General features: G+C 66.5%; 54 protein-coding genes and 2 pseudogenes (2 of these 56 cut by a window edge). 33 read left to right on the forward strand and 23 right to left on the reverse strand.

The annotated features are described in order from the left end of the window. The 5 genes and pseudogenes from cobO to AAHS21_RS24055 form a co-directional block, all read left to right on the forward strand. On the forward strand, positions 1 to 588 hold the 3' portion of the coding sequence (cobO, locus tag AAHS21_RS24035) for a cob(I)yrinic acid a,c-diamide adenosyltransferase (protein ID WP_342930050.1). It extends 27 nt beyond the left edge of the window; the window shows 588 of its 615 coding nt (coding positions 28–615); its start codon lies beyond the left edge, outside the window; it ends in the stop codon at positions 586 to 588. Then, positions 585 to 1961, forward strand: a complete 1377-nt coding sequence (locus AAHS21_RS24040) for a cobyrinate a,c-diamide synthase (RefSeq protein ID WP_342930106.1) — start codon at positions 585 to 587, stop codon at positions 1959 to 1961. The genes cobO and AAHS21_RS24040 overlap by 4 nt, the downstream gene beginning before the upstream one ends. 34 nt (positions 1962 to 1995) lie before the next feature. Continuing rightward, positions 1996 to 3212 (forward strand): annotated as a pseudogene (gene cobA / locus AAHS21_RS24045) (uroporphyrinogen-III C-methyltransferase). A gap of 22 nt (positions 3213 to 3234) precedes the next feature. Beyond that, on the forward strand, positions 3235 to 4839 hold the full coding sequence (locus AAHS21_RS24050; protein WP_342930051.1) for an MFS transporter: 1605 nt from the start codon (positions 3235 to 3237) through the stop codon (positions 4837 to 4839). Between the two features lie 58 nt (positions 4840 to 4897). After that, positions 4898 to 6646: a proline--tRNA ligase gene (locus AAHS21_RS24055; RefSeq protein ID WP_342930052.1), complete on the forward strand. Its 1749-nt coding sequence runs from the start codon at positions 4898 to 4900 to the stop codon at positions 6644 to 6646. Between the two features lie 5 nt (positions 6647 to 6651). On the opposite strand, the gene AAHS21_RS24060 is transcribed toward AAHS21_RS24055, so the two are convergent. After that, the gene (locus AAHS21_RS24060; protein WP_096286214.1) at positions 6652 to 7098 is read right to left on the reverse strand and encodes a ferritin-like domain-containing protein; all 447 of its coding nucleotides are present in this window, start codon (positions 7096 to 7098) and stop codon (positions 6652 to 6654) included. Further along, on the reverse strand, positions 7095 to 7637 hold the full coding sequence (locus AAHS21_RS24065) for a hypothetical protein (RefSeq protein ID WP_342930053.1): 543 nt from the start codon (positions 7635 to 7637) through the stop codon (positions 7095 to 7097). The genes AAHS21_RS24060 and AAHS21_RS24065 overlap by 4 nt, the downstream gene beginning before the upstream one ends. A 203-nt stretch (positions 7638 to 7840) precedes the next feature. Here AAHS21_RS24065 and rimP point away from each other — a divergent pair, with 203 nt between their 5' ends. From rimP to AAHS21_RS24100, 7 genes are all read left to right on the forward strand, one after another. After that, positions 7841 to 8374: a ribosome maturation factor RimP gene (gene rimP / locus AAHS21_RS24070; protein WP_342930054.1), complete on the forward strand. Its 534-nt coding sequence runs from the start codon at positions 7841 to 7843 to the stop codon at positions 8372 to 8374. Next, a complete protein-coding gene (gene nusA, locus AAHS21_RS24075) occupies positions 8371 to 9426 on the forward strand; it encodes a transcription termination factor NusA (RefSeq protein ID WP_342930055.1) in 1056 nt (351 codons plus the stop codon). The genes rimP and nusA overlap by 4 nt, the downstream gene beginning before the upstream one ends. Positions 9427 to 9478: 52 nt before the next feature. After that, positions 9479 to 10972, forward strand: coding sequence for an HNH endonuclease signature motif containing protein (locus AAHS21_RS24080; RefSeq protein ID WP_342930056.1), 1494 nt, complete (start codon positions 9479 to 9481; stop codon positions 10970 to 10972). Between the two features lie 105 nt (positions 10973 to 11077). Continuing rightward, the gene (locus AAHS21_RS24085) at positions 11078 to 11440 is read left to right on the forward strand and encodes a YlxR family protein (protein ID WP_342930057.1); all 363 of its coding nucleotides are present in this window, start codon (positions 11078 to 11080) and stop codon (positions 11438 to 11440) included. A 63-nt stretch (positions 11441 to 11503) separates the two neighbouring features. Further along, positions 11504 to 14335, forward strand: coding sequence for a translation initiation factor IF-2 (gene infB, locus AAHS21_RS24090; RefSeq protein WP_342930058.1), 2832 nt, complete (start codon positions 11504 to 11506; stop codon positions 14333 to 14335). Then, positions 14335 to 14823, forward strand: a complete 489-nt coding sequence (gene rbfA / locus AAHS21_RS24095) for a 30S ribosome-binding factor RbfA (RefSeq protein ID WP_342930059.1) — start codon at positions 14335 to 14337, stop codon at positions 14821 to 14823. The genes infB and rbfA overlap by 1 nt, the downstream gene beginning before the upstream one ends. Further along, positions 14798 to 15808 carry a bifunctional oligoribonuclease/PAP phosphatase NrnA gene (locus AAHS21_RS24100; protein ID WP_342930060.1) on the forward strand — a complete coding sequence of 337 codons (1011 nt, stop codon included), beginning with the start codon at positions 14798 to 14800 and terminating at the stop codon, positions 15806 to 15808. The genes rbfA and AAHS21_RS24100 overlap by 26 nt, the downstream gene beginning before the upstream one ends. Before the next feature lie 6 nt (positions 15809 to 15814). Here AAHS21_RS24100 and AAHS21_RS24105 read toward each other — a convergent pair whose 3' ends face one another. The 3 genes from AAHS21_RS24105 to AAHS21_RS24115 form a co-directional block, all read right to left on the reverse strand. Continuing rightward, positions 15815 to 16396 (reverse strand): hypothetical protein, encoded by a 582-nt coding sequence (locus AAHS21_RS24105; protein ID WP_342930061.1) that lies wholly within the window; start codon positions 16394 to 16396, stop codon positions 15815 to 15817. Positions 16397 to 16595: 199 nt separating this feature from the next. Continuing rightward, entirely contained in the window at positions 16596 to 17345 is a 750-nt protein-coding gene (locus tag AAHS21_RS24110; RefSeq protein WP_342930062.1) for an enoyl-CoA hydratase, read from the reverse strand. A 43-nt stretch (positions 17346 to 17388) separates the two neighbouring features. Further along, on the reverse strand, positions 17389 to 17850 hold the full coding sequence (locus AAHS21_RS24115; RefSeq protein ID WP_342930063.1) for a PAS domain S-box protein: 462 nt from the start codon (positions 17848 to 17850) through the stop codon (positions 17389 to 17391). 135 nt (positions 17851 to 17985) lie between these two features. Between AAHS21_RS24115 and AAHS21_RS24120 the strand changes: the two genes are divergently transcribed. From AAHS21_RS24120 to frc (AAHS21_RS24130), 3 genes are all read left to right on the forward strand, one after another. Further along, positions 17986 to 18978, forward strand: coding sequence for a LysR family transcriptional regulator (locus AAHS21_RS24120; RefSeq protein WP_342930064.1), 993 nt, complete (start codon positions 17986 to 17988; stop codon positions 18976 to 18978). Positions 18979 to 19137: 159 nt separating this feature from the next. Beyond that, entirely contained in the window at positions 19138 to 20865 is a 1728-nt protein-coding gene (gene oxc / locus AAHS21_RS24125) for an oxalyl-CoA decarboxylase (RefSeq protein ID WP_342930065.1), read from the forward strand. Between the two features lie 79 nt (positions 20866 to 20944). Beyond that, positions 20945 to 22201 (forward strand): formyl-CoA transferase, encoded by a 1257-nt coding sequence (gene frc, locus AAHS21_RS24130; protein WP_342930066.1) that lies wholly within the window; start codon positions 20945 to 20947, stop codon positions 22199 to 22201. A 101-nt stretch (positions 22202 to 22302) separates the two neighbouring features. Here the strand turns inward: frc (AAHS21_RS24130) and AAHS21_RS24135 are convergent, their stop codons facing one another. Beyond that, on the reverse strand, positions 22303 to 23646 hold the full coding sequence (locus tag AAHS21_RS24135) for an OFA family MFS transporter (RefSeq protein WP_342930067.1): 1344 nt from the start codon (positions 23644 to 23646) through the stop codon (positions 22303 to 22305). Between the two features lie 410 nt (positions 23647 to 24056). Between AAHS21_RS24135 and frc (AAHS21_RS24140) the strand changes: the two genes are divergently transcribed. Together frc (AAHS21_RS24140) and AAHS21_RS24145 are read left to right on the forward strand one after the other, a co-directional pair. Further along, complete coding sequence (gene frc / locus AAHS21_RS24140; protein WP_342930068.1) at positions 24057 to 25286, forward strand: formyl-CoA transferase; 1230 nt, start codon at positions 24057 to 24059, stop codon at positions 25284 to 25286. A 192-nt stretch (positions 25287 to 25478) separates the two neighbouring features. Then, on the forward strand, positions 25479 to 26840 hold the full coding sequence (locus AAHS21_RS24145) for an OFA family MFS transporter (protein WP_342930069.1): 1362 nt from the start codon (positions 25479 to 25481) through the stop codon (positions 26838 to 26840). Here AAHS21_RS24145 and AAHS21_RS24150 read toward each other — a convergent pair. The 5 genes from AAHS21_RS24150 to AAHS21_RS24170 all read right to left on the reverse strand — a co-directional run bounded on the left by AAHS21_RS24150 (position 26804) and on the right by AAHS21_RS24170 (position 31829). Beyond that, positions 26804 to 27475 (reverse strand): GntR family transcriptional regulator, encoded by a 672-nt coding sequence (locus AAHS21_RS24150; protein WP_342930070.1) that lies wholly within the window; start codon positions 27473 to 27475, stop codon positions 26804 to 26806. The genes AAHS21_RS24145 and AAHS21_RS24150 overlap by 37 nt on opposite strands. Positions 27476 to 27768: 293 nt before the next feature. Next, entirely contained in the window at positions 27769 to 28944 is a 1176-nt protein-coding gene (locus AAHS21_RS24155) for an NAD-dependent formate dehydrogenase (RefSeq protein ID WP_342930071.1), read from the reverse strand. A 101-nt stretch (positions 28945 to 29045) separates the two neighbouring features. Then, on the reverse strand, positions 29046 to 30434 hold the full coding sequence (locus AAHS21_RS24160; RefSeq protein WP_342930072.1) for an NAD(P)(+) transhydrogenase (Re/Si-specific) subunit beta: 1389 nt from the start codon (positions 30432 to 30434) through the stop codon (positions 29046 to 29048). Further along, positions 30427 to 30744 carry an NAD(P) transhydrogenase subunit alpha gene (locus AAHS21_RS24165; RefSeq protein ID WP_342930073.1) on the reverse strand — a complete coding sequence of 106 codons (318 nt, stop codon included), beginning with the start codon at positions 30742 to 30744 and terminating at the stop codon, positions 30427 to 30429. The genes AAHS21_RS24160 and AAHS21_RS24165 overlap by 8 nt, the downstream gene beginning before the upstream one ends. Beyond that, entirely contained in the window at positions 30741 to 31829 is a 1089-nt protein-coding gene (locus AAHS21_RS24170; protein ID WP_342930074.1) for a Re/Si-specific NAD(P)(+) transhydrogenase subunit alpha, read from the reverse strand. The genes AAHS21_RS24165 and AAHS21_RS24170 overlap by 4 nt, the downstream gene beginning before the upstream one ends. 153 nt (positions 31830 to 31982) lie before the next feature. Here AAHS21_RS24170 and AAHS21_RS24175 point away from each other — a divergent pair, with 153 nt between their 5' ends. The 3 genes and pseudogenes from AAHS21_RS24175 (at position 31983) to AAHS21_RS24185 (ending at position 34514) form a co-directional block, all read left to right on the forward strand. Further along, on the forward strand, positions 31983 to 33008 hold the full coding sequence (locus AAHS21_RS24175; RefSeq protein WP_342930075.1) for a 2-dehydropantoate 2-reductase: 1026 nt from the start codon (positions 31983 to 31985) through the stop codon (positions 33006 to 33008). 17 nt (positions 33009 to 33025) lie between these two features. After that, positions 33026 to 34150: pseudogene (pyk, locus tag AAHS21_RS24180) on the forward strand (pyruvate kinase); the annotation flags it as partial. A gap of 64 nt (positions 34151 to 34214) precedes the next feature. After that, complete coding sequence (locus tag AAHS21_RS24185) at positions 34215 to 34514, forward strand: PE family protein (RefSeq protein WP_342930076.1); 300 nt, start codon at positions 34215 to 34217, stop codon at positions 34512 to 34514. Between the two features lie 17 nt (positions 34515 to 34531). Here the strand turns inward: AAHS21_RS24185 and AAHS21_RS24190 are convergent, their stop codons facing one another. Genes AAHS21_RS24190 through AAHS21_RS24205 form a run of 4 tightly spaced genes read right to left on the reverse strand, consistent with a single transcriptional unit; the run spans position 34532 to position 38845 of the window. Then, on the reverse strand, positions 34532 to 35293 hold the full coding sequence (locus AAHS21_RS24190; protein WP_342930077.1) for an IclR family transcriptional regulator: 762 nt from the start codon (positions 35291 to 35293) through the stop codon (positions 34532 to 34534). 14 nt (positions 35294 to 35307) lie between these two features. Then, positions 35308 to 37101, reverse strand: a complete 1794-nt coding sequence (gene gcl, locus AAHS21_RS24195) for a glyoxylate carboligase (protein WP_342930078.1) — start codon at positions 37099 to 37101, stop codon at positions 35308 to 35310. Beyond that, positions 37098 to 37991 carry a 2-hydroxy-3-oxopropionate reductase gene (locus AAHS21_RS24200; RefSeq protein WP_342930079.1) on the reverse strand — a complete coding sequence of 298 codons (894 nt, stop codon included), beginning with the start codon at positions 37989 to 37991 and terminating at the stop codon, positions 37098 to 37100. The genes gcl and AAHS21_RS24200 overlap by 4 nt, the downstream gene beginning before the upstream one ends. After that, on the reverse strand, positions 37988 to 38845 hold the full coding sequence (locus AAHS21_RS24205; RefSeq protein ID WP_342930080.1) for a TIM barrel protein: 858 nt from the start codon (positions 38843 to 38845) through the stop codon (positions 37988 to 37990). The genes AAHS21_RS24200 and AAHS21_RS24205 overlap by 4 nt, the downstream gene beginning before the upstream one ends. A 247-nt stretch (positions 38846 to 39092) precedes the next feature. Between AAHS21_RS24205 and AAHS21_RS24210 the strand changes: the two genes are divergently transcribed. Then, positions 39093 to 40247: a glycerate kinase gene (locus AAHS21_RS24210; RefSeq protein WP_342930081.1), complete on the forward strand. Its 1155-nt coding sequence runs from the start codon at positions 39093 to 39095 to the stop codon at positions 40245 to 40247. A 117-nt stretch (positions 40248 to 40364) separates the two neighbouring features. After that, positions 40365 to 41294 (forward strand): histone deacetylase family protein, encoded by a 930-nt coding sequence (locus tag AAHS21_RS24215; RefSeq protein ID WP_342930082.1) that lies wholly within the window; start codon positions 40365 to 40367, stop codon positions 41292 to 41294. Here AAHS21_RS24215 and AAHS21_RS24220 read toward each other — a convergent pair. Beyond that, on the reverse strand, positions 41247 to 41657 hold the full coding sequence (locus AAHS21_RS24220) for a hypothetical protein (RefSeq protein WP_342930083.1): 411 nt from the start codon (positions 41655 to 41657) through the stop codon (positions 41247 to 41249). The two genes, AAHS21_RS24215 and AAHS21_RS24220, sit on opposite strands and share 48 nt — an antisense overlap. 134 nt (positions 41658 to 41791) lie before the next feature. Continuing rightward, a complete protein-coding gene (locus AAHS21_RS24225) occupies positions 41792 to 42982 on the reverse strand; it encodes a PPE family protein (protein ID WP_342930084.1) in 1191 nt (396 codons plus the stop codon). A gap of 131 nt (positions 42983 to 43113) precedes the next feature. Here AAHS21_RS24225 and AAHS21_RS24230 point away from each other — a divergent pair, with 131 nt between their 5' ends. Both AAHS21_RS24230 and AAHS21_RS24235 read left to right on the forward strand, forming a co-directional pair. After that, positions 43114 to 43383 carry a DUF2277 family protein gene (locus AAHS21_RS24230; protein ID WP_342930085.1) on the forward strand — a complete coding sequence of 90 codons (270 nt, stop codon included), beginning with the start codon at positions 43114 to 43116 and terminating at the stop codon, positions 43381 to 43383. Next, positions 43380 to 43952, forward strand: a complete 573-nt coding sequence (locus AAHS21_RS24235; protein ID WP_342930086.1) for a DUF1802 family protein — start codon at positions 43380 to 43382, stop codon at positions 43950 to 43952. Before AAHS21_RS24230 ends, AAHS21_RS24235 begins: the two co-directional genes overlap by 4 nt. Here the strand turns inward: AAHS21_RS24235 and AAHS21_RS24240 are convergent. Continuing rightward, complete coding sequence (locus AAHS21_RS24240; RefSeq protein ID WP_342930107.1) at positions 43911 to 45611, reverse strand: CocE/NonD family hydrolase; 1701 nt, start codon at positions 45609 to 45611, stop codon at positions 43911 to 43913. The genes AAHS21_RS24235 and AAHS21_RS24240 overlap by 42 nt on opposite strands. Before the next feature lie 108 nt (positions 45612 to 45719). Next, complete coding sequence (locus AAHS21_RS24245; RefSeq protein ID WP_342930087.1) at positions 45720 to 46298, reverse strand: DUF3558 domain-containing protein; 579 nt, start codon at positions 46296 to 46298, stop codon at positions 45720 to 45722. Positions 46299 to 46469: 171 nt separating this feature from the next. On the opposite strand from AAHS21_RS24245, the gene AAHS21_RS24250 reads away from it, so the two are divergent. Genes AAHS21_RS24250 through truB form a run of 3 tightly spaced genes read left to right on the forward strand, consistent with a single transcriptional unit; the run spans position 46470 to position 49035 of the window. After that, positions 46470 to 47447, forward strand: a complete 978-nt coding sequence (locus AAHS21_RS24250) for a metallophosphoesterase (protein ID WP_342930088.1) — start codon at positions 46470 to 46472, stop codon at positions 47445 to 47447. Then, complete coding sequence (locus tag AAHS21_RS24255; protein WP_342930089.1) at positions 47444 to 48130, forward strand: 4'-phosphopantetheinyl transferase; 687 nt, start codon at positions 47444 to 47446, stop codon at positions 48128 to 48130. Before AAHS21_RS24250 ends, AAHS21_RS24255 begins: the two co-directional genes overlap by 4 nt. Then, entirely contained in the window at positions 48127 to 49035 is a 909-nt protein-coding gene (gene truB / locus AAHS21_RS24260) for a tRNA pseudouridine(55) synthase TruB (RefSeq protein ID WP_342930090.1), read from the forward strand. Before AAHS21_RS24255 ends, truB begins: the two co-directional genes overlap by 4 nt. Before the next feature lie 101 nt (positions 49036 to 49136). Here truB and AAHS21_RS24265 read toward each other — a convergent pair whose 3' ends face one another. Further along, positions 49137 to 49910, reverse strand: coding sequence for an SHOCT domain-containing protein (locus tag AAHS21_RS24265; RefSeq protein ID WP_342930091.1), 774 nt, complete (start codon positions 49908 to 49910; stop codon positions 49137 to 49139). Between the two features lie 65 nt (positions 49911 to 49975). On the opposite strand from AAHS21_RS24265, the gene AAHS21_RS24270 reads away from it, so the two are divergent. From AAHS21_RS24270 to AAHS21_RS24280, 3 genes are all read left to right on the forward strand, one after another. Further along, a complete protein-coding gene (locus AAHS21_RS24270) occupies positions 49976 to 50779 on the forward strand; it encodes a crotonase/enoyl-CoA hydratase family protein (RefSeq protein WP_342930092.1) in 804 nt (267 codons plus the stop codon). 63 nt (positions 50780 to 50842) lie between these two features. Continuing rightward, a complete protein-coding gene (locus tag AAHS21_RS24275; RefSeq protein ID WP_342930093.1) occupies positions 50843 to 52033 on the forward strand; it encodes a lipid-transfer protein in 1191 nt (396 codons plus the stop codon). Positions 52034 to 52035: 2 nt separating this feature from the next. Beyond that, complete coding sequence (locus tag AAHS21_RS24280; protein ID WP_342930094.1) at positions 52036 to 53292, forward strand: acyl-CoA dehydrogenase family protein; 1257 nt, start codon at positions 52036 to 52038, stop codon at positions 53290 to 53292. On the opposite strand, the gene mntR is transcribed toward AAHS21_RS24280, so the two are convergent. Further along, entirely contained in the window at positions 53289 to 53981 is a 693-nt protein-coding gene (gene mntR / locus AAHS21_RS24285; protein WP_342930095.1) for a manganese-binding transcriptional regulator MntR, read from the reverse strand. The two genes, AAHS21_RS24280 and mntR, sit on opposite strands and share 4 nt — an antisense overlap. A gap of 144 nt (positions 53982 to 54125) precedes the next feature. Between mntR and AAHS21_RS24290 the strand changes: the two genes are divergently transcribed. Further along, positions 54126 to 55100, forward strand: coding sequence for a bifunctional riboflavin kinase/FAD synthetase (locus AAHS21_RS24290; RefSeq protein WP_342930096.1), 975 nt, complete (start codon positions 54126 to 54128; stop codon positions 55098 to 55100). Here AAHS21_RS24290 and AAHS21_RS24295 read toward each other — a convergent pair. Further along, positions 55097 to 55585, reverse strand: coding sequence for an SRPBCC domain-containing protein (locus AAHS21_RS24295; RefSeq protein ID WP_342930097.1), 489 nt, complete (start codon positions 55583 to 55585; stop codon positions 55097 to 55099). The two genes, AAHS21_RS24290 and AAHS21_RS24295, sit on opposite strands and share 4 nt — an antisense overlap. A gap of 12 nt (positions 55586 to 55597) precedes the next feature. Then, positions 55598 to 55930 carry a metalloregulator ArsR/SmtB family transcription factor gene (locus AAHS21_RS24300; protein ID WP_342930098.1) on the reverse strand — a complete coding sequence of 111 codons (333 nt, stop codon included), beginning with the start codon at positions 55928 to 55930 and terminating at the stop codon, positions 55598 to 55600. Positions 55931 to 56102: 172 nt separating this feature from the next. On the opposite strand from AAHS21_RS24300, the gene rpsO reads away from it, so the two are divergent. Next, on the forward strand, positions 56103 to 56372 hold the full coding sequence (rpsO, locus tag AAHS21_RS24305; RefSeq protein WP_108919997.1) for a 30S ribosomal protein S15: 270 nt from the start codon (positions 56103 to 56105) through the stop codon (positions 56370 to 56372). Between the two features lie 321 nt (positions 56373 to 56693). Beyond that, a protein-coding gene (locus tag AAHS21_RS24310; protein ID WP_342930099.1) for a polyribonucleotide nucleotidyltransferase crosses the window boundary here: on the forward strand, positions 56694 to 56756 show its 5' portion. It continues 2214 nt past the right edge of the window; the window shows 63 of its 2277 coding nt (coding positions 1–63); it begins with the start codon at positions 56694 to 56696; its stop codon lies beyond the right edge, outside the window.

A 56756-nucleotide genomic window follows, 5' to 3' on the forward strand; every position in this document is an offset into this window, starting at 1 on the left:
CCGGATGACGGACTGAGTACCCGGGCCCGGCGCAACCTGCCGGTGCTGGCGGTGCACACCGGTGACGGCAAGGGCAAGTCGACCGCGGCGTTCGGGATGGCGTTGCGCGCGTGGAACGCACGCCTCGACGTTGCGGTGTTCCAGTTCGTCAAAAGCGCGAAGTGGAAAGTGGGGGAGGAAGCCGTCTTTCGACGGCTGGGCCAATTGCACGACGAGCATGGCGTCGGTGCGGCGGTGGAATGGCACAAGATGGGCAGCGGCTGGTCCTGGACGCGCAAATCCGGCAGCGAGGACGACCACGCGGCCGCGGCCGCCGACGGCTGGGCGGAGATCTCGCGCCGGCTGGCCGAGCAGCGCCACGACTTCTATGTGCTCGACGAGTTCACTTACCCGCTGAAGTGGGGGTGGGTCGACGTCGACGAGGTGGTGGACGCATTGGTGGCCAGGCCCGGCCATCAGCATGTGGTGATCACCGGACGCGCCGCCCCGGCGCGACTGGTCGAGGTCGCAGACCTGGTCACCGAGATGACCAAGGTCAAGCATCCGATGGATGCGGGCCGCAAGGGGCAGCAGGGCATCGAGTGGTGAACGCCCCCGCGGTCGTCGTCGCCGCGCCCGCCTCCGGCAGCGGAAAGACCACGATCGCAACGGGTTTGATCGGGGCCCTGCGCCAGGCCGGGCACACGGTCGCGCCGTTCAAGGTCGGGCCCGACTTCATCGACCCCGGCTACCACGGCCTGGCGGCTGGACGGCCCGGACGCAACCTCGACCCGGTGATGGTGGGCGAACCGCTGATCGGCCCGCTCTACGCGCACGGCGCCGCCGGCGCCGACATCGCGGTGATCGAGGGCGTGATGGGTCTGTTCGACGGGCGGATCGGGCCCCGGGAGAATCCCATGGCGTTCCCGCCGCTGGGCTCCACGGCGCACGTCGCCGGGCTGGTCGGCGCCCCGGTGATCCTGGTCGTCGACGCGCGCGGCCAGAGCCACAGCATCGCCGCACTGCTGCATGGCTTTTCGACGTTCGATACCGCAACCCGGATCGCCGGCGTGATCCTCAACCGGGTGGGATCGCCCCGGCACGAGCAGGTGTTGCGACAGGCCTGCGAGCACACCGGCATCCCGGTGTTGGGTGCCATTCCGCGTACCGCCGAATTAGAGCTGCCGACAAGGTATTTGGGCCTGGTCACCGCGGTCGAATACGGGCGGCGGGCCCGGCTCGCCGTCCAGGCGATGACCGACCTGATCGCGCGGCACGTCGACCTGGCCGCGGTGGTGGCGGTCGCGGCAAGCCGCACCGCCGGCACCCCGTGGGATCCCGTTGCCGCGGTGGGGCAGACCGCGCCCGGCCGCGCCACGGTCGCAATGGCCGCCGGGAAGGCATTCAGCTTCGGCTACGCCGAACACGCCGAGCTGTTGAGCGCCGCCGGTGCCGACGTGGTCGAGTTCGACCCGCTGGTCGATACGCTGCCCGACGGCACCGCCGCCGTGCTGCTGCCCGGCGGCTTCCCCGAACAGTTCACCGCCGATCTTTCCGCCAATGATGTTGTGCGACAACAGATCCGCGAGTTATCCGCCGCCGGAGCCCCGGTGCACGCGGAATGCGCGGGCCTGATCTACCTGGCTTCCGAACTCGACGGGTACCCGATGTGCGGGGTGCTGGGCGGGGCGGCGCGGTTCACCCCGCAGCTCAAGCTCGCGTATCGCGACGCGGTCGCGGTGGCCGATTCGGCGCTGTATGCGGCCGGGGCCCGGGTGGTGGGACACGAATTCCACCGGACCGTGATCACCTTCACCGAGAGCTACCAGCCGGCCTGGGTCTACCGGGCCGGCGACGCGGCGCCGCTGCGCGACGGCGTGGTGCACCTCGGGGTGCACGCGTCGTATCTGCACACCCACCCGGCCGCGGTGCCCGACGCGGTGGCCCGGTTCGTCGCGCGCGCCGCGGCGCGCCCGTCCTGACGGCCGCGCCGATCGTCTTCACTAGGCTTGCCGGGTGACCGAGAGCCCCTACCTCGTCGGACTACGGCTGGCCGGCAAGAAGGTCGTCGTGGTCGGCGGCGGTTCGGTCGCCCAGCGCCGGCTACCCCTGCTGATCGCCAGTGGCGCCGACGTCCACGTGATCAGCCGGACCGCCACCCCCGCCGTCGAGGCGATGAGCGGAATCACCCTGACGATGCGCGAATACCGCGCCGGTGACCTCGACGGAGCCTGGTATGCGATCGCGGCCACCGACGACGCGTCGGTCAACGAGGCCGTCGTCGCCGAGGCCGACAGCCGGCAGATCTTCTGTGTGCGCGCCGACATCGCCATCGAGGGCACCGCGGTGACCCCGGCGTCGTTCGAATACGCCGGCCTGTCGGTGGGAGTGCTGGCCGGTGGCGAGCATCGCCGCTCGGCGGCGATCCGCTCGGCCATCCGCGAGGCGCTGCAACAGGGCCTGATCGCCTCGGACAGCTCGGGGAGTTCCGACGCCGTGCGCGGCGGGGTGGCGCTGATCGGCGGTGGCCCCGGCGACCCCGAGCTGATCACCGTCCGCGGGCGGCGGCTGCTCGCCCAGGCCGACGTCGTGGTCGCCGATCGCCTGGCCCCGCCCGAACTGCTCGCCGAGCTGGCGCCGCACGTTGAAGTCATCGACGCCGCCAAGATCCCGTACGGCCGCGCCATGGCCCAGGACGCGATCAACAACGTGATGATCGAACGGGCCCGAGCCGGCCACTTCGTCGTTCGCCTCAAGGGCGGTGACCCGTTCGTGTTCGCCCGCGGTTACGAGGAAGTGATCGCGTGCGCCGACGCCGGCATTCCGGTCACCGTGGTGCCCGGTGTGACAAGTGCCATAGCGGTGCCCGCGCTGGCGGGAGTCCCTGTCACTCATCGAGCGGTAAATCACGAGTTCGTGGTGGTCAGCGGCCATCTGGCGCCCGGGCATCCCGAATCGTTAGTGAATTGGAATGCACTGGCAGCCTTGTCCGGCACGATCGTTTTGCTGATGGCCGTCGAACGCATCGAACTGTTCGTCAACGCACTGCTGGAAGGCGGTCGACCTGCGGATACCCCGGTCCTGGTGGTCCAGCACGGAACGACCCCGGCGCAGCACACGTTGCGGGCAACTCTTGCCGACACGCCGCAAAAGGTGCGGGCGGAGGGGATCAGACCTCCCGCGATCATCGTGATCGGGCCCGTGGCGGCATTCGGGGTTTAAACGATTCTTAAGATTACTGTAAGGTAACTCGTTATGACGGCCCTCAACGACACTGAGCGCGCGGCCCGAAATTGGTCCGCTCTGCGCCCCGATCGTCCGGCACCCGAGCGCACCGAGCGCCCGTCGGAAACCGCTTCCGGGTCCGCCACCACGCGCACTAGCAGGTATTACCCGACGTGGCTGCCGTCTCGCCGCTTCATCGCGGCCGTGATCGCCATCGGCGGCATGCAGTTGCTGGCAACGATGGACAGCACCGTCGCGATCGTCGCGCTTCCTAAGATTCAGAACGAGCTGAGCCTGTCCGACGCCGGCCGTAGCTGGGTGATCACCGCCTATGTGCTCACCTTCGGCGGGCTGATGCTGCTCGGCGGGCGCCTCGGTGACACCATCGGCCGCAAACGCACCTTCATCGTCGGCGTCACGCTGTTCACCATCTCCTCGGTGCTGTGCGCGGTGGCCTGGGACGAGGTGACGCTGGTCATCGCCCGGCTGCTGCAGGGTGTCGGGTCGGCGATCGCGTCGCCGACCGGTCTGGCCCTGGTAGCGACGACGTTCGCCAAGGGTCCGGCGCGCAACGCGGCCACCGCGGTGTTCGCCGCGATGACCGCGATCGGCTCGGTGATGGGCCTGGTCGTCGGCGGCGCGCTGACCGAGGTCTCCTGGCGGCTCGCGTTCCTGGTCAACGTGCCGATCGGGCTGGTGATGATCTACCTGGCCCGCACCGCGCTGCGCGAGACCAACCGAGAGCGGATGAAGCTCGACGCCACCGGGGCCATGCTGGCCACCTTGGCCTGCACCGCGGCCGTGTTCGCCTTTTCGATGGGCCCGGAAAAAGGCTGGATATCGGCGATCACGCTGGGTTCGGGTGCGGTCGCCGTGGCCGCGGCCATCGCGTTCGCCATCGTCGAGCGCACCGCCGAGAACCCCGTCGTACCGTTCGGGTTGTTCCGCGACCGCAACCGGCTGGTCACGTTCACCGCGATCCTGCTGGCCGGCGGCGTGATGTTCAGCCTCACCGTCTGCATCGGCCTTTACGTTCAGGACATCCTGGGCTACAGCGCGCTGCGTGCCGGCGTCGGATTCATCCCATTCGTCATCGCGATGGGCATCGGTCTGGGTATCTCCTCGCAACTGGTGTCGCGGTTCTCGCCGCGAGTGCTGACCATCGGCGGTGGCTGGCTGCTGCTGCTGGCCATGATCTATGGCTGGGCGTTCATGCACCGCGGCGTGCCCTACTTCCCGAACCTGGTGCTGCCGATCGTCGTCGGCGGAATCGGCATCGGCATGGTCGTCGTGCCGCTGACGCTGGCCGCGATCGCGGGCGTCGGTTTCGATCAGATCGGCCCGGTGTCGGCGATGACGCTGATGCTGCAAAGCCTGGGCGGGCCGCTGGTGCTGGCTGTCATCCAGGCCGTCATCACCTCGCGCACTCTGTACTTGGGCGGCACCACCGGCCCAGTGAAGGTGATGAACGACGCACAATTGCGGGCGCTTGACCACGGCTACACCTACGGGCTGCTGTGGGTGGCCGGCACGGCCGTCATCGTCGGCCTTGCCGCCCTGTTCATCGGGTACACCCCGGAGCAGGTCGCGCACGCCCAAGAGGTCAAGGAAGCCATCGACGCCGGCGAGCTGTAACTCGCAACGTCTTTCCCACGGCTGGATGCCGTGAGTCATCACGCTAGGCTGGCCCGCTGTGATCACCCGGATGTCCGAGCTGTTCCTGCGCACCCTGCGCGACGATCCCGCCGACGCCGAAGTGCCCAGCCACAAACTGCTGGTGCGGGCCGGATACATCCGGCAGGTCGCGCCCGGGCTGTACAGCTGGCTGCCGCTGGGGCTGCGGGTGCTGCGCAATATCGAACGCGTGGTCCGCGAAGAGATGAACGCGATCGGCGGGCAGGAGATCTTGTTCCCCGGGCTGCTGCCGCGCGGACCGTATGAGACGACGAATCGCTGGACCGAGTACGGCGACGGGGTGTTCCGGGTGCAGGACCGTCGCGGGAACGACTACATGCTCGCGCCCACGCACGAGGAGTTCTTCACCCTGGCCGTCAAGGGGGAGTACAGCTCCTACAAGGATTTCCCGCTGACGCTGTACCAAATTCAGATCAAGTACCGCGACGAGGCGCGGCCGCGGGCCGGCATCTTGCGGGCCAGAGAATTCGTGATGAAGGACTCCTACTCCTTCGACATCGACGCCGCCGGGCTCAAGGCCGCCTACCACGCGCACCGGGAGGCCTACCAGCGCATCTTCGACCGGTTGCGGGTTCGCTACGTGATCGTGTCGGCGGTGTCGGGCGCGATGGGCGGCAGCGCGTCGGAAGAGTTCCTGGCCGAGAGCCCGATCGGTGAGGACACCTTCGTCCGGTGCGTGGAGTCGGGGTACGCGGCCAACGTCGAAGCGGTGCTCACCGCGCGTCCCGAGGCGCTGCCAATCGACGGCCAGCCCCCGGCGCAGGTGCACGACACCGGCGACACCCCGACCATCGCCACGCTGGTCCAGTGGGCCAACGGCGCCGGACTGGGCCGCACCTTCACCGCGGCCGACACGTTGAAGAACGTTCTGGTCAAGGTCCGTGCGCCGGGCGGGGAGTGGGAGCTGCTGGCCATCGGGGTGCCCGGAGACCGCGAGGTCGACGACAAACGGTTGGGCGCCGCGCTGGAGCCGGCGGAATACGAAATGCTCGGCGACGCGGATTTCGCCAAGTACCCGTTCCTGGTGAAGGGCTATATCGGTCCGAAGGCATTGCGGGACAACGAAGTTCGTTATCTCGTCGACCCGCGGGTGGTGGACGGCACCAGCTGGATCACCGGGGCCGACGAGCCGGGCCGCCATGTGATCGGGCTGGTGGCCGGCCGCGACTTCACTGCCGACGGCACCATCGAGGCCGCCGAAGTGCGCGAAGGTGACCCGGCTCCCGACGGTGCCGGCCCGCTGATCATGGCGCGCGGCATCGAGATCGGGCACATCTTCCAGCTGGGCCGCAAGTACACCGACGCGTTCGCCGCCGACGTGCTCGGTGAGGACGGCAAGCCGGTGCGACTGACGATGGGCTCCTACGGCATCGGGGTGTCGCGTCTGGTCGCCGTCGTCGCCGAGCAACAGCACGACGAGCTGGGCCTGCGCTGGCCGGCGTCGATCGCGCCGTTCGACGTGCACCTGGTGATCGCCAACAAGGACGCGCAGGCCCGCGAAGGCGCCACGACGCTGGCCGCCGACCTGAGCCGGCTGGGCCTGGAGGTGTTGCTGGACGACCGCACCGCCTCGCCCGGGGTCAAATTCAAGGACGCCGAGCTGCTCGGCATGCCCTGGATCGTCGTGGTCGGCCGGGGCTGGGCCAATGGCGTCGTGGAGCTTCGCGACCGCTTTAGCGGGCAGGCGCGCGAACTGGCGGCCGGTGTCTCGCTGGCCACCGAGATCGTGAACGCGGTGACCGGCTAGCGGGCTTACTCGTTGCCGCCCGGGAAACTGCTCGTGATCGGCCAGGCGCCCAGGATGCGGCTCCATCGCGCGCTCATCACCGCGCTCTGGGTCAGGGCCGTCGAGGCGAACGCACGATCGTCGGCGGTCTCGGCGTGCTCGGTGACCGCGCGCCACGCCGTCGCGCCGTCGTTCTCCATCCGCACCGCCAGGCGAGCCGCGTCGGCCGGACTGCCCACCAGCAGGGGCAGCTGATAACCCGCGGCGGCCGGTGGCGGGGTGACCTTGCGGGCGGCCAGCATGGCGATCACGTCGTCGCGACGCTGGCGGTGTTGCAAAAGCGCCTCCACCACCAGATTGTTGACGCTGGGTGGCGACAGCGCGGACACGATGCCGTAGCCGTAGATCGTCGAATGCTCGACGGCCAGCGCGTCGCAGAGCGCCTGGTTGTCGGCGTCCTTGCCGGAGGTCATATCGACGGCCCCCCGGGCACCAGCGCCACCAAGTAGGACGCCGTGCATGACGCGGCGATCGACGCCAGTAGCCCGGCCCGGTAGCCCGACTCGGCCGACACCAGCCGGGCGGCGTTGTCGGCCGAGGTCTTCAGCGCGTTGATCACGTCGGACACCGGGGGCGGCGGCGGCGGTGGCCCCGCCGGCGCGGCCGGACTCGGAGCGGCGCTGGTGGTTTCACTCGTGGAAGCGCTGAGCTTGCCGGCCGCCCGGGCGATCTCCGTGGACAGTGCGCGGGCGTGTGCGGCGCGCTGGTTGGCCACCACCGACAGCGCGGCCGCGACCTGCGGCGCGACGCCGACGGCCGCGGCGGCGGCACCGGCGAGCACGCTGTCGTGTCTGGCCTGGTCTAACGGACCCAATAGTTGTTCGACCGCTGGGGGTTTCGGCGGGGACTCACCGCAGGCGGAGACGACCACCCCGAGCGCAGCAAGCGCGGCACCCCCGGCGAGCACACCCCGCCGGCTGGTGACGGGTACAGCGCTAGGCACGCCCAACATCCTGCCATTGGGCGACGGTCGGGCATGCCGCGGTGGACCTCGACCTACGCGATCACCTCGTCATACGCGATTCCTGGCGTATCGTTGGTACCCGGTTCTCGCGGAACACGAAGCGGTTCCACCGGGACGCCGGAAGCCGTCCGAAGATGAGTGGGCGGCGACATCAGCCAGATGACCGGACAACTCAAGATGAGGAGCTCGCCGTGACCACCGGGCTACCGTCGCAGACGCAGGTGATCGAGCTACTCGGTGGAGAGTTCGCGCGCGCCGGCTATGAAATCGAAGACGTGGTCATCGATGCGCGGGTGCGCCCGCCCCGCATCACGGTGATTGCCGACGGCGACACCGCTTTGGACTTGGACGCCGTCGCGACCCTGTCACGGTCTGCATCGGCTTTGCTGGACGGGCTGGACAGCATCGGCGGCAGCTACGTGCTGGAGGTCTCCTCGCCCGGCGTCGAGCGTCCGCTGACCAGCGAGAAACACTTCCGACGCGCGCGTGGCCGCAAGGTCGAGGTGCAGCTGGCGGACGGATCGCAATTGACCGGCCGGGTGGGACAGACCGGTGCCGACGCGGTGGCGCTGGTGGTCCGCGATGGCCGCGACTGGACGGTGCGTGAGATCCCGCTCGCCGAGATCGCGAAAGCGGTTGTCCAGGTTGAGTTTTCGTCACCATCGGCAACCGAGCTGGATTTGGCGGGTGCGGGTGAGTCGGGCAGGACGGAGGCCGGAGCATGAATATCGACATGGCCGCGTTGCACGCGATCGAGGTGGACCGGGGGATCTCGGTCAATGAGCTGCTCGAGACGATCAAGTCTGCGTTGCTGACCGCCTACCGGCACACCCAGGGCCACCAGAACGACGCGCGGATCGAGATCGACCGCAAGACCGGCGTGGTGAAGGTGATGGCCCGCGAGGTCGACGAGGACGGCAACGTCATCAGCGAATGGGACGACACCCCCGAAGGGTTCGGGCGCATCGCGGCGACCACCGCGCGCCAGGTGATGCTGCAGCGCTTCCGCGACGCCGAGAACGAGCGCACCTACGGCGAGTTCTCCACCCGCGAGGGCGAAATCGTCGCCGGCGTGATTCAGCGCGACAGCCGCGCCAACGCCCGCGGCCTGGTCGTGGTGCGGATGGGCAGCGAAACCAAGGCCTCCGAGGGCGTCATCCCGGCGGCCGAACAGGTCCCGGGTGAGAGCTACGAGCACGGCAACCGGGTGCGCTGCTACGTGGTAGGCGTGACGCGGGGTTCGCGTGAGCCGGTGATCACGTTGTCGCGCACCCACCCCAATCTGGTGCGCAAGTTGTTCTCGCTCGAGGTTCCCGAGATCGCCGACGGCTCGGTGGAGATCGTGGCCGTGGCGCGCGAGGCGGGCCACCGCTCCAAGATCGCGGTCGCGTCCCGGGTGCCCGGCCTGAACGCCAAGGGTGCCTGCATCGGTCCGATGGGGCAGCGGGTTCGCAACGTGATGAGCGAGCTGTCCGGCGAGAAGATCGACATCATCGACTACGACGAGGACCCGGCCCGGTTCGTCGCCAACGCGCTGTCGCCGGCGAAGGTGGTATCGGTGTCGGTGATCGACCAGACCGCCCGCGCCGCCCGCGTGGTGGTGCCCGACTTCCAGTTGTCCCTGGCCATCGGCAAGGAAGGGCAGAACGCCCGGCTGGCCGCCCGGCTCACCGGGTGGCGCATCGACATTCGCGGGGATTCGCCCGCCGCCGCGACCGGGCCGTCGGAGGGCCAGCCGGAACACGGCGCCAGCACCCCGATGGCTCACGATCACTAGTTCACGTTTCGCCGACGACCGAACGTCGTAACCGCGTGGCATAATCGAACGTATGTTCGAAGAATCGTCATTGGCGCGCTTCGACGAGTGGGCTTGTCGGGCACGGCCACAGCTCGAGGCATTGATGGGTACTGCGGAGTCGCCGGAATGGACGGGTCGCATCCGCGCCGCTGCACGGCTGGCGAACCAGGCCGCCGCCGCGCAATTGGTGGCGATCGGGGAGTTGTTCGCCCACCGGTATGCGCGCTGTGCGCAGGCCCAGGAGTGGGTGGTCGACGCGGTGGACGCGGTGGCCGCGGAGGTCGCCGCGGCGTTGAGGATCAGTCAGCCGCGGGCGCGGGGCCGCGTCGAGGACGCCCGTGCACTGCGCGAACGCCTGCCGAAGGTGGGGCAGGTGTTCGCGCTCGGTGACATCGACGTCGAGGCCTTCCGCACCATCGTGTCCCGCACCGATCTGATCCAGGACCCCGACATTCTGGCCGTCGTGGACGGGCGGATCGCCGCGAACGTGACGCGCTGGCCGTCGATGACGCGGGGACGGCTCGCGGCCAAGGTCGACGCGATCGTGGCGCGGGTCGATATCGACGCGGTGCGCCGGCGCAAAGAGATGCGCAGCGATCGTGAGGTGTGGATCGGCGGGGACATCGACGGCATCGCCCAGATCCAGGGCACCCTGTTTTCCCCGGATGCGCACGCCCTGGACGCCCGGCTGACCGCGCTGGCGGGCACGGTGTGCGCGCACGATCCGCGCACCACCACTCAACGCCGGGCCGACGCGTTGGGTGCGCTGGCTGCCGGCGCCGACCGCCTAGGGTGTCGCTGCCGGCGGGCGGATTGCGCCGCGGGTGCCCGCAAACCGGCCTCGCCGGTGACCATCCATGTGATCGCCGAACAGGTCACCGTCGACGGCACCGGCACCGCGCCCGCGTCCGAACTCGACGCCGACGGGTTGATCGATCCCGAGCTGCTCATCGAACTCGCCCAAACCGCCAAGCTCGTGCCGCTGCTGCATCCCGGAGATGCCCCGCCGGAACCCGGCTATGTGCCGTCCGCGGCGCTGGCGGCATTCGTGCGGGCCCGCGACCTGACGTGTCGTTGGCCGGGCTGCGACCACCCCGCGATGCGCTGCGATCTCGACCACACCGTCCCCTTCGCCGACGGCGGCAAGACGCATGCCGCAAATCTGAAGTGCTACTGCCGCACTCATCACCTGGTGAAAACGTTTTTGGGCTGGACCGACCAACAGTTACCCGACGGCACGCTGATCCTGACGTCACCGTCCGGGCAGACCTACGTCACCACCCCCGGCAGCGCCCTGCTGTTCCCCAGCGTGTGCCGCGCCGTGGGCGGCATGGCTGCGTCCGAGGGTGACCTCGCGCCTGCCGACCCCTGTTCGGGGCGTACCGCCATGATGCCCAGACGTCGCCGCACCCGTGCTGACGAACGCGCCCTGCGCATCGCTGCCGAACGTCGGCAACACCACCAAGCCCGCATGAAAGCCCGTGCCGCCGCGCGCGCCGACCCCGGCGAACCGCCGCCGTTCTAGTTCAACGCCGACCAAACTCGGCAATGGCGTGTGCGATCGGGCGCGCAGGTTACGGTGCGGTTGCGGGTGGTTCTGACCATCGGTTCCGTGACGCTAGACTGAGCCGTGATCCAGCGCGAGCCTTCGGCCTCGGCGCGCACGCACACGGGCGGACCCGTGCGAACGTGTGTCGGGTGCCGGAAGCGAGAGTTGGCCGTCCGATTGCTCCGAGTGGTGGCGGTGTCCAACGGGAACGGCGAATACGCCGTAATCGTTGACACGGCGACTCGCCTACCGGGGCGGGGTGCGTGGCTGCATCCCGTACCGCGGTGCGCAGCCGAAGCGATCCGGCGGCGGGCTTTCACCAAAGCGCTGCGCATCGAACGTCCACCGGACACATCCGCGTTGGTCGAGTACCTAGAGGTGCTCGACTCACCCGGCAACAGAACAGGTAGCGAAGAACATGAGCACACCGTGAAGTCCCGATGACCATGCGTCATAGCTAAACCCGAGGCGCGGCCCGCTGCTGTCGCCTCATAGACAGGAGATGTAGTGGCAGGTAAGGCCCGCGTACACGAGTTGGCCAAGGAACTCGGTGTCACCAGCAAGCAAGTTCTCGCCCGGCTGAATGAACAGGGCGAATTCGTCAAATCCGCATCGTCGACCGTAGAAGCGCCCGTGGCGCGGCGGCTGCGGGAGTCGTTCGGCGGCGGCAAGCCCGCGTCGGCCGGCGCCAAGAGCGCCCCGAAGAGCCCGGACCGCTCGCTCGACAAGGCACTGGACAGGGCGATTCAGAAGCCCTCCGGCAACGGCGAGGCGGCCGCCGCTCCGGCTAAGCCCGCTGACACACCGGCTGCACCCGCGGCCAAGCCCGCTCCGGCGGCTCCGCCCGCTGCGCGCGCCGACGCCCCCGCGGCGCCGACGCCCGCGCCCCGACGGCCAGCGCCGTCACCCGCGCGTCCCTCGGCGCCGACGCCCGGGCAGCCGAAACCGCCGTCGCCCGGTGGCCAGGCGCCCAGCCAGCAGCCGCCGTCGCCCGGTGCGACCCCCGGCCCGCGGCCCGGCCCGATGCCGAAGCCGGCGGCCCGTACCCCGCGCGTCGGCAACAACCCCTTCTCGTCGGCGCAGCCCGTCGACCGGCCCATTCCGCGTCCGCAGGCACCACGCCCGGGCGCACCCCGTCCCGGCGCACCCCGGCCCGGCGGCGGTGCGTCGCCCGGCAGCATGCCGCCCCGTCCGGGCGGTAGCAGCGGCGGCGGCTTCCAGCGATCGGGGCGTCCCGGTGGTGGCGGTGGTCCGCGGCCCGGCGGTGGCGGTGGCCGTCCCGGTGGTCCTGGCGGTGGCGGCGGCGGTAACTACCGCGGCGGCGGAGGCGGCGTCGGTGCCGCGCCCGGTGGCGGCGGCGGTTTCCAGGGCCGTCCCGGTGGCGGCGGTCCCGGTGGTGGCCGTCCCGGCCAGCGCGGCGGTGCGGCCGGTGCGTTCGGCCGTCCCGGTGGCGCGCCCCGGCGCGGTCGCAAGTCGAAGCGGGCGAAACGCGCCGAGTACGAGAACATGCAGGCCCCGGTCGTCGGTGGGGTGCGGTTGCCGCACGGCAACGGCGAGACCATCCGGCTGGCCCGCGGCGCATCGCTCTCCGACTTCGCCGACAAGATCAACGCCAACCCGGCCTCGCTGGTGCAGGCGCTGTTCAACCTCGGCGAGATGGTCACCGCGACCCAGTCGGTCGGTGACGAGACGCTCGAGCTGTTGGGCAGCGAGATGAACTACGTCGTCCAGGTCGTCAGCCCGGAGGACGAAGACCGTGAGCTGCTGGAGTCGTTCGACCTCACCTACGGCGAGGACGAGGGCGGCGAGGACGATCTGCAGACCCGTCCGCCGGTGGTGACCGTCATGGGTCACGTCGACCACGGTAAAACCCGACTGCTGGACACCATTCGAAACGCGAGTGTGCGCGAGGGCGAGGCCGGCGGCATCACCCAGCACATCGGTGCCTACCAGGTCGGGGTCGATTTCGAGGGCACCGAGCGGCTGATCACCTTCATCGACACCCCGGGTCACGAGGCGTTCACCGCCATGCGTGCCCGTGGTGCCAAGGCCACCGACATCGCGATCCTGGTGGTCGCCGCCGACGACGGCGTGATGCCGCAGACGGTGGAGGCGATCAACCACGCGCAGGCGGCCGACGTGCCGATCGTGGTGGCGGTCAACAAGATCGACAAGGAAGGCGCCGACCCGGCCAAGATCCGCGGCCAGCTCACCGAATACGGTTTGGTGGCAGAGGATTTCGGTGGCGACACGATGTTCGTCGACATCTCGGCCAAGCAGGGCACCAACATCGAGGCGCTGGAAGAAGCGGTGCTGCTGACCGCCGATGCCGCCTTGGACCTGCGGGCCAACCCCGACATGGAAGCCCAGGGTGTGGCGATCGAGGCGCACCTGGACCGCGGTCGCGGACCGGTGGCCACCGTGCTGATCCAGCGCGGCACGCTGCGGGTCGGTGACTCGATCGTCGCCGGCGACGCCTACGGCCGGGTCCGTCGGATGGTCGACGAGCACGGCGAGGACGTCCACGAGGCGCTGCCGTCGCGGCCGGTGCAGGTCATCGGTTTCACGTCGGTGCCCGGCGCCGGTGACAACCTGTTGGTCGTCGACGAGGACCGCATCGCCCGCCAGATCGCCGACCGGCGCAGCGCCCGCAAGCGCAACGCCCTGGCGGCACGTTCGCGCAAGCGGATCAGCCTGGAGGACCTGGACTCGGCGCTGAAGGAAACCAGCCAGCTGAACCTGATCCTCAAGGGCGACAACGCCGGTACCGTCGAGGCGCTCGAAGAGGCCCTGATGGGAATCGAGATCGACGACGAGGTGGAACTGCGCGTCATCGACCGCGGCGTCGGTGGCATCACCGAGACCAACGTCAACCTGGCGTCGGCCTCGGACGCGGTGATCATCGGCTTCAACGTGCGTGCCGAGGGCAAGGCGACCGAGCTGGCCAACCGTGAAGGCGTGGACATCCGCTACTACTCGGTGATCTACCAGGCCATCGACGAGATCGAGAAGGCCCTGCGCGGCATGCTCAAGCCGATCTACGAGGAGAACCAGCTGGGCCGCGCCGAGATCCGCGCGATCTTCCGGTCCTCCAAGGTCGGTGTCATCGCCGGCTGCCTGATCACCTCCGGCGTCGTGCGGCGCAACGCCAAGGCCCGGTTGTTGCGCGACAACATCGTGGTCGCCGACAACTTGACGATCTCCTCGCTGCGCCGCGAGAAGGACGACGTCACCGAGGTTCGCGACGGCTTCGAATGCGGTATGACGCTGACCTATTCCGACATCAAGGAAGGCGACATCATCGAGTCCTTCGAGCTCGTCGAGAAGGAGCGCGCCTGATGGCAGACCCTGCACGGGCGCGCCGGCTGGCCAAGAGGATCAACACCATCGTCGCCTCGGCGATCGAATTCGAGATCAAGGATCCGCGACTGGACGGGGTGACCATCGTTGACACGAAGGTCACCGCCGACCTGCACGACGCGACGGTGTTCTACACCGTGATGGGACCCACGCTGGACGACGAGCCCGATTACGAGGGCGCGGCCGCCGCACTGGACCGGGCCAAGGGCACGTTGCGCACCATGGTCGGTGCGGGCACCGGTGTGCGGTTCACTCCCACGCTGACGTTCACCCGGGACACCACGACGGACACCGTGGCGCGGATGGACGAGCTGCTGGCCCGTGCCCGTGCGGCCGACGCCGACGTGGCGCGGGTTCGGGTGGGGGCCAAACCGGCGGGGGAGGCCGATCCCTACCGCGAGGTCGGGGTGGCGACGGGAGCAGCGGACGCTGAGGACCGCGGTGACGACCATCGACCCGAAGACTGAGCTGGCCCGCCCCCCGATCGCGGGGGCGCGCCTGGACGCGGTCGGTGCCGCCGAGTTGCTTTCGGCGGCAACGACAATCGGGGTGATCTGCCATGTCCATCCCGACGCCGACACCATCGGCGCGGGCTTGGCGCTGGCCACGGTGCTCGACCGGACCGACAAAGAGGTCGAGGTCAGCTTCGCCGCACCGGCCACGCTGCCGGAGTCGCTGCGTTCGCTGCCCGGATGCCAGCTGCTGGTGAGCCCCGACGCGATGCGCCGAGACGTCGATTTGGTTGTGACGGTGGATGTTCCGAGCCGCAAGAGGCTGGGCGCGCTCGGCGACGCGTTCGGCCCCGACCAGCCGCTGCTGGTGATCGATCACCACGCCTCCAACCAAATGTTCGGTACCGCGAATTACGTTGACCCGTCCGCGGATTCGACAACGCTGTTGGTGGCCGAACTGCTCGACGCCTGGGGCAAGCCGATCGACCGGGACGTCGCGCACTGCATCTACGCCGGGCTGACCACCGACACCGGCTCGTTCCGCTGGGCCAGCGCTCGCGCGTTCCGGCTGGCCGCCCGGCTGGTCGAACTCGGTGTGGACAACGCCAAGATCAGCCGCACGCTGATGGACACCCACCCGTTCGTGTGGCTGCCGCTGCTGTCGCGGGTGCTCGGGTCGGCACAACTGGTGCCGGACGCGGTGCAGGGGCGTGGGCTGGTGTATGCGGTCGTCGGCAACGAGGACTGGACCACTTCACGCCCGGAGGAAGTCGAGAGCATCGTCGACATCGTGCGCACCACGCAGCAGGCCGAGGTCGCCGCGGTGTTCAAAGAGGTTGACCCACAACAGTGGTCGGTGTCGATGCGGGCCAAGGCCGATGTCGACCTGGCCGCGGTGGCATCGGTGTTCGGTGGCGGTGGCCACCGGCTGGCCGCCGGATATTCGACCACCGGGTCGATCGACGACGTGGTGGCCTCGCTGCGCGCGGCGCTCGGCTAGGCCGGGCTAGAACGCCCAGCTTCCCACCGACTGCAGCACGAATCCGTGATCTCCGTTGGTGGTGTCCAGGCAGGCGATGACGTTGTCGGCACTCACCGCGCAGGTGACGTTGAGGTACGACAATTTCTGCCCCGCCGCCAACGGCTTACCGGCATAGGGCAAGGCGGCCGGGTTGCCGCCGCATCCGCCGTAGGTCATCCGGCTCAACTCGTAGCCGGGTCCCTTGAAATTCACCGCGCCCTCCACACAGTCACCCGGCCTCGGATGACCGCCGCCGGGAAACGTGATGTCGTCTATTCCGGGCACTTCGCCATTGCACCGAATATCTTGTGACTGTGGTGGCGCGGGCGCCGGTCCGCCATAAAAGTCGCACGCCACCGAATTCGGCGTCGAGAAACTTATCCGCGGGGCGTTGCCCGGCAGCGCCGTCGTGACATAGCCGTCCGCCGGCACCGGGGTGAATCCGTCCAGATTGGGAAAACGAGGTGGCGGCTGCGCGGACGCGTGCTGCCCGGATGCGATCAGGGATGCGATGACCAGCGCCAGGACGCAAAGGGCCCGCATTGTGAGGTCGACGACAATGCGCATCTTGGGATCGTATTGGCAATTGACGCCGCTGGCGATCACCGGTTGTTTATCTCGCCGTGGGTAACGCATGGTCAGCCCGAGTGCGGGCCACTTCCACATCCAGGTTCCGCGCAGACCGGAAACGAGTGTTCCGCAGGCCGCCACCAGCAGTGCGACACCGACCCCGGCCCGACGACGTGGGACAGCTGGCCGGCTGCCGCTAGCGCAGCTGCGCCCGCCCGCGTTGCAGCACCGCCTCGCGATTGGCGGCGATGTCGTCACCGGTGGTCCGAAATGCCCTGGCTGCCATGGCTTCCAGCCACAGGCCCTCGCTGGTCTGCGCCTCGTCGATGCGGTGGTAGGAGGCCAGCAATGCCCGGACGGCGTCCTGATTGTTGCCGACGATCGAGGCGGCGACCTGACGCGCGGTGGCCAGCAGTTGGTCGTGCGGCACCACCTCGGTGGCCAGCCCGGCCCGCAGCGCGTCGGCGGCCGACAGGTAGTCGCCGGTCATACTCATCCGCCGGGCCAGATTCACCCCCACCTTCTGGGGCAGTCGCACGGACAGTCCCCAGGTGGGCAACAGGCCCACCCGGGCGTGGGTGTCGGCGAAGCGGGCCTGCTCGGAGGCGATCACGATGTCGCAGTACAGGACGAGCTCGAGCCCGCCGGTCACCGCCGCCCCGTTGATCGCGCCGATCACCGGCTTGGTCATCGACGGCCAGCGTGGCGAGATGTCGGGTAGTGCCGTCGAATCGCCCAGTTCCTTGAGATCCAGCCCGGCGCAGAACACCGGATCGGTCCCGGTGAGGATGACGACGTCGACGTCGTCATCGATTTCGGCATCGGTCAGCGCCCCGAAGAACCGATCCCGCAGCGCCGCGGACAGTGCATTGCGGGATTGCGGCCGATTCAGCGTCAGGGTGCGCACCCGCTCGTCGGTGGAGATCAGCAGGATGTCGTCGGTCATGGCTTCACCGTAGAGGGTCGCAAAACACCCCGGCCGCGGTACCTCAGGTACCGGTGCGCTCCAGCTCAGCCAGTCGCGCCTCCAGTTCGGCCAGCCGGCCGCGCAGCGCGCGCTCCTCGTTGCGGCGCTCGGTGACCTCACGCATGATCGCCGAGATTCCCACGGTGCGGCCGTCCCGCTGTAACAGGGCGACACTGAATTCGATGGATAGCCGGTGTCCATCCTGGTGCGTCGCCGGCACGCTCAGCAGCTTGTCTCCATAGCGCGTCTGGCCGGTGGCCATCGTTTTGTGATAGCCGTCCCAGTGACGTTTTCGCAGCTTCTCCGGGATGATGATGTCCAGGCTTTCGCCGATCGCGTCCGGCGCCGAATAGCCGAACAGTCGTTGTGCCCCGCTGTTCCACAGCCGGATGATCCCGTCGGCGTCGCACACCACGATCGCCTCGGGTGTCGCGCTCAGCACCATCTGAGCAATCGAATCAAGGTCTGTATTCGTGCCGTTCACTTTTCGTCCTTCCCTGTGCCGCTGTCGGCGGCAGGTAGTCCCTACTGGCGAGTAGTCTACTGAATAATGCATACTGCATACAGTTGAGATTACAGGGATGCGATTGCCGCAAGGTTGGCAGGCAAGGAGGCCTTCATGCTGCTACGTCAACTCGAATACTTCGTTGCGGTTTCGCGGGAACGACACTTTGCGCGAGCCGCCGAGTCCTGCTTCGTCTCCCAGCCCGCACTCTCGGCGTCCATCGCCAAGCTGGAGCGCGAGCTCAACGTCACGTTGATCAACCGGGGACGTAACTTCGAGGGTCTCACCGCGGAGGGGGAGCGGCTTGTCGTGTGGGCCAAGCGAATTCTCGCGGTGCACGACGGCCTGGTCGCGGAGGCGGCCGCGTTGCGGTCCGGCATTTCCGGGGTGTTGCGGCTGGGAGTGGGACCGACCGTATCGATGACGACGGCGCTGCCGATCGCGGCTTTCTGTTCACTTCATCCGTTGGCCCGGGTGCGGGTTCGATCGCACTTTCCCGCAGCGGAATTGGTGCGCCAGCTTCGCTGTTTCGAGCTCGACGCCGCCATCGCCCATTTCGATCTGCGCGAGCATCCCGACCTGGAACTTGTTCCGCTGTACGAGGAGCAGTGTGTGTTGCTGGTGTCGGGAAAGCAGCTCGCGCCGTCGGAGAGCACCATTACCTGGGCGGAGGCGGCCACGCTGCCACTCGCGCTGCTCGCTCCGGAGGCCGGGTTTCGTCATTGCGTCGACAGCGCATTCGCGGATGTCGGCGCAGCGGTGCAGCCGCAGATCGAAACCGACTCAATGGCCTCGCTCTATGCTCACGTCGCTACCGGCGCATGGGCAAGTATCGTGCCGCACACCTGGTTTCGCGCCATGCCGGCGACCGGTGCAATGCGGGGATTGCGCCTGGTCGATCCCGAGCAGCGGGCACCGATTGCGATCGCGATTCATGGTTGCGCGCCGGGTGCGTCGGCGGCAAGGGCGTTCTTGAACGTCGCCGTCGGAGCCCCCCTTGGTCCCGAGGACTTTACCTACTCAGGCCGCGATCCGGGCGGTGAATTCGACCCGGAGTCTCAGATCGCGGTGGCAAGCGCATCGGTCAGGGGATCCTTCGTGGCGTGATGGCGCCGAGCGTCTGATACTTCTGCGCCGCGGTACACCGTGATAACCCGCGCTTATCGCGTGAGTGCCACCAGGTCTTGGACGTGCCGTGAAAGATCGTGAAAAGTGAAGAGCATTAACGACATACGACAAAGGCAGCTACTGCCGGAAAGGGTGCTCGTGACGACGCCGGCTACCACCGAAGACCCCGATGCCAACGACGTGGGGGCTCTGACCGATGGAATTCATTTGGTGGTCGACGCGCTTCGACTCAACGATGTGGACACCATCTACGGGCTCGTCGGCATTCCTATTACCGACTTGGCGCGCACCGCACAGGCATCGGGCATTCGCTACATAGGTTTTCGGCATGAGAGCGCCGCCGGCCACGCCGCGGCGGCAGCCGGCTTCCTCACCCAGAAACCCGGAATCTGCTTGACGGTGTCGGCGCCGGGATTCCTCAATGGACTCGTAGCGCTGGCCAACGCAACCACCAATTGCTTTCCAATGGTCCAGATTTCGGGGTCTAGTGAACGTCATCTCGTCGATCTGCAGCGCGGCGATTACGAGGAGATGGACCAGCTGGCGGCGGCCAGGCCGTTTGTGAAGGCGGCTTACCGAGTATCTCGCGCGCAGGACATCGGACGTGGGTTGGCGCGAGCGATTCGGACCGCGGTGTCCGGGCGTCCCGGCGGAGTTTATCTGGACATCCCGGCGGCGGTGCTGGGCGAGGTCGTCGACCGCCAATCCGCTGCCGAAACGCTATGGCGGGTAGTCGATCCGGCGCCGCGGCAGCTGCCCGATCTCGAATCGGTGGATGCGGCCGTCGAGCTGCTTGCCGGTGCACAGCGGCCATTGATCGTGCTGGGCAAGGGCGCTGCTTACGCGCAGGCCGACGAGCAGATCAAAGAGTTCGTGGAAACCACTGGCATTCCTTACCTTCCGATGTCCATGGCCAAAGGGTTGCTTCCCGACGACCACGCCCAGTCGGCAGCGACCTCGCGATCCCTGGCACTGCGGCGCGCCGACGTCGTGCTGCTGGTCGGTGCCCGATTGAATTGGCTGCTCGGGCACGGGGACGCCCCGCAGTGGAATCCCGATGCCAAGTTCATTCAGGTCGATATCGAGGCCAGCGAGATGGACAGCAACCAACCGATTGCCGCTCCTCTGGTCGGTGACATCGGTTCGGTAATGCAGGCTTTGGTGGAGCGATCCAAGCTCGGGCAAATCAGTACCTCGACACAGTGGCGTGCCGAACTATCGGCCAAGGCGGCGCAGAACGTCGCCAAGATGGCCGACCGTCTCGCGGCCGCGCGCGTCGCCCATCCGATGAAGTTCCTGGGCGCGCTGCAAGCGATCCGCGATGTCTTGCACGATAATCCGCAAGTATGCCTGGTCAACGAGGGTGCTAACGCTCTTGACCTGACGCGTAACACCATCGGCATGTACCGGCCGCGCCGCCGTCTGGACAGCGGCACCTGGGGTGTGATGGGCATCGGCCTGGGTTATGCGATCGCGGCCGCCGTCGAAACCGGCGAACCCGTGGTGGCTATCGAAGGTGACAGCGCATTCGGTTTCAGCGGAATGGAATTGGAGACGATCTGCCGCTACAAGCTGCCCATCGTCACCGTCATCCTCAACAACGGCGGGGTATACCGCGGCGATGAGACCTCAGGATCCGATGATCCCGCCCCGACCGCACTGACGGCCCATCACGAATTCATGATCAAGGCCTTCGGTGGTACCGGATACCGTGCCGAAACGCCCAAGGAGGTCGCCGCGGCGTTGCGGGAGGCTCTGGCCTCCGGCCGGCCGGCGTTGATCGACTGCCTGATCGATCCGTCCGACGGGACCGAGAGCGGCAACATCGCCCACCTCAACCCCAAAGGAATCACCAACGCGGGCTGAAAGTGCGCGGGATGCCGGCCTAACCGGCAAGACGCCGATACAAGACAACCGGAAAGTACCGAAAAGAAAGGAATATGTAATGGCCAATCTGCCGCTGTCAGGGATCAGGGTCATCGACTTCACAGGCGTACAAGCGGGTCCGGCCTGCACGCAGATGCTTGCCTGGTTTGGAGCCGATGTCTTGAAGGTGGAGCGCACCAGTGGTGGTGATGTGACGCGTAATCAGTTGCGCGACATCCCGGATCTCGACGCGCTGTATTTCACCATGCTCAACAGCAACAAGCGCTCCCTGGCCATCGACACCAAGTCGCCGCAGGGGCTCGAGGTGATGGAGAAGCTGATTCGCCAGGCCGACGTGTTGGTGGAGAATTTCGCGCCCGGCGCGATGGACCGGATGGGGCTGTCCTGGGAGAAGTTGCAATCCTGGAATCCCCGCCTGATTTTCGGGTCCGTCAAGGGATTCAACGACGACTCCTCGTGGAGCGATCTCAAGGTTTACGAGAACGTCGCGCAGTGCGCCGGCGGCAACGCGTCCACCACCGGATTCTGGGATGGCCCGCCGACGGTCAGTGGTGCCGCACTGGGCGACTCCAACACCGGAATGCATCTGCTGATCGGCATCTTGACCGCTCTGATCGCGCGTGACAAGACCGGCGAGGGCCAGAAGGTGTCGGCCTCGATGCAAGATTGCGTGCTGAACCTGTGCCGGGTCAAACTGCGTGACCAGCAGCGCCTCGAGCGGGTGGGCTACTTGGAGGAGTACCCCCAATACCCCAACGGCACCTTCGGTGACGCCGTGCCGCGGGGTGGCAACGCCGGTGGCGGCGGCCAGCCGGGCTGGGTGCTCAAGTGCAAGGGATGGGAGACCGACCCGAACGCCTACATTTATTTCACCATCCAGGAGCAGAACTGGGTGCGGACGGCAGAAGCCATCGGTCGGCCGGAATGGGCGCAGGATCCCGCCTACAGCACCGCGCTGGCCCGGCAGGACAAGATCTTCGAAATCTTCGCCGAAATCGAGAAGTGGTTGGCGGACAAGACGAAGTACGAAGCCGTCGACATCTTGCGCAAGTGGGAAGTCCCGTGTGCCCCGGTGTTCTCGATGAAGGAGCTGGCCGCTGACCCTGACCTCCGCAAGAGCGGCAGTGTGGTCGAGGTGGAGCAGAAGGGCCGCGGCACGTACCTGACGGTCGGCAGCCCGATCAAGTTCTCCTCGTTCAAGCCCGAGATCAAGGGCGCACCGTTGCTGGGTGAGCACACCGACGAGGTGCTGGCCGAACTCGGTTACGACACCGACACCATCTCCCAGTGGCGGCAGAGCGCGATAGTCGTCTAGGGAAAAACACGCCGTGCGCTTGAGCGCCTCCCAAATCGCCGGGTCGCGGCGGGGATGGCCCCAGGGATCACATCCCTGGGGCCATCTCGTGTTTGGTTCGATCAGTTCGGCAGGCGGCACACCGGATAACCCGGACGCTGCAACCGCCGCGGGGCGATCGCGGTGCACAGACAAACCAATCCACCTGCGACAAAGGCGATTCCGAGCCGCCCGGAAGACGCCAACAGCGCAGGCACACCGACGCCGATCAGACCGCCGAACATCTTCGCGCTGTACACCAGCCCGAAGTTGGCGACCGCGTTGTGCTGTCCGAAGTAGTCGGCGACCAGATTGATGAGCAACGAATAGAACGCTCCACCCGCCAGTCCACTGAGCGCGGCGAACACGATGAGGCTCACCATGGACGCTGCGGACGCCGAAAACGCCAGGCCCAACAGGGCGATGCCCTCGATTCCCAGTGCCAGACTTAGGGTTTGACGCCTGCCGAGTCGGTCCGAGCAGCGACTGGCAATAGCGCGCCCACTACCATTGACCAGTGCCAGCACACCGACGGCTATCGCACCGGCCGTCAGCGGCAGGCCGTGAGCCACGGCGATGCTCGGTATGTACACGATGGTCAGCAGTGCCGCTGCCGAGGCCACCACCGCAATGAGGTAAGTCAGCACAAACGCGGATGTCCGTGCGGTCTCGGCAGGCGAATACTGTCGTATTGCCGGAGCGTTGCCTAATAGGCTGCGGTTCATATGCTTGTCGAACGCCCACCGTCTGGGGTCGATTTCGGCCGGCCACCAGTCGGCAGGGGCGTCGTGAAAGAAGGCCCCGCACGCGGCCACAATGATCAGAACGCAAACGCCCACGGCGGTATACACGGTGCCGGCGTTGCCGGAATGCAGTTCGAGGGCAAACACCACGACAAACGGGACCGCGCCGCAACCGAACGCGCCCGAAACCAGTGAGACTTTCGTGCCGCGCTGCTCCGGATACCAGCGCGCGACGGTGGACAGGCAAGTGGCGTAGACGATCCCCGCGCCGGTACCGCACAGCACCGAGTAACCCAAGACGGTGGCCCCGAAATCATCGGTCCACGAAAACGTCAGTGGCCCGATGGCTGCCAGAACGCCGCCGATCAACATGGCGGTCGACGGCCCAATCCCCAAGCGCCGCCGCAGCGGTGGGGTAGCGGCGGCGACCCCGGCCTGGAAGACCACCCATAACGCCAGCACCCAATAGGTGCCGGCAGCTGCGGGCTGGCGCGGTTGCTGCACAGCCAAGACGGCCACCCCGTAGCCGAATTGCAGCAGGCTGATGCCTGCCATCGCCATCCATGGCAGCCAGATCATCCAGCTTCTCGAGCGCGACATGATGTCGTGCGGTTGTTCGCCGATACGGTACGAGCAGCCGTGTGCTCGAATCTGCAAGACCGAGATTCCGTCTCCTCCGGACATGTCCAACTCCTTTGCATACAGTATGCAACGGTTGTACCCCGGAGGGACCATGCCTGTCCAGAGGGTGGCGAGCAAACCCCATGCAGCGGCCCTATTGGCGTGAACTCGTCTGACGCAACGCTATTCGGCAAACGCCATTGTGATACCAACTTCCACCGCGGACGACCATTCACTTGAAGTCTGGGTGCGTACAAGCGATCTCGCTCTAGACAATCGACCATAATTTGGTGACACTTGTCGTATACCGTATACAGTCTGCACGGAGTGCTCAGCTCCCCCCGGCCGTTGCAGCCAATTCACTGCTGCGGGGTGCCTCGTCGTGCGGGTATCGGCCGGCCGGGTAGGCGGCTCATCCACTCGATGACCGGCAACTCAATCTTTGGTCCACCACCACAATTTCAGGAGATCTCATGGGAAAGGCATTAGACGGCATTCGGGTGCTCGACATGACTCATGTTCAGTCCGGTCCTTCGGCGACGCAGATGCTCGCGTGGCTGGGCGCGGATGTCGTCAAGCTCGAGACGCCGAACGGCGGGGACGTCACCCGGACTCAGCTGCGCGACCTTGCCGACGTGGACAGCCTCTACTTCACGATGCTCAACTGCAACAAGCGCAGTGTGACCGTCAACCTGAAAACCCAAGAAGGCAAGGACATTTTCAGCCGGCTGGTGGCCCGGTCGGATGTCCTGGTGGAGAACTTCGGACCCGGTGTGGTCGACCGGCTCGGTTTCAGCTGGGATCGATTGCGCGAAATGAACCCGGCGCTGATCTATGCATCGATCAAAGGGTTCGGCCCGGGAAAGTACGTCGATTTCAAGGCCTACGAGATCATCGCTCAGGCGATGGGCGGGGCAATGGCCACAACCGGTTTCGAGGACGGCCCGCCGACCGCGACGGGGGCGCAAATCGGCGACTCGGGCACCGGAATTCACCTGGTTGCCGCGATTCTGGCCGCATTGTTTCAGCGCACCAACACCGGCCGTGGGCAGCGTGTCGAGGTGGCGATGCAGGCCGCGGTTCTCAACCTGTGCCGGGTGAAGCTGCGCGATCAACAGCGGCTCGCCCACGGACCGCTGCACGAATACCCCAATGAACGCTTCGGTGACGAGGTGCCGCGGGCGGGCAACGCGTCCGGGGGAGGCCAGCCGGGATGGGCCGTTCGCACCAAGGGGGGCGGGCCCAACGATTACATCTACGTCATTGTCCAGCCTGCCGGATGGGCACCACTGGCATGTCTGATCGGGCGACCCGACCTCGCCGACCATCCGGACTGGGTCCGGCCGGAAGACCGACTTCCCAAGCTGGACAAGGTTTTCGCGCTGATCGAGGACTGGAGTCAACGGCACACAAAGTGGGAGGCGATGGAGGCGCTGAATGCTCTCAATGTTCCCTGCGGCCCGGTGCTGAGCACCAAGGAGCTGATCGAGGATCAGACGTTGGCAGAGCTGGACGCGATCGTCACCGTCGAGCATCCCGAGCGCGGGGCCTTCAAGACCGTCGGCAGTCCACTGCGGCTTTCCGATTCACGCGTCGATGTGGTGCGGTCGCCGCTGCTGGGTGAACACACCCGGGAGATCTGTCTGGATCTCGGCTATTCGCCGGATGAGTTGCAGCACTTCAAGAGTGCCGGAGTGATCTGAGCGGGCGGCGCTGAGAAGGACCCGGTCGTGGGAATCGGCCGCGCACCGCCATAAGCCGCACGGGCCAGATAACGGGGCCCGACGCAGAACTCAGCCATCAGCTCGCGACGTACGCCGCCGCGAGCCGTCCCCTCTTGCACATCTTCGGAAAGTGAGTCAACGATGTCCTCAACTCTCGCAACATATCGCGAGGTGACCGATTCAAACGGGCGCGTCTACCGCATCGGCGAAACCGATCGAGATCTGCTCGGCAGATCCCGAGCGTCCATGGTCTGGCTGCCGTGGATCGCGATGATGGCGGTCAGCGTCTTCGAATACGGCTACGGCGCAGCCGCGGACACCTTGCGCCATGCTCATGGCTGGAGTCTTTCGCAAACCTTCTGGCTGCTCTCGATCTGGGCGGTGTTTCAGGCCGCCGTTGCCTACCCCGCCGGCCGGCTCCGGGAGAAGGGCGTCACCTCCGCGCGCTCCACGATGTTGGCCGCTGCCGTGCTGTCCGCGGTCGGGTTCGTCGCCGTGGCACACAGCAGCAATCTGCTAGTGGCCTTCCTCGGCTTCGCCGTGTGTGGCGGCTGCGGCGTCGGGTTGGTGTACTCGACGGGCATCACGATCGTCGGCAAGTGGTACCCCGAACGGCGCGGTGCCAAGACGGGGTTCGTCTGTGGCGGGTTCGCTTACGGCGCAGTGCCATTCATCTTCATTTTCAGTTACGCGCTCAATTCCAACACTTATGTATGGGTGCTCGACCTGGTAGGCGCTTTCATGCTGGTGGTTGTCGCGGTATGCGGCGCGTATTTCCAGGACCCGCCGAAGAACTGGTGGCCGGCCGATGTCGACCCGCTGCAGCACGTGGCGGCAAATTCCAGCGCCAGAAGCCTCAGGAAGAACCCGCCTGCCGTCCGTCAGTACGGCCCGATGGAAGCCGTCAAAACGGGCATGCTCCCGCTGATGTGGTTGTCGTTGGGGATCACGACCGGTGTCTCGCTGTTCGGCATCAGCTACATGGTTCCGTTCGCCAAACACCTCGGCTTCGGTGCGATGATCGTGGCGTCTTCGGCGGGGGCGCTTTCGATCATCAACGGCTTCGGTCGCGCGGCGACCGGATTCGTCTCGGACCGAATCGGCCGTAAGCAGACGTTGCTGGTTGTGCTGCTGGTGTCGGTCGTCGCGCTGATCGGTCTGCTCTACACGGGGCTTGCCAAAAACGAAATCGCCTTCATCTTCTTTGCCGTTCTCGTCGGCTTCGGCGGCGGTGCCTTCTACCCGCTGTTCGCGACGTTGACCACCGACTACTTCGGCGAGAACAACAACGCGAGCAACTATGGCATCGTCTACAGTGCCAAGCTGGTCGGCTCTATCATGGGAATTGGCTTGGGCGCCAGTGTGATTGATGCGTGGGGCTACACCGGTGCCTACTGGGTGGCCGCGGCTAGCGCGTTACTCTCGGCCGCCACCGCGGCGCTGTTGCGTCAGCCGGGACGCCGGACAACGGATCTGACGGTTTCCCGGGTGGTGGGTCAGGCCACGCCCTCGGCGCCGTCGGCGGCCTCTTGACGTCGCTGATGGTAAATCTCGCGCGTCCGCTCGGTGTGGCGGCGCATCAGGTCTCCGGCACGCTTGCCGCTACGTCCCGCGATCGCCTCGATCAGCTCGGCGTGTTCGTCCCAGGCATCTTTGCCTCGGGCTAGGGCGATGGGTTGGTAGTACCAACGCACCCGACGGCCGACCTGGCCGATCAGGTTGGCCAGCACGCTATTGGCCGACATGGCAACGATATAGGAGTGGAAGGCATCGTTGGCGGTGACAAGACCTTCCCCGTCACCGTCGGCGAGCGCCTTCTCGCCGCTTCGGTGCAGGTCCCAGAGATGTTCCACCTGCGGCGGTTTGGCGGCGCGGGCCGCTAGCCGGGCCGACTCGGCCTCGAGCAGCGTGCGCACACTCAACAACTCGTCGGCTTCGGCGTCGGTCGGCACGTGCACAAATGCACCCAACGCCGGGCGCAGGTCGACCCACCCCTCGCTTTGCAATCGTTGTAATGCCTCGCGAATGGGCTGGCGGCTCACTCCGAGTTGGGCGGCTAATTCGTTCTCGACCAGATGTTGGCCGGGGCGCAGCTCGCGGGTGATGATCAGCTCCATCAGCGCCTCGTAGGCTGCTTCGCGCAGCGGGGCGGGACGCTCTAATTTCATCCGCGACCCAGCTTCGCCGGCTACGCCGTTGCTGGCCATGGAGTTCCCGCTCCCATCCTGGTCAACCGATAGTTGTTGTCTTGACGATTTCGTACACAGCATACAATCCACCAGGCCGGAGTTTGCGGGTTCGACACTGTGAAATGCGCAGCAAGATTGCATACACGCTACCGAGGCGGCGCGGCGGCGGTGCAGCGGGGTGGGCGCCCAACAGCAACGGGGTTGGCGAGCAATCGATCTGCTCACCAACCCCGTGCCCAGCGCCGCCGATCGGGCGGCCCCTCCCGCCGTCGCTAGGCCGCGCCGGACTTAGCAGTCGCGGTGTATGACCGTGCGCCGACCCCGGCCAGCGCACCCCCGTCGACGATCAGGTACTCGTCGCGGATCGGTTTGCCGCCGAAGTAGCACTCCAGAATTTCTCTGGTGCCGGCGGCATATCGGGCCTGCGCCGACAGCGTGGAACCCGAGATATGCGGGGTCATGCCCTGGTGGGGCATGCTGCGCCAGGGGTGGTCGGCCGGTGCCGGTTGTGGATACCAGACGTCGCCGGCATAGCCCGCCAGTTGACCGCTCTTCAGCGCGCGCACGATAGCGTCCTGGTCACAGATCAGCGCTCGCGCCGTATTGATCAGGTAGGCACCACGTTTCATCGTGCCCAGCAACGTGTCGTCGAACAGTCCCCGGGTCTCGGGATGCAGGGGCGCGTTGATCGTTACGACGTCGAGGTTCGGCACCATGTCCCCCACGCTGGGGTGGAAGGTCAGGTTCAGTTCCTTTTCCACCTCGGCCGGCAGCCGGTGCTTGTCCGTGTAGTGCAGGTGCACGTCGAACGGCGCGAGTCGGCGCAGCACGGCCAGGCCGATGCGGCCGGCAGCGACCGTACCGACGTGCATGCCCTCCAGGTCATAGGACCGCTGCACGCAGTCCGCGATGTTCCAACCACCGTCGAGGACCCATTGATGAGAGGGCAGGTAGTTGCGGACCTGCGACAGAATCATCATCACGACGTGTTCGGCGACGCTGATGCTGTTGCAGAAGGTGACCTCCGCGACCGTGATGCCATGATCGATCGCCGCATCCAGGTCGTAGTGGTCCGAGCCGATGCCGGCGGTGACCGCCAGCTTGAGTTTCCGAGCGCGCGCGATCCGTTCGGCCGTCAGGTATGCTGGCCAAAATGGTTGTGAGATAACGACTTCAGCGTCCGCAAGGTGCCGGTCGAACTCCGAGTTCGGACCTTCTTTGTCCGAGGTCACGACCAGCTCGTGACCGAGGCTCTCGAGGTAGTCGCGCAGTCCGAGTTCGCCGGAGACGCTGCCCAGTAGGGCGCCGGGGGTGAAATCAATGGCCGACGGTGTCGGCAGCGTCTGCCCATCCGGGTAACGGTCCAGGTTCGGCAGGCCGTCGCGCGGGAATTCGCTGGGATACCCCGTTACCGGGTCGTCGTAAAGTACACACACCACTTTTGACATGGATCTCGATTCCTTTCTTGACGCCGATCCTCGGCGCTTCTCCTGCCGCCCCGCTGATGTGGCGGTCAAGTCTGGGGTAGCGCGGCCATGCAGCCGGGTCGTCACAAAACCTTGAGTTCCTGCGTGATTTCGTCGACGGATGCCTTCGCATCGCCGAACAACATCGAGGTTTTCTGGTTGAAGTACAGCTCGTTCTCGATACCGGCGAAGCCGGGATTCATGGAGCGTTTGAGCACGATGACGGACTTGGCCTGGTCGACGTCCAAGATGGGCATGCCGTAGATCGGTGAGGCTGGATTCGACCGTGCCGCAGGGTTTGTCACGTCGTTCGCGCCGATCACCAGGGCTACGTCGGTGCGGGGGAACTCGCCGTTGATGTCGTCCATTTCTTTGAGCTGCTCGTAGGGCACGTCGGCCTCGGCGAGCAATACGTTCATGTGTCCGGGCATGCGGCCGGCCACGGGATGGATCGCATGCCGAACCTGGACGCCGCGTCCCTCCAGCAGGCCGGCCATCTCCCGCACCGCGTGCTGGGCCTGAGCGACGGCCATTCCGTAGCCGGGCACGATGATCACCTGGCTGGCATAGCCCATCTGCAATGCCGCGTCGGCCGCGCTGGTCTGGCGCACCGATTGGTCGGCGGATTGGCCGTGGCCGCCGGTGCCGGCGCCGGTGGCACCGAACCCGCCGGCGACGATGGCGGGGATGGACCGGTTCATTGCCTTGGCCATCAGGTTCGTCAAAATGGTTCCCGACGCCCCGACGATCATTCCCGCGACGATCATCGCCGTGTTGTCCAGCCCGAGTCCGGTTGCCGCCGCGGAGAGTCCGGTCAGCGCATTGAGCAGTGAGATCACCACCGGCATGTCGGCCCCGCCGATGGGCAGCACCACCATGACGCCCAGCGCCGCCGCGAAGGCGAGTAGCCCGATGAACACCAGCGGTGCTCGATAGCCCGCGCCGATGGCCGCCGCGGCGCCCACGGCGGCCAGCAGCAGCACCAGATTGAGTGGTTGCTGCGCACGACCCAGTCCAATTGGCCTGCCGGGCAGCACCTCTTGCAGCTTTCCGAACGCGATCAGCGATCCCCAGAACGAAAGCGATCCGACAATGGCGGCGAACAGCGAAGCGATGGCTACGTAGACCGCCGTCCCGGCGTAGCCGTGAGTGTCGCGGAACTCCACCCAGGAGACCAGAGCCACCGCGCCGCCGCCCACGCCGTTGAACAGCGCCACCATCTGCGGCATCGCGGTCATCTTGACCCGTTGCGCGGCGGGAACGCCGATGATCGATCCGAGGACAAGCCCGCACGCGATCAACAACCAGTTACCGGTGCCCGGTGTCAGCAGGGTGGCCACGATGGCGATCGTCATGCCGACGCCCGCGGTCACATTGCCGCGGGCTGCGGTCCGCGGTCCGGTCAGGCCCGTCAGGCCAAGGATGAACAGTGCGAACGCGATGATGTATGCAACCGCGATGAGTTCATTCACGAACTGACGCAACCTTTCCGGGCTCGACGTTGGGTTTCTTCTTGAACATGCTGAGCATGCGGTCGGTCACCAGGAAGCCGCCGACCACGTTGATCGCACCGAAGGCAATGGCGATGACCAGCAACAGCCGGTCGAATGCGTCGGTGGCCGACTGACCCAAAAGAACCAGCCCGGCAAGCAGGACGATGCCGTGAATTGCGTTGGTACCGGACATAAGTGGGGTGTGCAGGGTATTGGGTACCTTGGAGATCACCGCGAAACCGACGAAGCCCGCCAGGGTGATGATCGCGAGGTTGGCCACGAGTGTCATCGGATCTCCGTCAGTTCGTCGGACTTGGTGACGCAGCACGCGCCGAGAATCTCGTCGGACAGGTCGGGCGTCGACGCGCCGTCGAGCATGTGTTCCAGCAGCGCCGAAATGTTGCGCGCATAAAGTTCACTGGCGTGCTCGGGCATGCTGGCCGGAAGGTTCAGCGGCGCGGTGATCGTGACGTCGTGGCGCCGCGCCGTCTCGCCCGGCACGGCGAGTTCGCAGTTACCCCCGGCCTCGCCCGCGAGGTCGACGACCACGCTGCCGCTGCGCATTCGCCTCACGGCATCGGCGGTCACCAGCCGGGGCGCGGGACGGCCGGGGACCAGAGCGGTGGTGATGACGACGTCGAACCCGGGAATTGCTTCGGTCAATCGGCGTTGCTGCTCGTCTTGCTCGGCCGGCGTCAGAGCCCGCGCGTACCCGCCCTCGCCGGCCGCCGTGACCCCGAGGTCGAGCCAGCTGGCGCCGAGCGATCGCACTTGCTCGGCAACCTCGGGGCGCACATCGAACCCGGTGGTGCGCGCACCCAGCCGTTTGGCCGTGGCCAGCGCCTGCAGTCCGGCGACTCCGACCCCGAGCACCAAAACCGTTGCCGGCTTTACCGTTCCGGCGGCCGTCGTCATCATCGGGAAAAAGCGGATCGAATGTTGCGCCGCGCAGAGCACCGCCCGGTATCCGGCGACGTTGGCCTGGGAGGAAAGGGCATCCATGGTCTGGGCCCGTGATATCCGGGGCACCGCTTCCATGGCGAAGGCCGTGACGCCCGCTCGTCGCAGTTGCTCGCCGAGTTCGGGCCGGGTACGGGGTGCGAGGAAACCGATCAATCGGCTGCCGTGCTTCAACCGGCCAATCTCCGAGTCGGTCGGGGGATTGACCTTGACCACGACGTCTGCCGACCAGGGATCACCGATGACGGCACCGGCTTTTCGGTAGGCCTCGTCGCGAATCAAGGCTCCATCGCCGGCGCCGGTTTCGACGACGAGATGGTGACCGGCGGCCCGCAAGCGACCGACGACGCCGGGCACTAGGGCGACTCGGCTTTCACCAGGGGCGATTTCGCGAGGCACTCCGATAGCAGACATATCTCTCTTCCCTGGATTGGCCGGAAGGTGCGCTCGGCACCGGCAGCGCGATGGCTCCAACATACCCAGATCGCATACTGTATGCAATAATAATGAAGTTCCTGCCCACGCCGTTGGGCGACTCACTGCATGCGGGAAGCGACAGGAGACTTGATGAGAATTGCAGTCGTGGGTGCCGGAGCCATCGGCGCTTATTGGGGCGCCTCGTTATATCGTGGCGGCGCCGAAGTCCACCTGATCGCGAGAAACGACAACCTGCGAGCCATCCGAAGAAACGGTGTGCGGGTGCGCAGCCCACGCGGCGATTTTGTGGCGCATCCCGCTGCGACGGACTCGCCGGCCGAGGTTGGCCCGGTCGACTACGTCTTCTTGGGTCTCAAAGCGCACAGCTATCCGACATGCGGCCCGCTGGTCGAGCCCCTGCTCGGCCCGGACACCGCAATTGTGGCCGCGCAGAACGGCATTCCGTGGTGGTACTTCCACCAACTCCCGGGTCCGTATCAAGGGCACCGGATCGAAGCCGTCGATCCCGGCGGCGCCACCAGCGCCGTGCTGTCTCCGGAGCGCGCGATTGGCTGCGTGGTGTATCCGGCGACCGTTCTGGAGGCCCCGGGGGTGGTCCGTCACCTGGAAGGCACCCGCTTTTCGATCGGCGAGCCCTCCGGCGAGATGTCCGCACGGTGTAAGGCCTTGAGCGAAGCGATGATCGCCGGTGCGCTGAAGTGCCCGGTGGAGCCGGACCTGCGCAACGACATCTGGATAAAACTGATGGGCAACGTGGCGTTCAATCCGCTCAGCGCATTGACCAGATCGACGATGGTGCAGATGTGCCAGGACCCGAACACCCGGCGGGTGGTGACGGCGCTGATGGAGGAAACCCTGGACATCGCCGCGAGATTGGGCAGCAAGCCGGATATCTCGATCGAGACACGGTTGCGGGGCGCCGAGAAGGTGGGCCACCACAAGACCTCCATGCTCCAGGACCTCGAAGCGGGTAAGCCGTTGGAACTCGACGCGATCGTGTCGGCGGTGGTCGAGCTCGCCGACCTGACCAAAGCGAACGCGCCGACGCTTCGGACCGTCCACGCCGCCACCGAACTCCTGGCCCGTACCGCTGGCGTGGCACCGCCACGTGGTACCGCGATTTCGGCTCAACAACCTCAAGCCGTCCTGCGCTGAGGGAAAGGAAACCTGGGATGCGTACTACCAAGATCGTCTGCACGCTGGGACCCGCGACAGCCACAGCTCCACGTCTGACCGAACTCGTCGATGCCGGAATGGACGTCGCCCGCTTGAATTTCAGCCATGGCACGCATGCGGAACATTCGGCGTACTACGACCTGGTCCGCCAGATCGCCGGTCAGCGCCGCCGCCCTGTGCGGGTGCTCGCGGACTTGCAGGGGCCCAAGATCAGGCTGGGCCGGTTCGCCAGTGGTCCGGTGGTCTGGAGCGCCGGGGAGAAAGTCGCGATCACCACCGACGCCTGTCCCGGCGATCACGACCGGGTCTCCACCACCTACCGTGGACTGGCCTCGGATGTGAGAACCGGCGATCGGCTGCTCGTCGACGACGGGAGAATCGACCTGGCAGTGGTGGAGATCAACGGCGCCGACATCGGATGTGAGGTGATCCATGGCGGACCGGTCAGCGACAACAAGGGCATCTCGCTGCCCGGCGTCGCCGTCAGCGCTCCGACCTTGTCCGACAAAGACGTTGACGATCTGAAGTTCGCGCTGCGGCTCGGCGTCGACATGGTCGCCATGTCGTTCGTGCGGGCCCCCGAGGAAGCGCAGCTGGCCCATGCCGTAATGGGCGAGGTCGGCCGGCGGGTGCCCGTCATCGCCAAACTGGAAAAGCCAGAGGCAGTCATGTGCCTGCCGGCGATCGTCGACGCCTTCGACGGGTTGATGGTGGCCCGCGGCGACCTCGGTGTCGAGATGCCGTTAGAGCAAATACCGTTGGTGCAGAAGCGGGTCATCCGGTTGTGCCGCGATGCCGCCAAGCCGGTGATCGTGGCCACACACATGCTCGACTCGATGGTCTCCGACCGGCGGCCCACCCGGGCGGAGGTCTCCGATGTGGCCAATGCGGTTCTCGACGGCGCCGACGCGGTGATGCTTTCCGCGGAAACCAGCGTCGGGGCATACCCGGCTCATACCGTGACCACGATGGCGCGCATCGTCGAAGAAGCCGAGGCCGCGATCGACCGTGGCGAAGCGCCGCAGTGGGCCGGCCGCCCGGACGGTCGTCGCGATTTCCTGGGCGAGGTGGTGCTGGCCGCGGCGCGGCTGGTGCGCCGGCGACTGAGGGCGGTTGCGATGCGTCACGCCGTCGCTGGGGCGGCGCCATCCACCGTTTTCACCTAAGAGCTAAGGGGAACAACGCATGTCATTCGTCTACGTCCGCCCGGCGGCACTGGCCGGTGCGGCATCGCAACTGGGCGCGATCGGCGCGTCGATGGATGCCCAGCGCGCGGCCGCTGCCGGCCCGACCACCGGGGTGGTTCCCGCGGCCGCCGACGAGGTATCGGCGATCGTCGCGGCTCAATTCACGATGCAGGCGCAGATGTATCGGTCCGTCAGCGCCCAAGGCGGCGCGGTGCACCAGATGCTGGTTTCGGCGTTGGCGGCCAGTGCCGAGTCTTACGCCGCGACTGAGGCGGCCAACGCGATCGGTGCGGGTTGACGAGTAATCGCGGCCGCTTAGCCGGCGGTGCCTTTGTCGAACTCCGAGGCGATCTCGCGAGCGACCCGCATCAGCAGCGGGGTGACCTTTGCCGCGGACTTCAAGGTGACCCGCGCCGCGGGGCCGGAGATCGAGATGGCCGTCAGCGACGGGGCGCCGGGCACCGGGACGGCGAAGCAGCGCACCCCGATCTCCTGCTCACCCTCGTCGACCGCATACCCGCGGGCGCGACACGACGTGATGTCTTGCAGTAGCGCGCCAGCCGTCGTATGCGAGCGTTGGGTCGACGCCGGCATGCCGGTCCGGCCCACCAGGGCCCGCACTGCATCATCGGGCAGTTGCATCAGCAGTGCTTTGCCCACTCCGGTGCAATGCGGGTAGACCCGCCGGCCTACCTCGGTGAACATCCGCATGGAGTGTGGCGAGGGCACCTGGGCGACGTAGACGGCCATGTCGTTGTCCAGCACTGCCATGTTCGCGGTCTCGCCGGTTCGGTCGACCAATTCGCTCAGCTGAGTACGCGACCACATGCCGACGAGTTGGCCGGCACTCTCGCCCAGGCGAATCAGCTTCGGCCCCAACGAATAATGCCGGTTGGGAAGCTGTCGCAAATATCCCATGCGGAGCAACGTACGTGCCAGTCGGTGCATCGTGGGCTGCGGCAGCTTTGCCCGGGTAGCGAGCTCGGCGAGCGAACCCGTCCCGCCCATTACGGCGAGAATTTCGAGGAGCCCGAATGCCCGCTCGACCGACTGGACTCCGCCAGTGCGGTCGTTCATCGGATCAACGTGAACTAGTCGTACAGCAGTGCCGCGGTGGGCGAGTCATCGATGGTGGTGGCCAGCTCGTTGTGTTCGGTGATGTTGTCGATCTCGGTTCCCATCGCGATATTGGTGATGCGCTCCAGGAATACCTCGACCACCACCGGAACCTTGTGTTCGCGTGCGAGTTGCTGGGCCTGGGTGAGCGCGGGCGCGATCAGCGCCGGATCGGTGACCTGAATTGCCTTACAGCCCAACCCTTCCACCACGCGCCGGTGGTCGACGCCATACCCCTTGGGCAGATCGTTATCCCCGGATTCCTGGGCGTTGATGTTGTCGAAGGCCAAGGAGACGAAGTAGTTCATGTCGAAATTGAGTTGAGCCTGCCGGATTAGCCCGAGGTAGGAGTTGTTGACCACGACGTGGACGTAGGGCAGGTTGAACTGAGCCCCGACGGCGAGTTCCTCGATCAGGAACTGAAAGTCGTAGTCGCCCGACAGCCCCACCACGGTGGCCGTGGGGTCGGCCGTGACCACTCCGAGGGCGGCGGGCACCGTCCATCCCAGTGGCCCGGCCTGGCCGCAATTGATCCAGTGCCGCGACTTGAAGACCTGCAGAAATTGGCCGCCCGCGATCTGGGAGAGCCCAATCGCGGTGACATAGCGGATATCACGGCCGAAGACCCGGTTCATCTCCTCATAGACCCGTTGAGGCTTGATGGGGATGTCGTCGAAGTGGGTCTTGCGGTGCATCGTCTTCTTGCGGTCGAGACAGTCGCGCGCCCAACCGGACCAGTCCGGCAGGGTGCCGGCGCAGCGCCGCTCGGCGACCCCGGCGACCAGCAGCTCGAGGGCTGCCTTGGCGTCGGAGACGATGCCGAGGTCGGGGCAGAACACCCGGCCGATCTGGGTGGGTTCGATGTCGATGTGCACAAAGCGCCGCCCGCGCCGGTAGGTGTCGAGCCCCCCGGTGTGGCGGTTGGCCCACCGGTTACCGATACCCATGACGAAGTCCGACTCGAGCAGGGTCGCATTGCCGTACCGGTGGGCGGTCTGTAATCCGACCATCCCGGCGGCCAGCTCATGATCGTCGGGGATGGTGCCCCATCCCATCAGCGTCGGCACCACCGGAACATGCAGCAGTTCGGCCAGCTCGACCAGCAGCTCGGCGGCGTCGGCGTTGATGACCCCACCGCCGGCGATGATCAGGGGCCGCTGCGCGGCGACCAGCATGTCGAGCGCTTTGTCGATCTGCGTGCGGGTGGCCCTCGGTTTGTAGACCGGAAGGGGCGTGTAAGCCTCTGGATCGAAATCGATTTCGGCCAGTTGAACATCGATGGGCAGGTCGATCAATACCGGGCCGGGTCGGCCCGAGCGCATCAAATGGAATGCCTGCGCGAAGGCGCCGGGAACCTGGCCGGGCTCGAGCACCGTCATGGCCATCTTCGTCACGGGAGCCGCTATCGCCGCGATGTCGACCGCCTGAAAGTCTTCTTTGTGCAGCTTGTTGACCGGAGCCTGACCGGTGATCGCCAGGATGGGTATGGAATCGGCGCTGGCCGAATACAATCCGGTGACCATGTCGGTGCCCGCGGGACCGGAGGTGCCGATACACACGCCGATATTGCCCGCTGCCGCACGGGTATACCCTTCGGCCATGTGGCTGGCACCCTCGACATGGCGGGCCAGCACATGCCGGATCCCGCCATGAGCGCGCATCGCCGAATAGAACGGATTGATCGCCGCGCCGGGTAAACCGAATGCTTGCGTGGCACCCTCTAATTCAAGGATTCTGACTGCCGCGTCGACGGTGCGCATCCGGGTCATCGGGTCTGGCCTTCCTGCAATCCCGAGAGGCGTTCGACGCCCCGCAGCAAGCCGGAGTGGTCCAGTGCACCGTCCCCGTTGGCCAGGGCGGAGGCCATCAGTTGCGCGACGACGACGCCAAGCGGTATGGCCGCACCGGCCGTACGGGCCGCACCGGTGACGATGCCCATATCTTTGTGGTGCAGCTCGATCCGGAATCCGGGATCGAAGTTGCGGGTCAACATTTTTGGCGCCTTCTGGTCGAGCACCGCCGATCCGGCCAGCCCGCCGCCCAACACCTTGACCGCCGCGTCCAGGTCGACGCCGTAAGCGCGAAGAAACGTGATGGCCTCCGCGAGAAGTTCGATGTTGCCCGCGACGATCAGCTGATTGGCGGCCTTGACCGTCTGACCCGCCCCATTGGGGCCGACATGAACGATCGTCTTGCCCACGACCTCGAGAAAGGGTTTGGCAGCGGCGAAGTCGTCCTCGGTGGCTCCGACCATGATCGACAAGGACGCGTTCTTGGCACCGGGTTCACCGCCGGACACCGGCGCGTCGATGAGGCGCAGTCCCCGTTCGGTGGCCTGGGCGGCCAGGTCCGCGGTGACGTCGGGGCGAATGGAGGAGAAGTCGATCACCAAGGTCGACGGTTGCGCGTGGGCGAAAACGCCTTCGTCGCAGAGCAACACGCTCTGCACATCGGGTGAGTCGGGCACCATCACCGCCACCACCTCGGCGTCCTTGACGGCCTCGGCAATTGAGTGCGCCTCGGTTCCGCCCGCCTCGACCAGCGCCGCGGCGCGACCGGGCGACCGGTTGTATCCGAACACGGTGTGGCCGGCGCGGGCGAGATGACAGGCCATCGGATTACCCATGATCCCCAGCCCGATAAAGCCGATCCTCGTCACCGGTTCCTCGTTCCTGTCAGTGTTTTCAATGATTCGATGTTGAAGCCGCCACGACCCCGCTCGGCCGGGGGCAGCCAGTCGAAGGTGTCGGGCCGAGAAGCCTGGTATTCCAGGCCGATGTAACCGCTGTATTGCGGCCCCAGCATCGAGAAGTAGTCGCCGAGTGGAATTTCACCGGTTCCCGGCTCCCCACGACCGGGAGCATCGGCGATCTGAATGTGCCCGATGAGTTCGTGGTTGGACAGCAGCGCGTGGACCACGTCGTCGTTGTTGACATACAGGTGGTACAGGTCCGCCAACAGGCGCAGGTTGGTGGTACCCGACTCCGCGTTCACGCGGTTGATGACCCGGACGGCGTCGTCCGCGGTCTCGAGAGGGTAGCGCGGCGCGCCGCTGACGGGCTCGACGAGCACCGTCGCGCCGATGCGCTCGGCGGCTTGCGCGGCATAGGCGAGGTTCGCGGCTGCCACCTCGTCTTGCACGTCGGGCGCTACGTTCTCGATGCGATTGCCGTACAAGGCGTTGAAGGCGCGCGTGCCCAAAATTTCGGCGATGTCGATGGCAACGCGCACGGTGTCGCGGAATTCAGTGGTCAGGGCGGGATCCGACAGGATGCCTCGGTCGCCGCCGGCCATGTAGCCGGCGAAGAAGTTCAGTCCGGACAGCTGCACCCCGGCCTGCTGAATGGCGCGGACGAAGGCCCGCACGTCCGCCACGGGCGGCGCCGCCTCGATGAACGGCCACCAGAACTCCACAGCTTCGAAACCGGCGGCCCGAGCCGCCGCCGGGCGCTCCAGCACCGGCAAGTCGGTGAAAAGAATCGAGCAATTCACCGTATACGTGGCAGCAGCCATTGATGTCCTTCCTTCGTCGTGAAGAACAGATTCCGGATCGTGGAATCACCCCATCGAATTACGAAATCAAGTCAAGGCGACGCGATCGGCCCCTGTCAAGAAACGGCGCGACGCTGGAAACGCGAATTGTCAACGTTGATAAGTCATTTCGATTAACGCTGGGAGTAGCGTTTACGGCGCTTTGACAGAAAAGCGTCGCGTGTGCCAGGTTGTCCGTCAGTCCAGCGCGCGGCTCGACAGTGATGGGATGGCTTCGGTGATGAGGGGCAACGTCGTGTTGGCGCCGGACAAGTTCAAGGGCTCGCTGACCGCACAGCAGGCCGCCCACGCGATGGCGCAGGGGGTGTGCCGGTCAAACCCCGGGTTGACCCCGGTGCTGTGCCCCGTGGCCGACGGGGGAGAAGGCACCCTCGACGCGGTCCTGGCGGCCGGATTCGAACGAGTCGAAGCCCACGCCTGTGGACCGACCGGTGTGCCGGTGCGCACCGCGTATGCCCGCAAGGGCACTCGGGCCGTCATCGAGATGGCCGATATCTGTGGCCTGCAACGGCTTCCAGGCGCTGAGCTTGCGCCGGCGACGGCGTCGAGCTACGGACTGGGCACGGTGGTGCGCCAAGCACTTGACGACGGATGCCGCGACATCGTCATCACCGTCGGCGGGAGCGCCAGCACCGACGGCGGCGCCGGGATGTTGATGGCATTGGGCGCCGAAATCGTGGACCACCGAGGCCATCCGCTTGCGTCGGGCGCCGGCGGGCTCGCCGACGTCGGTCATGTCGATCTGAGCCGATTGCATCCATTACTTCAAGCGGCCACCGTCACACTGGCCGCCGACGTGGACAGTCCGTTGTGCGGGCCGTTCGGAGCCGCCGAGGTCTACGGGCCACAAAAAGGATTGCTGGCCAACGATATTCCACACATCGACCGTAACCTCACCCGATGGGCAGACGTCGTTGGCACCGTGGTGGGCGCCGATTTCCGAGACGCGCCGGGGGCCGGAGCGGCGGGCGGAGTGGGCTTCGCCGCGCTCGCCGTCCTGCACGCACGCATGAGATCTGGCATCGACATGATCCTCGAGCTCGTAGAGCTCGATCAAAGGTTGCCGGGTGCCACGGTGGTCGTCACCGGCGAGGGGCGCCTCGATCATCAATCGTTACGCGGCAAGGCACCGGTGGGTGTGTGCCGTCGCGCGCACACCTACGGCATACCGACCTTCGCTATCGCCGGGGTGTCGACCCTGACCGGCGCTGCGGCCCGAGCGGCGGGCTTCACGGCGGTGCGCACACTCAACGAACTCGAGCCCGATCTCTCTCGGTGTACCGAGAATGCCGCCGACCTACTGTCGCTGGCCACCGAACGGCTGATTCGGGAGAGCACCGAATCACTGATCAGGCCGGGCTGATACCCAGAATCGATCAGACGGCAGCCCTCGGACTGACGTGCTCGGTCCGACGCCTTACTATCGATGCATACAGTATTCCGCGGTGATGGCGCTCACGACCGAAACGAGGTCCCCTTCATGGCCACCCTGCTGCTACACCATCCCAGTTTCGCCGACCACAACACCGCGCGCGGTCACCCCGAGCGCCCGGATCGTTATCGCGCGGTGGAAGCCGTGCTGAGTCAGCCGCACTTCGACCCGCTGGTGCGGCAGCACGCCGAGCCGGCCGATCTCGCGGCGACCCGCTATGTGCATTCCGACCGTTACGTGGACGAGCTGGACGCCGCGCGCCCAGCCGAAGGCCACGTGTATCTGGACGGCGGCGACACGATGATGGACCCATCGACGTGGCAAGTGGTGCTGCGCGGGGTGGGTGGCACGCTACAGGCGATCGACGGCGTGCTGACCGGACAGGTCCAGAACGCGTTCGTCGCATGCCGGCCCCCGGGTCATCACGCCGAAACCGAACGGGCGATGGGCTTTTGCCTGTTCAACAACATCAGCATCGGCGCACGATATGCACAGCACAAATACGGGGTGACACGCGTGGCCATCGTCGACTTCGACGTGCACCACGGCAACGGCACGCAGCAGATCTTCTACTCCGATGCCGACGTACTGTATGCGTCCACCCATCAGATGCCCCTGTTCCCGGGCACCGGCGCGGTAGCAGAGACGGGCGTCGGCAATATCTTCAACGCCCCGTTGCGGGCCGGTGACGGTGGCGCGCAGCTACGCGAAGCCTTTCAGCAGCGGATACTGCCCGCCCTCGACCGCTTCGCACCGGAGCTCATGTTGGTATCCGCCGGATTCGACGCACACCATCGTGACCCGCTCGGCTCGCTGATGATGACCGCCGACGACTTCGGTTGGGCTACGCGGGAGCTGATGAATCTGGCCGAAAAGCATTGTGATGCAAGGCTGGTAGCGGTACTAGAGGGCGGCTACGACCTTCAAGGGCTAACGGACTCTGTCGCGGCCCACGTCGGTGAGTTGATGAAGGGCTAGTTCAGCGTTGGGGACCACGAACCGGGCCTGATTGAGTTTGAGGAATCGGCCGTCGATCGCGTACTGACCGATAGCATAGCTTTCGACGTGCACGATCGACTCGTCACCCTTTTTGACCTGCAGCACCAAACGCGCGGCATACCGGTTCCAGAAGCGGAATTCTTCGAGAGTGAACACTTCACCGTGTGTCACATCTTTGCGCGCGATCGTGACAAGCTCCGCGAACTCGGCTCGAGTCAACGTCTTTCCATTGTCCCGATGTTCGTAGTCCTGGGCGAAGAATGCGTTCATCACGTCCTCGACCGGGCGGTGGCGGCAGAAGAGCAATTCGCGCACCGCGTCGGCAAACGATGGTCGAATCATCGGATCACCTCCGGTCGCGTTCGCGGCATTGCTCCTCTAATGTACCTACCGCCGAGCAGGTTGGTATTGGGCTGCTATGACGAATGGTGAAGGACCCCATCACTTTTACGAATACCCAACGCCTCTTCGCAGTCTTACCCGCCGATTGGTGATCGCGGGACAAGCGCGGAGCGCACGCCCACTCGATGTGTACCGGCGTCGCGGTACACCATGCCTGCGTGACGATGTGCGGACCCGTGCGAAGAGCCGTGGTGTGCCGCCGGTGCAACCGCATGTGAGCCCGCGTTTTCGGCATCCGCCGAGAGCGCGGTGGCCCAACTCGGCGGTACCGACAGCGTTCCCAGTTGGGCGGCTTGACCGAGGCCGGCCGACGGTTCGCCGCTGAGTCCGGCCCGAAACGGGCCGGCGAGCGGATCGATTGATTCCAGAGTGCCGATTTCGGCCGGAATCGCCTCCTCTGCCCCCAAAAGTGAATCACCACCCACCAATTCGAGCCCGGAGCCGGCCAAATCGAGGGCGAACCCACTGATATCGGTGCTCAGCCCGAACCCGTCGGAGCCGAAACCCAGTGCACTGGTGCCGATCTCGGGCGCGCTGCTGCCGCCGACGTCGGCCAGCCGGACCATCGTGGTCGCTAGCTGCGAGGCCGCCTGCATGCCGGTGCCCGTGCTGGTCGAGACGCCTTGAGTAGAGGTCTTCGCCGTTCGCGACAGCATCGCGAATGCGGCGGAAATCCCCGACGACGCCAGCGGCGCCCCCTCGCCCAGCGTCGGCGTGCTGCCGCCCCGGTCGCCGCCGGGTTCGCCCGGCTGCGGGGGCGGGGGGAACGCTGAAAGCCGCAGAGCGCTGGCGGAATTAGCGGCATAGCCGTACATCGCGGCGGTGTCCCGGGCCCACATTTCGCTGTACTCGGCCTCGGCGACCATGATGGCGGGGGTGTTCTGGCCCATCAGGTTGCCGGCTATCAGTGCGCTAAACCGGAGTCGGTTAGCCGCAATCACCGTTGGCGGCACCGTCATTGCGTAAGCCGTCTCGTACGCGCTCGCCGCGACGGTGGCCTGGCTGGCCACCTCCTCACATTGGGTCGCGACGGCCCGCACCCATCCGGCGTAAGGCAGGACGGCCGCCGCCATCGCGGCCGACGAGGGGCCCGACCACGACTCGTTGAGCAGCGCGACGGCCACGGCTTCACAGCCGGCTGCGGCGAGGTGCATCTCGACGGCTAATTCCGCCCATTCGCTGGAGGCGGCCAGCAAGGTCGCCGGCCCCGGGCCCGAGTACATCCGGCCGGAATTCACCTCCGGCGGCAGTACCGCAAAATCCATGTCGTTTCCCGTCTTGCCGTCGGGGGTGAGGCCGCGCTCGGAGCTGGTCGCTTGCTGACTGCATACAGTATGCGACGGTGGGCTTTGCTGTCCATGGGGCGGGTGCCGACGATCCCGCCTATCGTTGAGACATGTGCCGGAACATCACCGAACTGCGCGGTTTGCAGCCTTCGGCCACGGCTGAGGAGATCGCCGCGGCCGCGCGCCAGTATGTGCGCAAGGTCAGTGGCATCACCCGCCCCTCGGCGGCCAACGTCGATGCGTTCGAGGCCGCGGTCGCCGAGGTCACGCGGACGACGACGCGCTTGCTGGAGTCGCTGCCGCCGCGGCGCCAACCGCCCAAGACGGTGCCCCCGTTGCGTCGACCCGAGGTCGTCGCCCGCCTCGCCGCAACGAAATGACGCTCACCGCAACGGCGCCCGCGCTCAAGGAGTGGAGTGCGGCCGTGCACGCATTGCTGCGCGGCCGCCAGTACGTGCTGTTGCGCAAGGGTGGCATCGCGGAGAAGCGGTTCGAAGTCGCGTCCGGTGAGTTCCTGCTGTTCCCGACGGTTGCGCACAGCCACGCCGAGCGGGTCCGGACCGAGCACCGCGACCTGCTGGCCGCCGCGGCCAACGACAGCACCGAGGATCGGCTGGTGATCCGTGCGGCGGCGAAAGTGGTTGCGGCACTGCAGGTTAACCGGCCAGAGCGGCTCGGGGAGATCGAGGATCTGCACATCTGGACTGCCGAGTCGGTGCGCGCCGACCGGCTTGATTTCCGGCCCAAGCACAAGCTCGCCGCGCTGGTGGTGTCGGTGAGCCCGCTGATCGAGCCGATACGCCTGACCCGCACTCCCGAGTACGGCGGCTGCACCAGCTGGGTGCAGCTACCCGTGCGGGGCGCCTTTGCGGTGCCGATGCACGATCCCGTTCACGATGAAGCCGTGCTAAGCGACGTCGCCGCCCGGGTTCGCGACGCCGTTGGCTGACAGGTCGAGCGGGCCGACCGGAAGCAGCAGCCGGGAGCGCCCGTAAGCGATGCTGTGGGTAACCGGTTTCAGATGCCGCGCCGTCAACGTCGGCTCGCCCGTGCCCGGGTTGCGCGCGTAGCGCGGCGACCAGCTGCCGGTGATGAGCAGCCGGATCCGTGATCCGGCGCGGAAGCGGTGCGCGATCGGGTCGAGTTCGATCGTGACCGTCTTCGCCGCCGCGGACAGCCGGCGGTAGCCGTCGCTGAGGTTGCGCGACCGGCCGTTGGCGTCGACCTCGCTGACCCGGACGAACAGGTCCGCGTTCGGGTTATTCGAGCGGTGCGCCAGCTCGACGACCGGGTTTCCGTATACGCACAGATCGCGCAGCAGGGTTGCGCTGTTAAAGCTCAGCACATCGTCGCGCAACGCGAGGCGACTGTCATCGCGGTAGCCGCCGATCGGGGACAGCAGCCCACCGCCGATGGTCGGCGTCGGGTTGGCGGGGTCGTAGCGGAAGGTCGCCGGCGGCAGCTTCGGCAGGTCGGTGGGCGACGTGTCGTCCAGGTAACGGCCGGGCCGCAGGTACAGCGCGCGCTGCGACGTGGCGGGCGGCCAGTCCGGCAGGTTTCGCCAGCCCTGGCCGGTGACACAGACGCGAACCCGGCCGGGCCGGCCGAGCGCCGTGGCGCCCGCCAGATAAGTGTCCAGCCAGTCCAGCGTCTCGCGCAGGCTGGTGCGCAGCCCCTTGGTGAGCAGCTCGGTGTGTGTCCAGGGGCCGATCGTCATCGCGACGTCGACGCCGCGGCGGCGCAGGTGGCGGTATTGCTGCACCGTTTGCCGCACGAAGACGTCCTGCCAGCCGCCGAGCAACAGCACCGGCACTTGGACGCGATCCAGGGACGAGCCGAACCGCAGCTGTTGCCAGAACGGGTGATCCGGGTCGGCGTTTTCCACCCATGACTCGAACCACGGCGCCCCGGCACCCAGCATCCGGCGGGCCGACGCGCCGAACGGCGCCCCGGCGACCGCCTTCGCGATCCGTCGCGGCGCTCGCAGTTGCCGGATGCCCGACCGGAGGCGAATCGGGTCTTCTTGATGGGCAACGAGATCACTCCAGCCCAAAAAGTCGCTGACCGCGAACGACCCGGTGCCGTAGACCGAGTCCGCGAAATCATGCGGGCCAGCGGTGATCACCGCCGCGGCCAGCTGAGGTGGCGGCTCCTGCAGCATCGCCCACTGGGTGAAGCCCAGATAGGACGGTCCCAACGTGGCGAAGCTGCCGGTGAACCAGGGCTGCTCGACCAACCAGGCGACCGTGTCGGCGCCGTCGGTGGCCTCGTTGACCATCGGCTCGAATACGCCGGCGGAACCGAACGTCCCGCGCACACTTTGCAGCACGACGTGGTAGCCCCGCGCGGCGTACGGCCGGGCGAACAACAGGGAGAACGGAAATCCGCGCCCGTAGGGTCCGCGCACCAGCACGGTGCCGGCCGGGCTGGACGTGGCCGGTGCATAGTGATCGGCGACCAGCCGCACCCCGTCGCGCATCGGGACTTCGACTCGGTTCACGCTGTAGCCGGTGGTGGCCGGCCGCAGACCCAGCAGCCGGCCCGCGGCGTTGACGCCGGCCTCGGTCAGGCCGTGCAGCGCGGGTTCGGCGGGTCGCGTCGATGTCATGCTCACGCTCATCAGGTTAAGGCCGACCTGGGGTGGTTATTGACGCCGACGCGAATTCATTTCGGCCACGAAACATCGTGCTCAGCGGCGCCGGTCGGCACGGCGCGGCTAGAACTTGTAGTACGGCGTCAGGTCGTTGGCCCGCGCCAGGTTGGTCGACGGGCAGTCGACCTCGGGGTTGGAGTAGACCGTCGAGTAGAACAGCGCCTGCTGCAGCACGCCGTAGCTGGTCTTGAACGCCACCATGCAGGAGAAGAACCAGTAGCTGTTGTGATAGGTCGGCTTCAGCACCCAGTACGTCGCGGCGCGGTGTCCCTGGATCGTGGTCTCAAGGGCGTCAGGGGGCAGGGACTGCTCATAGGTGCGCCAGATGATGGGCTCGACGGCGAGCTGATAGTTGCCGGCGTCGAATTGGCAGCGCAGGCCGTCCTGGGGTTCGGGCGGGGTGAACGCCAGCCCGAGCCGCTGCAGCGCGTCGAATGGGATGTCCCGGCAGGGATCGAACGGGCTCGGGTCGGTGGTAGCGATGATCGGGCTCTTCATCGTGGTCTCCATCGGCTGCGCCGTCGACCGCAGATCGACGGTGTTGCCACCGCCGGTTGGTGCTGGCGGCGCGCTGTGCCAGCCCAGCACGACCGCTGTCATCACCGCACCGAGCGCCCCGATCAGGCGCACCTTGGTAAACATGACACCCCCTAGCCCTCGGCCGTCCCTTTTGCGGGGAGTTTACAAGTCACGTGCGCGAGGTCACAGCCAAACCTGAACTTGTTCTAATTGGCAGGTGGCAAAGGCCAACGACAACGGTCCAAGGCCGCAGCGGGACAGGGTCACCGCGCCGGGTCGTTAGGCTGGTTAGTCGTGGTAGGGAAAGAATCGGGGCAGGACTCGACTAATGGGGGACAGCCGACACTGTGGGCGGTCTCCGACCTGCACACCGGCCACATGGGCAATAAGCCGGTCACCGAAGCGCTGCATCCGTCGTCGCCGGATGACTGGCTCATTGTCGCCGGTGACGTGGCCGAGCGCACCGACGAGATCCGATGGGCCCTTGACCTGCTGCGACGCCGATTCGCCAAAGTGATCTGGGTGCCCGGCAATCACGAGCTGTGGACCACCAACCGCGATCCCAACCAGGTCTTCGGCAAGGCTCGCTACGACTACCTGGTCAACATGTGCGACGAGATGGGCGTGATTACGCCGGAACACCCCTACCCGGTGTGGACCGAGCGCGGCGGCCCGGCGACGATCGTGCCGATGTTCTTGCTCTACGACTACACCTTCTTGCCAGAGGGGGCGCTGAGCAAAGCCCAGGGCCTGGAAATCGCGCGCGAGAACAATGTGGTGGCCACCGATGAATTCCTGCTCTCCTCGGAGCCGTACCCCACCCGCGACGCCTGGTGTCGTGAGCGGGTGGACATCACCCGGGCGCGCCTCGAGCAACTCGACTGGATGACACCGACCGTTCTGGTGAACCACTTCCCGTTGGTGCGCGACCCCTGCGACGCGTTGTTCTATCCGGAGTTCTCGCTGTGGTGCGGGACCACCAAGACCGCCGATTGGCACACCCGTTACAACGCCGTCTGCTCGGTCTACGGCCACCTGCACATCCCGCGGACCACGTGGTACGACGACGTGCGCTTCGAGGAGGTCTCGGTGGGCTACCCGCGAGAGTGGCGGCGCCGCAAGCCGTACAGCTGGCTGCGCCAGATCCTTCCCGATCCGAAATACGCGCCCGGCTACCTCAACGACTTCGGCGGTCACTTCGTGATCACCCCCGAGATGAAGGCGCAGTCCGAACAGTTCCGGGAAAAGTTGCGGCAGCGACAGTCACGATGAGCGCAGACACGTTGGTGTCGTCGGTGTTGCCGGCGACCGTCGAGATTGCGGATGCGATGGCGTACTCCGAGGTGTACTCCGACCCGCCGGGCCTGACCCCCCTGCCCGAGGAGGAGCCGCTGATCGCCAAGTCGGTGGCCAAGCGGCGCAACGAGTTCATCACCGTTCGGTACTGCGCGCGCATCGCGCTGGGCGAGCTGGGCGTGGCGCCGGTGCCGATTCTCAAGGGGGACAAGGGCGAACCCTGCTGGCCCGAGGGCGTGGTCGGCAGCCTCACGCACTGCGCGGGGTATCGCGGTGCGGTGGTGGGGCGCAGCGCCGCGGTGCGTTCGGTAGGTATCGACGCCGAGCCGCACGACGTGCTGCCGGGTGGCGTGCTGGACGCGATCAGCCTGGCCGAGGAGCGCGCCGAAATTCCGCAGGCGATGCCGGACGGTCTGCATTGGGATCGAATCCTGTTCTGTGCCAAGGAAGCAACCTACAAGGCGTGGTTCCCGTTGACCAAGCGATGGCTGGGTTTCGAAGACGCTCACATCAGCTTCGAGGCCGACGGTCCCGCATCGGGCACGTTCGTCTCCCGGATCCTGATCGATCCCGAGGCGCGGTCGGGTCCGCCGCTGACGGCGCTGCGGGGCCGCTGGTCGGTCGAGCGAGAACTCGTGCTGACCGCGATCGTGTTATGAACCAAAGCCCCACCGGTCCGGGATTGGTCGTCGTCGACAAGCCCGCCGGGATGACCAGTCACGACGTGGTGGGGCGCTGCCGGCGAATCTTTTCCACCCGGCGGGTGGGCCACGCGGGGACGCTGGACCCGATGGCCACCGGTGTGCTGGTAATCGGGGTCGACCGGGCCACCAAGCTCCTGGGCCTGCTGACGGCATCGGAGAAGTCGTATGGCGCCACCATCCGCCTCGGTCAGACCACCACTACCGAGGACGCCGAAGGTGAACTGCTGCAAACTATTTCGGCCGCACATGTGACGGACCGGGCCATCGCCGACGCGATCGCCGGGCTGCGTGGCGACATCGAGCAGGTGCCGTCGGCGGTCAGCGCCATCAAGGTCGACGGCAAGCGCGCCTACCAACGGGTCCGCGAGGGCGAGACCGTCGAGCTCAAGGCCCGCCCGGTGCGCATCGACCGGTTCGAGGTGTGCGAGACGCGGCGCTGCGGCGACGTGATCGATCTCGACGTCGACGTCGACTGCTCGTCGGGGACCTACGTCCGCGCGCTGGCCCGCGACCTGGGCACCGCGCTGGGGGTGGGCGGGCACCTGACGGCGTTGCGGCGCACCCGGGTCGGGCGCTTCGGGCTGGACCAGGCGCTGACCCTCGACGAACTCGCGCAGCGGCCGCGCTTGAGCCAGACGTTGGACGAGGCGTGCCTGCTGGTGTTCCCGCGCCGCGTCCTGACGCCCGAAGAGGCCGAGGCGACCAGCCACGGCCGGCCGTTGTCGCCGGCCGCAATCGACGGCGTCTATGCCGCCAGCGACGACGACGGCCGGGTGATCGCACTGCTGCGCGACGAGGGTTCGCGGACCAGGTCGGTGGTGGTGTTGCGCCCGGCGACGATGCAGAACGGGACGTTCTGAGGAGGAGTCGGGCTATCAGACGGCGCCCGGCGACGATGCAGAACGGGACGTTCTGAGGAGGAGTCGGGCTATCAGACGGCGCCCGGCGACGCTGCAGCTCCTCAGAGCCGGCTGAGCAGTTCGGCCTTCTTCGTGGCGAATTCCTGGTCGGAGAGGATGCCGCGTTCGTGTAATCCGGCCAGCGATTCGATGGCGGCAATGATGGCCGCGGCGTCTGTGGGCCCGCCTGCTGCGGCGCTCGGCGCGGGTGTTTCGGGCGCGGCTGCCGGCGTTTCGGGCGCGGGTGTCTGGGGCGTGGGAGTCTCGGCGGGTTGCACACCGAGCTCACGCAAACTGAGCACGCCGAACGTGCCGAGCTGGCTGCTGAAGCCGACCGAGCTGATCCCGCCGCCCTGCTGCTGTTGTACGCCACCGATGTGGTGTTCGCCAGTATCGAAAACCCTTGTCACACCGCCGATCTCGATCACCAACCGCCGACTGGACGGGAAGAACGCGTAGCGCACGTCGTTCTGCGCGCCGACCGCACTCGGGACGCCGAGATCGGCCGGCCACCAGTTGTTCGCCGAGAATCCGATCTGGGACTGCGTGGTCGATGCGGGAAAGACCGTGGTGGTCGCGAGCAGCTGGACCAACTCGTTACACAGCGCGTCGACGCGTGCCTTGAGCGCGTTGTCGAACATGTCGCCGACCATCGTCATCCCGCCCCGCATCCATTGCCCACTGCCGCCGAGTTCGGGGATGTTGAACTGGGCCATGGTGCCGCTGCCGGCGCGCAGGGCGAACAACATCGTCAGCACTGCGTCGCGGGAGAGTCCGTGACGCGCGGCGATCTCGTCAACGGCTTTGGTGGCTTCGGGGGTGACCGATGCGTTCATGCTCCGAGCCTACGCAAACCTGGGGGAACGGGCAGGGGACGACGACGTCGCGGTAAGTTCCAATCGTGAGTGAAGACAGGGTTCGGGTGCGCGTCTCAGACGGTGGCGTAGCCACGGTGACAATGGTGCGCAGCGACAAACACAATGCGCTTGACCAAGCCATGTTCGAAGGCTTGATGGATGCCGCAGACCAACTGGCACAGGATAATTCGGTTCGTGTGGTCGTCCTGCACGGCGAGGGGAAGAGCTTCTGCTCGGGCCTGGACATCGCGAGTTTCATGTCCGGGCAGGGCGGCACCGGCGTGCTGCTGGAACGTGACGGCGACCGGCTGGCCAACTTCGCACAGCGGGTGGCCTACGACTGGTCGCTGGTGCCGGCGCCGGTCATCGCGGCGATTCACGGGAACTGCTTCGGCGGCGGTCTGCAGATCGCGCTGGGCGCCGACATCCGGATCGCCACACCGGACGCGAAGCTGTCCGTGATGGAGGTCAAGTGGGGGCTGGTTCCCGATATGGGCATCACGCAGTCACTGCCGCGACTGGTCCGTATCGATGTGGCCAAGGAGTTGACGTTCACCGGCCGCGTGCTGCCCGGCAGCGAGGCTTTGGCGCTCGGACTTCTCACCCGGATCAGTGATGATCCGTTGGCTTCCGCGCTGGCGCTGGCGAACGAAATCGCGCGGAAATCCCCGGACGCCGTGCGGGCTGCCAAGCGCCTCTACGACGAGACGTGGGTCAGCAACGACGCCGCCGGCGCGCTCAAACTCGAATCCGAGCTGCAGGTCGGCCTGATCGGCAAACCCAATCAGCTTGCCGCGGTAGTGGCCGGAATGTCGGGGGAGGACCCAGTCTTCGTCGACCCTGCTTGACCCGCTGGCTAAGCTCCGGACTAGACGGGTGTCAACTCGCCCCACATCTGCGGAAGGCTCGCTATGTCCAACAAGGTTTACGTCATCGGCGTCGGCATGACGAAGTTCGAGAAGCCGGGCCGCCGCGAGGGCTGGGACTACCCGGACATGGCGCGCGAATCGGGCACTAACGCGCTGGCCGACGCGGGCATCGACTACAGCGACATCGAGCAGGGCTACGTCGGTTACGTCTACGGCGAGTCGACCTCGGGGCAGCGCGCCCTCTACGAACTGGGCCTGACCGGAATTCCGATCGTCAACGTCAACAACAACTGTTCGACCGGCTCCACCGCACTGTTCCTGGCCGCGCAGGCGATTCGCGGCGGGTTGGCCGACTGCACGATCGCCCTGGGGTTCGAGAAGATGAAGCCCGGATCGCTGGCGGCGACCTACGAAGACCGCACCAACCCGATGGACAAGCACATCAAGGCGATGGCCCAGATCAGCGAGTTCGCCTTCCCGGCGGCGCCGTGGATGTTCGGCGCGGCGGGCCGCGAGCACATGTTGCAATACGGCAGCACCGCCGAGCACTTCGCCAAGATCGGCTACAAGAACCACAAGCACTCGGTGAACAACCCGTTCGCGCAGTTCCAGGACGAGTACACCCTCGAGGACATCCTGGCCGCCAAGATGATCTACGACCCACTGACCAAATTGCAGTGCTCGCCGACCTCGGACGGCTCGGGCGCGGCGATCCTGGCGTCGGAGGGCTTCGTCGATCGGCACGGGCTGGGGAGCCAGGCGGTCGAGATCGTCGGGCAGGCCATGACCACCGACTTCAAGTCCACCTTCGACGGCAGCGCCAAGAGCCTGATCGGCTACGACATGAATGTGCAAGCGGCACAACGCGTTTACCACCAGTCCGGGCTCGGTCCGGAGGACTTCCAGGTGATCGAGCTGCACGACTGCTTCTCGGCCAACGAGCTGTTGCTCTACGAAGCCCTGGGGCTATGCGGTCCGGGCGAGGCGCCGAAGCTGATCGACAACGGCGACACCACCTATGGCGGACGCTGGGTGGTCAACCCGTCCGGCGGCCTGATCTCCAAGGGCCACCCGCTGGGCGCGACCGGGCTGGCGCAGTGCGCCGAGCTGACCTGGCAGCTGCGGGGCCGGGCCGACAAGCGTCAGGTCGACAATGTCAGTGCCGCACTGCAACACAACATCGGGCTGGGTGGCGCCGCCGTCGTCACCGCATACCAGCGGGCCGAGCGCTGAGCATGATCGAATGGTCCGAGACCGATCTGATGATGCGCGATGCCGTTCGTCAGTTCGTGGACAAGGAGATCCGCCCGCATATCGACGAACTGGAAACCGGTGTGCTGTCGCCGTATCCGATCGCGCGCAAGTTCTTCAGCCAGTTCGGCCTGGACGCGATGGCCGCCGAATCGGTCAAGAAGATGCTGGACCGCGAGCGCGCCAGGGCCAACGGTGAACCCAAACCCGAAAAGCGCGACGGCACAGACGATTCCGGTGGCCTGGGTGGCCAGCAGTCGATGGTCGCGGTGCTGGTGTCCGAAATCGCGCGGGTCAGCATCGGATTGCTGAGCACCGCGTCGGTCAGCCTCGGTCTGGGCGCGGCGACGATCATGAGCCGCGGCACGCTGGCCCAGAAAGAGCGCTGGCTACCCGAGCTGATGACGCTGGAAAAGATTGCGGCGTGGGCGATTACCGAGCCGGACTCCGGCTCGGATGCGTTCGGCGGCATGAAGACCTACGTCAAGCGGGACGGGCAGGACTACATCCTCAACGGACAGAAGACATTCATCACCAACGGGCCGTACGCCGACGTGCTGGTCGTGTACGCGAAGCTCGACGAAGGCGACGCGGCGCCGGACAAGCAAGACAAGCGCAACCGCCCGGTGCTGGTGTTCGTGCTCGACGCGGGGATGGAAGGCCTGACGCAGGGCAAGCCGTTCAAGAAGATGGGCATGATGTCCTCCCCGACCGGGGAGCTGTTCTTCGACAACGTGCGGCTGACCCCGGACCGGCTGCTCGGCGAGAGCGAACAGCAGAGCGACGGCCGCGAAAGCGCGCGCGACAATTTCGCCGCCGAGCGGATCGGGATCGCGATGATGGCGCTGGGCATCATCGACGAATGCCACCGGCTCTGTGTGGATTACGCGAAGACCCGCACGCTGTGGGGCCGCAACATCGGGCAGTTCCAGCTGATCCAGCTCAAGTTGGCGAAAATGGAAATCGCCCGGATGAACGTGCAGAACATGGTGTTCATGACGATCGAGCGTCAACAGGCCTGTAAACCGCTGACGCTGGCCGAGGCGTCGGCGGTCAAGCTGTATTCCTCGGAGACGGCTACCGAGGTGGCGATGGAGGCCGTGCAGTTGTTCGGCGGCAACGGCTATATGGCCGAATACCGCGTCGAACAGCTGGCCCGCGACGCCAAGTCGCTGATGATCTACGCCGGCAGCAACGAGGTCCAGGTCACCCACATCGCCAAGGGTCTGCTAGCCGGCTAGGGCACCACCCAGATCGCCCGGGCGGCGGGACTGCCCAGATCGACAGTGGTCTCGGCGCCGTCGGCGGCTTCGATCGCGACCGAGATCATGCCGGCGAATTCGCGGCGGGTCACCACCCGCACCTGCGAGTCCAGGTTGATCCCGACGCTGTCGAAATACCGCAGCATCTCCGGGTCCTTGTCGGAGATGCGGGCCACCGTGATGGTTTCGTCCTCGCCGCACGCCCACAGCTGGCGCACCGGCCGGGTGGGCACCTGGCCGTCGGAAGCCGGGATCGGGTCGCCGTGCGGGTCGCGCTGCGGGAAGCCCAGTTTGGCGTCGATGCGGTCCACCAGCCGGTTCGATACCGCGTGCTCGAGCACTTCGGCCTCGTCGTGCACCTCGTCCCAGCCGTAGCCGAGCTCGTTGACCAGGAAGGTTTCCAGCAGCCGGTGTCGCCGCACCACTTCGAGCGCCGCGCGCCGGCCCGCTTCGGTCAGGGTCACGGCGCCGTACTTCGCGTGGTCGACCAGGCCCTGCTCGGCGAGCTTGCGGATCGATTCCGAGGCCGTGCTGGCCGAGACGCCGATTCGGTCGGCCAGCATCTTGGTGCTGACCTTTTCCACCGACCACTCCTGGGCATTCCAAATGACCTTGAGATAGTCCTGGCCAACCGCGGTGAGACCGCCGGCCTCTTCGTCAGCCCTCACAAACAAAAAGTTTAGGCACTCTAGGTCTGGTCTGGCGTGGTGACCGGCCCAGCCGGTGTCGCCGTGCCGAAAACACCCGCCCCGGGACTGCGGAATCGGGATCCTACGGCGCGTCGGGCCGCAGCGCACCGTAGGCTTGCCATCGTGCAGCGGTGGCGCGGCCAAGACGAGATTCCCACTGACTGGGGCCGATGCGTGCTCACGATCGGGGTGTTCGACGGTGTGCACCGCGGTCACGCGGAGTTGATTGCGCACGCGGTGAAAGCCGGACGGGCACGCAATGTCCCGGCCGTGCTGATGACGTTCGATCCGCACCCGATGGAAGTGGTCTATCCGGGCAGTCACCCGGCGCAGCTGACCACGCTGACCCGGCGCGCCGAGCTCGTCGAGGAGTTGGGTGTCGACGTCTTCCTCGTGATGCCGTTCACCACGGATTTCATGAAGCTCACACCGGAGCGCTACGTGCACGAGTTGCTCGTGGAGAACCTGCATGTCGTCGAGGTCGTGGTGGGGGAGAACTTCACCTTCGGCAAGAAGGCGCTCGGCACGGTCGACACCCTGCGCAGGGCCGGTGACCGGTTCGGATTCGCGGTGGAGTCGATGTCGCTGTTGTCCGAGCATCACAGCAACGAGAACGTGACGTTCTCCTCGACCTACATCCGCTCCTGCGTGGACGCCGGCGACATGGTGGCGGCCACCGAGGCACTGGGCCGCCCGCACCGCGTCGAAGGCGTCGTCGTACGCGGTCACGGGCGGGGCGCCGAGCTGGGCTTTCCCACCGCGAACGTTGCCCCGCCGATGTACTCGGCGATCCCGGCCGACGGCGTGTACGCGGCCTGGTTCACCGTGCTCGGGCACGGACCGGTGACCGGCACCGTCGTCCCGGGGGAGCGCTACCAGGCCGCGGTCTCGGTGGGCACCAACCCGACGTTCTCCGGGCGTACCCGCACCGTCGAGGCGTTCGTCCTGGACTCCGAGGCCGACCTCTACGGCCAGCACGTGGCGGTGGACTTCGTCGCCCGGTTGCGCGGCCAGCTCAAATTCGACTCCGTCCGCGACCTTGTCGCGGCCATGGGAGACGACACGGACAAGGCCCGCCAGATCCTGTCGTCGTCCTAGCTGCCGGACGCCACCAGGTCGTCGATCTGGTTGATGGCTGACGTGGCGCCCTCGATCACGCCCATGTCCAGCACCGTCCGCAGCGCCTCGGCCGACTCGTAGGTGGTGACGTAGGTGGCGCGGGTTCCGCCGTTGTGTTCGGTGAAGGTGAAGACGTTCGTCGCCACCGGCAGGTCGGGGTTGGGGTTGAAGTCCAGGTCGGCGAAGCCGTCGGTGAAAGTGAAGCTCCTCGGTTCCTCGACGGCGGTGATCTGCCAATAGCCGGCGTGCTTGTCGCCGTCCGGGCCGGTCATGAAGTACGTCGTGCGGCCGCCGGGCCGCAGGTCGTGGTCGACCACGGTCGCCGGGTACGACGGCGGACCCCAGACCTTCTCCAGCTGACGCGGATCGGCGTAGACCTGCCAAATCCGGGCCACCGGCGCGGCGAAGTCGGCCGTGATGGTGAGAGTGAGAGCGTCCGGGTCGTGCTCGTCGGTCACCGGCATGGTGTGTTCTCCCTAGTTGTCGTCGGACGAGATGAGTTCGTCGATACGTGCCACGTGGCCACGCCAGATCTGCTCCAACTCGCCGAGCATCGAGGCCACCGACCGCACCGCAGTCACCTCACCCCTGGCCAACTGCTCGCGACCGCTGCGACGCTTGGTGAGCAGGCCCGCCTTCTCCAGCACGGCGACGTGTTTCTGCACAGCGGCGAAGCTCATCTCGTACTTCACTGCGAGCGCGGACACCGAATGCTCCCCGGCCAGCGCTCGGCGCAGGATGTCGCGCCGCGTGCGATCGGCCAAGGCGTGGAACTGGGCGTCGGCCCGGTCCTCCTCGTCCACGATCACCCGCCAAACATACAACCAATCGGTTGTATGTTGTCAAGGCGAGCTGCTGACCTGCCGCGATTTAGATGCGGACCGGTCCCGCTGATACACTCGGCCACCGATGCGTGAGCTGCAGTCCGCGGCGGCCACGTTGGACCCTTTCCTCGCGGGACCGATTGATGGAGTTAATTTCGTGGCGCTTACCGCCGAGCAGAAAAAAGAAATTCTGGGCCAGTACGGCCTGCATGACACCGACACCGGATCGCCGGAGGCGCAGATCGCGCTGCTGACCAAGCGGATTTCCGACCTCACCGAGCACCTCAAGGTGCACAAGCACGACCACCACTCGCGGCGCGGCTTGCTGCTGCTGGTCGGTCGCCGGCGCCGGCTGATCAAGTACATCTCGCAGATCGACGTCGAGCGCTACCGCTCGCTGATCGATCGGCTGGGCCTGCGTCGCTGACGCAGCGCCCATCCCACATCACTCTGGCGGGCTAAGTTCGCCCATGTAGAGTGGATGCGTTCTGGGCCGGTCTGGCCCGAGCAGATGGTGCGGTCCACGCAGATCCGCGTGTTCCGTTCCAGCGTGTCACGACGAGAGCAGCCCAGTCTGTATCGGGCGGTCTTCGGTAGTGGCAGCCGGGCTCCCCGGATCTGGGGCAGGTCGGCCGCTTCGATCGATGGCCGTAGCCGTATTCAGACTTTTCCTTCAGGGAAGCTCTTTGGGCACTCGCACGTGACGACGCGAAATAGTTGAATACCCAGAGAGGCTGTACGGACACCTATGTCTGTAGCTCAAATTGATGAAGGCGTGTTCGAGGCGACCGCCACAATCGACAACGGGACC

Origin of the sequence: Mycobacterium sp. 050272 (assembly GCF_039023525.1) — a bacterium.
GTDB lineage: Bacteria > Actinomycetota > Actinomycetes > Mycobacteriales > Mycobacteriaceae > Mycobacterium.

What these genes read in the sequence shown, in the direction of transcription:
- AAHS21_RS24190 (WP_342930077.1), bottom strand. Translation starts at nt 35,293, where the DNA reads ATGAACGACCGCACTGGCGGAGTCCAGTCGGTCGAGCGGGCATTCGGG.
- AAHS21_RS24150 (WP_342930070.1), bottom strand. Translation starts at nt 27,475, where the DNA reads ATGAAATTAGAGCGTCCCGCCCCGCTGCGCGAAGCAGCCTACGAGGCG.
- AAHS21_RS24050 (WP_342930051.1), top strand. Translation starts at nt 3,235, where the DNA reads ATGACGGCCCTCAACGACACTGAGCGCGCGGCCCGAAATTGGTCCGCT.
- AAHS21_RS24275 (WP_342930093.1), top strand. Translation starts at nt 50,843, where the DNA reads ATGTCCAACAAGGTTTACGTCATCGGCGTCGGCATGACGAAGTTCGAG.
- truB (WP_342930090.1), top strand. Translation starts at nt 48,127, where the DNA reads ATGAACCAAAGCCCCACCGGTCCGGGATTGGTCGTCGTCGACAAGCCC.
- AAHS21_RS24060 (WP_096286214.1), bottom strand. Translation starts at nt 7,098, where the DNA reads ATGACCTCCGGCAAGGACGCCGACAACCAGGCGCTCTGCGACGCGCTG.
- AAHS21_RS24175 (WP_342930075.1), top strand. Translation starts at nt 31,983, where the DNA reads ATGAGAATTGCAGTCGTGGGTGCCGGAGCCATCGGCGCTTATTGGGGC.
- AAHS21_RS24245 (WP_342930087.1), bottom strand. Translation starts at nt 46,298, where the DNA reads ATGTTTACCAAGGTGCGCCTGATCGGGGCGCTCGGTGCGGTGATGACA.
- gcl (WP_342930078.1), bottom strand. Translation starts at nt 37,101, where the DNA reads ATGACCCGGATGCGCACCGTCGACGCGGCAGTCAGAATCCTTGAATTA.
- AAHS21_RS24215 (WP_342930082.1), top strand. Translation starts at nt 40,365, where the DNA reads ATGGCCACCCTGCTGCTACACCATCCCAGTTTCGCCGACCACAACACC.
- AAHS21_RS24280 (WP_342930094.1), top strand. Translation starts at nt 52,036, where the DNA reads ATGATCGAATGGTCCGAGACCGATCTGATGATGCGCGATGCCGTTCGT.
- AAHS21_RS24170 (WP_342930074.1), bottom strand. Translation starts at nt 31,829, where the DNA reads ATGTCTGCTATCGGAGTGCCTCGCGAAATCGCCCCTGGTGAAAGCCGA.
- AAHS21_RS24105 (WP_342930061.1), bottom strand. Translation starts at nt 16,396, where the DNA reads ATGCGCATTGTCGTCGACCTCACAATGCGGGCCCTTTGCGTCCTGGCG.
- AAHS21_RS24235 (WP_342930086.1), top strand. Translation starts at nt 43,380, where the DNA reads ATGACGCTCACCGCAACGGCGCCCGCGCTCAAGGAGTGGAGTGCGGCC.
- frc (WP_342930066.1), top strand. Translation starts at nt 20,945, where the DNA reads ATGGCCAATCTGCCGCTGTCAGGGATCAGGGTCATCGACTTCACAGGC.
- AAHS21_RS24205 (WP_342930080.1), bottom strand. Translation starts at nt 38,845, where the DNA reads ATGGCTGCTGCCACGTATACGGTGAATTGCTCGATTCTTTTCACCGAC.
- frc (WP_342930068.1), top strand. Translation starts at nt 24,057, where the DNA reads ATGGGAAAGGCATTAGACGGCATTCGGGTGCTCGACATGACTCATGTT.
- AAHS21_RS24225 (WP_342930084.1), bottom strand. Translation starts at nt 42,982, where the DNA reads ATGGATTTTGCGGTACTGCCGCCGGAGGTGAATTCCGGCCGGATGTAC.
- AAHS21_RS24240 (WP_342930107.1), bottom strand. Translation starts at nt 45,611, where the DNA reads ATGACATCGACGCGACCCGCCGAACCCGCGCTGCACGGCCTGACCGAG.
- AAHS21_RS24065 (WP_342930053.1), bottom strand. Translation starts at nt 7,637, where the DNA reads ATGTTGGGCGTGCCTAGCGCTGTACCCGTCACCAGCCGGCGGGGTGTG.
- rbfA (WP_342930059.1), top strand. Translation starts at nt 14,335, where the DNA reads ATGGCAGACCCTGCACGGGCGCGCCGGCTGGCCAAGAGGATCAACACC.
- AAHS21_RS24210 (WP_342930081.1), top strand. Translation starts at nt 39,093, where the DNA reads ATGGCTTCGGTGATGAGGGGCAACGTCGTGTTGGCGCCGGACAAGTTC.
- AAHS21_RS24255 (WP_342930089.1), top strand. Translation starts at nt 47,444, where the DNA reads ATGAGCGCAGACACGTTGGTGTCGTCGGTGTTGCCGGCGACCGTCGAG.
- AAHS21_RS24135 (WP_342930067.1), bottom strand. Translation starts at nt 23,646, where the DNA reads ATGTCCGGAGGAGACGGAATCTCGGTCTTGCAGATTCGAGCACACGGC.
- AAHS21_RS24165 (WP_342930073.1), bottom strand. Translation starts at nt 30,744, where the DNA reads ATGACACTCGTGGCCAACCTCGCGATCATCACCCTGGCGGGCTTCGTC.
- AAHS21_RS24265 (WP_342930091.1), bottom strand. Translation starts at nt 49,910, where the DNA reads ATGAACGCATCGGTCACCCCCGAAGCCACCAAAGCCGTTGACGAGATC.
- AAHS21_RS24120 (WP_342930064.1), top strand. Translation starts at nt 17,986, where the DNA reads ATGCTGCTACGTCAACTCGAATACTTCGTTGCGGTTTCGCGGGAACGA.
- AAHS21_RS24230 (WP_342930085.1), top strand. Translation starts at nt 43,114, where the DNA reads ATGTGCCGGAACATCACCGAACTGCGCGGTTTGCAGCCTTCGGCCACG.
- AAHS21_RS24185 (WP_342930076.1), top strand. Translation starts at nt 34,215, where the DNA reads ATGTCATTCGTCTACGTCCGCCCGGCGGCACTGGCCGGTGCGGCATCG.
- nusA (WP_342930055.1), top strand. Translation starts at nt 8,371, where the DNA reads ATGAATATCGACATGGCCGCGTTGCACGCGATCGAGGTGGACCGGGGG.
- AAHS21_RS24220 (WP_342930083.1), bottom strand. Translation starts at nt 41,657, where the DNA reads ATGATTCGACCATCGTTTGCCGACGCGGTGCGCGAATTGCTCTTCTGC.
- AAHS21_RS24110 (WP_342930062.1), bottom strand. Translation starts at nt 17,345, where the DNA reads ATGACCGACGACATCCTGCTGATCTCCACCGACGAGCGGGTGCGCACC.
- AAHS21_RS24080 (WP_342930056.1), top strand. Translation starts at nt 9,479, where the DNA reads ATGTTCGAAGAATCGTCATTGGCGCGCTTCGACGAGTGGGCTTGTCGG.
- AAHS21_RS24155 (WP_342930071.1), bottom strand. Translation starts at nt 28,944, where the DNA reads ATGTCAAAAGTGGTGTGTGTACTTTACGACGACCCGGTAACGGGGTAT.
- AAHS21_RS24295 (WP_342930097.1), bottom strand. Translation starts at nt 55,585, where the DNA reads ATGCCGGTGACCGACGAGCACGACCCGGACGCTCTCACTCTCACCATC.